This window comes from Arthrobacter sp. AB6 (genome assembly GCF_031844545.1).
In the GTDB taxonomy this organism is placed as follows: Bacteria; Actinomycetota; Actinomycetes; order Actinomycetales; family Micrococcaceae; genus Arthrobacter.
Genome location: NZ_JAUZVL010000004.1, coordinates 171211 through 227898, shown reverse-complemented (window position 1 = coordinate 227898; position 56688 = coordinate 171211). Strand labels below are relative to the sequence as shown.

General features: G+C 66.6%; 57 protein-coding genes (2 of these 57 cut by a window edge). 10 read left to right on the top strand and 47 right to left on the bottom strand.

What is annotated here, in order from left to right; translation table 11 throughout:
• The 8 genes from Q9R30_RS05060 to Q9R30_RS05025 all read right to left on the bottom strand — a co-directional run.
• On the bottom strand, positions 1-1011 hold the 5' portion of the coding sequence (locus Q9R30_RS05060) for an MFS transporter (protein WP_311216970.1). 276 nt of this gene lie to the left of the window's left edge; 1011 of the gene's 1287 nt are visible here — the first part of the coding sequence; its start codon is at positions 1009-1011; the stop codon falls past the left edge of the window.
• A 53-nt stretch (positions 1012-1064) separates the two neighbouring features.
• Positions 1065-1946, bottom strand: coding sequence for an SseB family protein (locus tag Q9R30_RS05055; protein WP_311216946.1), 882 nt, complete (start codon positions 1944-1946; stop codon positions 1065-1067).
• Positions 1947-1956: 10 nt separating this feature from the next.
• The gene (gene priA / locus Q9R30_RS05050) at positions 1957-2703 is read right to left on the bottom strand and encodes a bifunctional 1-(5-phosphoribosyl)-5-((5-phosphoribosylamino)methylideneamino)imidazole-4-carboxamide isomerase/phosphoribosylanthranilate isomerase PriA (RefSeq protein WP_104997426.1); all 747 of its coding nucleotides are present in this window, start codon (positions 2701-2703) and stop codon (positions 1957-1959) included.
• Positions 2704-2743: 40 nt separating this feature from the next.
• A complete protein-coding gene (locus Q9R30_RS05045; RefSeq protein WP_311216945.1) occupies positions 2744-2902 on the bottom strand; it encodes a hypothetical protein in 159 nt (52 codons plus the stop codon).
• A complete protein-coding gene (gene hisH, locus Q9R30_RS05040) occupies positions 2903-3691 on the bottom strand; it encodes an imidazole glycerol phosphate synthase subunit HisH (RefSeq protein WP_311216944.1) in 789 nt (262 codons plus the stop codon).
• Entirely contained in the window at positions 3688-4314 is a 627-nt protein-coding gene (gene hisB, locus Q9R30_RS05035; protein WP_066274905.1) for an imidazoleglycerol-phosphate dehydratase HisB, read from the bottom strand. The genes hisH and hisB overlap by 4 nt, the downstream gene beginning before the upstream one ends.
• Before the next feature lie 59 nt (positions 4315-4373).
• On the bottom strand, positions 4374-5492 hold the full coding sequence (locus tag Q9R30_RS05030; RefSeq protein ID WP_104997423.1) for a histidinol-phosphate transaminase: 1119 nt from the start codon (positions 5490-5492) through the stop codon (positions 4374-4376).
• Positions 5493-5596: 104 nt separating this feature from the next.
• Positions 5597-5953, bottom strand: coding sequence for a LysM peptidoglycan-binding domain-containing protein (locus Q9R30_RS05025; RefSeq protein WP_104999682.1), 357 nt, complete (start codon positions 5951-5953; stop codon positions 5597-5599).
• Positions 5954-6338: 385 nt separating this feature from the next.
• On the opposite strand from Q9R30_RS05025, the gene lexA reads away from it, so the two are divergent.
• Positions 6339-7073, top strand: coding sequence for a transcriptional repressor LexA (gene lexA / locus Q9R30_RS05020; RefSeq protein WP_104997422.1), 735 nt, complete (start codon positions 6339-6341; stop codon positions 7071-7073).
• Between the two features lie 33 nt (positions 7074-7106).
• On the opposite strand, the gene Q9R30_RS05015 is transcribed toward lexA, so the two are convergent.
• Positions 7107-9164, bottom strand: coding sequence for an ATP-dependent DNA helicase (locus Q9R30_RS05015; RefSeq protein ID WP_311216943.1), 2058 nt, complete (start codon positions 9162-9164; stop codon positions 7107-7109).
• Complete coding sequence (hflX, locus tag Q9R30_RS05010) at positions 9157-10740, bottom strand: GTPase HflX (protein ID WP_104997420.1); 1584 nt, start codon at positions 10738-10740, stop codon at positions 9157-9159. The genes Q9R30_RS05015 and hflX overlap by 8 nt, the downstream gene beginning before the upstream one ends.
• A gap of 447 nt (positions 10741-11187) precedes the next feature.
• Here hflX and Q9R30_RS05005 point away from each other — a divergent pair, with 447 nt between their 5' ends.
• Positions 11188-11811: a class I SAM-dependent methyltransferase gene (locus tag Q9R30_RS05005; RefSeq protein WP_104997419.1), complete on the top strand. Its 624-nt coding sequence runs from the start codon at positions 11188-11190 to the stop codon at positions 11809-11811.
• Here the strand turns inward: Q9R30_RS05005 and dapF are convergent.
• The 6 genes from dapF to Q9R30_RS04975 form a co-directional block, all read right to left on the bottom strand.
• On the bottom strand, positions 11783-12727 hold the full coding sequence (gene dapF / locus Q9R30_RS05000) for a diaminopimelate epimerase (protein WP_104997418.1): 945 nt from the start codon (positions 12725-12727) through the stop codon (positions 11783-11785). The genes Q9R30_RS05005 and dapF overlap by 29 nt on opposite strands.
• Before the next feature lie 32 nt (positions 12728-12759).
• Positions 12760-13668: a tRNA (adenosine(37)-N6)-dimethylallyltransferase MiaA gene (miaA, locus tag Q9R30_RS04995; protein WP_311216942.1), complete on the bottom strand. Its 909-nt coding sequence runs from the start codon at positions 13666-13668 to the stop codon at positions 12760-12762.
• Between the two features lie 3 nt (positions 13669-13671).
• Positions 13672-15231: a tRNA (N6-isopentenyl adenosine(37)-C2)-methylthiotransferase MiaB gene (gene miaB / locus Q9R30_RS04990; RefSeq protein WP_311216941.1), complete on the bottom strand. Its 1560-nt coding sequence runs from the start codon at positions 15229-15231 to the stop codon at positions 13672-13674.
• Positions 15232-15249: 18 nt separating this feature from the next.
• Positions 15250-15741, bottom strand: coding sequence for a regulatory protein RecX (locus Q9R30_RS04985; protein ID WP_311216940.1), 492 nt, complete (start codon positions 15739-15741; stop codon positions 15250-15252).
• 135 nt (positions 15742-15876) lie between these two features.
• On the bottom strand, positions 15877-16932 hold the full coding sequence (gene recA / locus Q9R30_RS04980) for a recombinase RecA (RefSeq protein WP_066274884.1): 1056 nt from the start codon (positions 16930-16932) through the stop codon (positions 15877-15879).
• Positions 16933-17122: 190 nt separating this feature from the next.
• Positions 17123-17347 (bottom strand): DUF3046 domain-containing protein, encoded by a 225-nt coding sequence (locus Q9R30_RS04975; RefSeq protein ID WP_104997415.1) that lies wholly within the window; start codon positions 17345-17347, stop codon positions 17123-17125.
• Positions 17348-17386: 39 nt separating this feature from the next.
• On the opposite strand from Q9R30_RS04975, the gene Q9R30_RS04970 reads away from it, so the two are divergent.
• Complete coding sequence (locus Q9R30_RS04970; protein ID WP_104997414.1) at positions 17387-17920, top strand: MarR family winged helix-turn-helix transcriptional regulator; 534 nt, start codon at positions 17387-17389, stop codon at positions 17918-17920.
• A gap of 77 nt (positions 17921-17997) precedes the next feature.
• Here Q9R30_RS04970 and Q9R30_RS04965 read toward each other — a convergent pair whose 3' ends face one another.
• From Q9R30_RS04965 to Q9R30_RS04935, 7 genes are all read right to left on the bottom strand, one after another.
• Positions 17998-18450 carry a helix-turn-helix domain-containing protein gene (locus Q9R30_RS04965; RefSeq protein ID WP_043793869.1) on the bottom strand — a complete coding sequence of 151 codons (453 nt, stop codon included), beginning with the start codon at positions 18448-18450 and terminating at the stop codon, positions 17998-18000.
• Between the two features lie 166 nt (positions 18451-18616).
• Positions 18617-19096 carry a CinA family protein gene (locus Q9R30_RS04960; RefSeq protein WP_104997413.1) on the bottom strand — a complete coding sequence of 160 codons (480 nt, stop codon included), beginning with the start codon at positions 19094-19096 and terminating at the stop codon, positions 18617-18619.
• Entirely contained in the window at positions 19093-19737 is a 645-nt protein-coding gene (pgsA, locus tag Q9R30_RS04955) for a CDP-diacylglycerol--glycerol-3-phosphate 3-phosphatidyltransferase (RefSeq protein ID WP_311216939.1), read from the bottom strand. Before pgsA ends, Q9R30_RS04960 begins: the two co-directional genes overlap by 4 nt.
• 23 nt (positions 19738-19760) lie before the next feature.
• A complete protein-coding gene (locus Q9R30_RS04950) occupies positions 19761-22673 on the bottom strand; it encodes a DNA translocase FtsK (protein ID WP_311216938.1) in 2913 nt (970 codons plus the stop codon).
• A gap of 133 nt (positions 22674-22806) precedes the next feature.
• Entirely contained in the window at positions 22807-24498 is a 1692-nt protein-coding gene (locus tag Q9R30_RS04945) for a ribonuclease J (protein ID WP_104997410.1), read from the bottom strand.
• Positions 24499-24539: 41 nt separating this feature from the next.
• Positions 24540-25448 (bottom strand): 4-hydroxy-tetrahydrodipicolinate synthase, encoded by a 909-nt coding sequence (gene dapA / locus Q9R30_RS04940; protein ID WP_104997409.1) that lies wholly within the window; start codon positions 25446-25448, stop codon positions 24540-24542.
• Positions 25449-25587: 139 nt separating this feature from the next.
• A complete protein-coding gene (locus Q9R30_RS04935; RefSeq protein ID WP_396136693.1) occupies positions 25588-25947 on the bottom strand; it encodes a hypothetical protein in 360 nt (119 codons plus the stop codon).
• Positions 25948-26031: 84 nt separating this feature from the next.
• Between Q9R30_RS04935 and Q9R30_RS04930 the strand changes: the two genes are divergently transcribed.
• Positions 26032-27270, top strand: a complete 1239-nt coding sequence (locus Q9R30_RS04930; RefSeq protein ID WP_311216937.1) for a heparan-alpha-glucosaminide N-acetyltransferase domain-containing protein — start codon at positions 26032-26034, stop codon at positions 27268-27270.
• A 37-nt stretch (positions 27271-27307) separates the two neighbouring features.
• Here the strand turns inward: Q9R30_RS04930 and Q9R30_RS04925 are convergent, their stop codons facing one another.
• The 7 genes from Q9R30_RS04925 to Q9R30_RS04895 form a co-directional block, all read right to left on the bottom strand.
• Complete coding sequence (locus Q9R30_RS04925; protein ID WP_311216936.1) at positions 27308-27787, bottom strand: hypothetical protein; 480 nt, start codon at positions 27785-27787, stop codon at positions 27308-27310.
• A gap of 3 nt (positions 27788-27790) precedes the next feature.
• Positions 27791-28561, bottom strand: coding sequence for a 4-hydroxy-tetrahydrodipicolinate reductase (gene dapB / locus Q9R30_RS04920; protein ID WP_311216935.1), 771 nt, complete (start codon positions 28559-28561; stop codon positions 27791-27793).
• 96 nt (positions 28562-28657) lie between these two features.
• Positions 28658-29128, bottom strand: a complete 471-nt coding sequence (locus Q9R30_RS04915; RefSeq protein ID WP_311216934.1) for a molybdenum cofactor biosynthesis protein MoaE — start codon at positions 29126-29128, stop codon at positions 28658-28660.
• Positions 29118-29648: a molybdenum cofactor biosynthesis protein B gene (locus tag Q9R30_RS04910; protein ID WP_104997404.1), complete on the bottom strand. Its 531-nt coding sequence runs from the start codon at positions 29646-29648 to the stop codon at positions 29118-29120. The genes Q9R30_RS04915 and Q9R30_RS04910 overlap by 11 nt, the downstream gene beginning before the upstream one ends.
• A complete protein-coding gene (gene moaC, locus Q9R30_RS04905) occupies positions 29645-30139 on the bottom strand; it encodes a cyclic pyranopterin monophosphate synthase MoaC (RefSeq protein WP_104997403.1) in 495 nt (164 codons plus the stop codon). The genes Q9R30_RS04910 and moaC overlap by 4 nt, the downstream gene beginning before the upstream one ends.
• The gene (glp, locus tag Q9R30_RS04900; RefSeq protein ID WP_396136692.1) at positions 30127-31404 is read right to left on the bottom strand and encodes a gephyrin-like molybdotransferase Glp; all 1278 of its coding nucleotides are present in this window, start codon (positions 31402-31404) and stop codon (positions 30127-30129) included. Before glp ends, moaC begins: the two co-directional genes overlap by 13 nt.
• Positions 31405-31427: 23 nt before the next feature.
• Positions 31428-32954, bottom strand: a complete 1527-nt coding sequence (locus Q9R30_RS04895; RefSeq protein ID WP_311216968.1) for a molybdopterin-dependent oxidoreductase — start codon at positions 32952-32954, stop codon at positions 31428-31430.
• A gap of 273 nt (positions 32955-33227) precedes the next feature.
• Here Q9R30_RS04895 and moaA point away from each other — a divergent pair, with 273 nt between their 5' ends.
• From moaA to Q9R30_RS04880, 3 genes are all read left to right on the top strand, one after another.
• Complete coding sequence (gene moaA / locus Q9R30_RS04890; RefSeq protein WP_311216933.1) at positions 33228-34361, top strand: GTP 3',8-cyclase MoaA; 1134 nt, start codon at positions 33228-33230, stop codon at positions 34359-34361.
• A gap of 5 nt (positions 34362-34366) precedes the next feature.
• Entirely contained in the window at positions 34367-34633 is a 267-nt protein-coding gene (locus Q9R30_RS04885; protein WP_104997400.1) for a MoaD/ThiS family protein, read from the top strand.
• Positions 34634-34694: 61 nt separating this feature from the next.
• A complete protein-coding gene (locus Q9R30_RS04880) occupies positions 34695-36440 on the top strand; it encodes an HNH endonuclease (RefSeq protein WP_311216932.1) in 1746 nt (581 codons plus the stop codon).
• 73 nt (positions 36441-36513) lie between these two features.
• Here Q9R30_RS04880 and Q9R30_RS04875 read toward each other — a convergent pair whose 3' ends face one another.
• From Q9R30_RS04875 to truB, 10 genes are all read right to left on the bottom strand, one after another.
• Positions 36514-37026 carry a DUF1579 family protein gene (locus Q9R30_RS04875; protein WP_311216931.1) on the bottom strand — a complete coding sequence of 171 codons (513 nt, stop codon included), beginning with the start codon at positions 37024-37026 and terminating at the stop codon, positions 36514-36516.
• A gap of 63 nt (positions 37027-37089) precedes the next feature.
• Positions 37090-38433, bottom strand: a complete 1344-nt coding sequence (locus Q9R30_RS04870) for a pitrilysin family protein (protein WP_104997398.1) — start codon at positions 38431-38433, stop codon at positions 37090-37092.
• Positions 38434-38550: 117 nt separating this feature from the next.
• The gene (locus Q9R30_RS04865) at positions 38551-40821 is read right to left on the bottom strand and encodes a polyribonucleotide nucleotidyltransferase (protein ID WP_311216967.1); all 2271 of its coding nucleotides are present in this window, start codon (positions 40819-40821) and stop codon (positions 38551-38553) included.
• 243 nt (positions 40822-41064) lie between these two features.
• Positions 41065-41334 (bottom strand): 30S ribosomal protein S15, encoded by a 270-nt coding sequence (gene rpsO, locus Q9R30_RS04860; RefSeq protein ID WP_013600532.1) that lies wholly within the window; start codon positions 41332-41334, stop codon positions 41065-41067.
• A gap of 181 nt (positions 41335-41515) precedes the next feature.
• On the bottom strand, positions 41516-42775 hold the full coding sequence (gene kynU, locus Q9R30_RS04855) for a kynureninase (RefSeq protein WP_311216930.1): 1260 nt from the start codon (positions 42773-42775) through the stop codon (positions 41516-41518).
• Positions 42772-43626, bottom strand: coding sequence for a tryptophan 2,3-dioxygenase (kynA, locus tag Q9R30_RS04850; protein ID WP_311216929.1), 855 nt, complete (start codon positions 43624-43626; stop codon positions 42772-42774). Before kynA ends, kynU begins: the two co-directional genes overlap by 4 nt.
• A gap of 26 nt (positions 43627-43652) precedes the next feature.
• On the bottom strand, positions 43653-44636 hold the full coding sequence (locus tag Q9R30_RS04845; RefSeq protein WP_104997395.1) for a bifunctional riboflavin kinase/FAD synthetase: 984 nt from the start codon (positions 44634-44636) through the stop codon (positions 43653-43655).
• A 133-nt stretch (positions 44637-44769) separates the two neighbouring features.
• Complete coding sequence (locus tag Q9R30_RS04840; RefSeq protein ID WP_396136691.1) at positions 44770-45231, bottom strand: hypothetical protein; 462 nt, start codon at positions 45229-45231, stop codon at positions 44770-44772.
• A gap of 19 nt (positions 45232-45250) precedes the next feature.
• Positions 45251-45604: a hypothetical protein gene (locus Q9R30_RS04835; RefSeq protein WP_104997394.1), complete on the bottom strand. Its 354-nt coding sequence runs from the start codon at positions 45602-45604 to the stop codon at positions 45251-45253.
• Between the two features lie 2 nt (positions 45605-45606).
• Complete coding sequence (gene truB, locus Q9R30_RS04830) at positions 45607-46545, bottom strand: tRNA pseudouridine(55) synthase TruB (protein ID WP_311216928.1); 939 nt, start codon at positions 46543-46545, stop codon at positions 45607-45609.
• A gap of 97 nt (positions 46546-46642) precedes the next feature.
• On the opposite strand from truB, the gene Q9R30_RS04825 reads away from it, so the two are divergent.
• A complete protein-coding gene (locus tag Q9R30_RS04825; RefSeq protein WP_311216927.1) occupies positions 46643-47800 on the top strand; it encodes a pyridoxal phosphate-dependent aminotransferase in 1158 nt (385 codons plus the stop codon).
• A 19-nt stretch (positions 47801-47819) separates the two neighbouring features.
• Here the strand turns inward: Q9R30_RS04825 and trxA are convergent, their stop codons facing one another.
• Entirely contained in the window at positions 47820-48257 is a 438-nt protein-coding gene (trxA, locus tag Q9R30_RS04820) for a thioredoxin (protein WP_311216926.1), read from the bottom strand.
• A 2-nt stretch (positions 48258-48259) separates the two neighbouring features.
• On the bottom strand, positions 48260-48745 hold the full coding sequence (locus tag Q9R30_RS04815; protein ID WP_104997391.1) for a nucleoside deaminase: 486 nt from the start codon (positions 48743-48745) through the stop codon (positions 48260-48262).
• Positions 48746-48924: 179 nt separating this feature from the next.
• Between Q9R30_RS04815 and Q9R30_RS04810 the strand changes: the two genes are divergently transcribed.
• On the top strand, positions 48925-50058 hold the full coding sequence (locus tag Q9R30_RS04810) for a ScyD/ScyE family protein (RefSeq protein ID WP_311216925.1): 1134 nt from the start codon (positions 48925-48927) through the stop codon (positions 50056-50058).
• A gap of 93 nt (positions 50059-50151) precedes the next feature.
• Here the strand turns inward: Q9R30_RS04810 and rbfA are convergent, their stop codons facing one another.
• The 5 genes from rbfA to rimP form a co-directional block, all read right to left on the bottom strand.
• Entirely contained in the window at positions 50152-50661 is a 510-nt protein-coding gene (gene rbfA, locus Q9R30_RS04805; RefSeq protein WP_311216924.1) for a 30S ribosome-binding factor RbfA, read from the bottom strand.
• Between the two features lie 249 nt (positions 50662-50910).
• Positions 50911-53826: a translation initiation factor IF-2 gene (gene infB, locus Q9R30_RS04800; protein WP_311216923.1), complete on the bottom strand. Its 2916-nt coding sequence runs from the start codon at positions 53824-53826 to the stop codon at positions 50911-50913.
• Positions 53827-53978: 152 nt separating this feature from the next.
• Positions 53979-54320 carry a YlxR family protein gene (locus Q9R30_RS04795; RefSeq protein WP_311216922.1) on the bottom strand — a complete coding sequence of 114 codons (342 nt, stop codon included), beginning with the start codon at positions 54318-54320 and terminating at the stop codon, positions 53979-53981.
• 180 nt (positions 54321-54500) lie between these two features.
• A complete protein-coding gene (gene nusA, locus Q9R30_RS04790; RefSeq protein WP_104997387.1) occupies positions 54501-55481 on the bottom strand; it encodes a transcription termination factor NusA in 981 nt (326 codons plus the stop codon).
• The gene (gene rimP / locus Q9R30_RS04785; RefSeq protein ID WP_311216921.1) at positions 55481-56095 is read right to left on the bottom strand and encodes a ribosome maturation factor RimP; all 615 of its coding nucleotides are present in this window, start codon (positions 56093-56095) and stop codon (positions 55481-55483) included. The genes nusA and rimP overlap by 1 nt, the downstream gene beginning before the upstream one ends.
• A gap of 104 nt (positions 56096-56199) precedes the next feature.
• Here rimP and Q9R30_RS04780 point away from each other — a divergent pair, with 104 nt between their 5' ends.
• Positions 56200-56688: the start of a DUF4439 domain-containing protein gene (locus Q9R30_RS04780; RefSeq protein ID WP_311216920.1), read on the top strand. The gene runs 735 nt beyond the window's last position; the window shows 489 of its 1224 coding nt (coding positions 1-489); its start codon is at positions 56200-56202; its stop codon lies off the right edge, out of view.

The following is a 56688-nucleotide window of genomic DNA, read 5'->3' as shown; positions in this document are numbered from 1 at the left end:
CAGCGTCCAGGTGTCGTGGGCGAAGCCCATGGGGATGGTCAGTGCCGCCATCCCCAGCAGCAGGACCAGCGGAGAGACGGGGCGGTGCATGGCGCCGTACACCAGGCCGCCCGCCACCGAAGCTGCGCACCAGAAGACGAACACGATGCCGATGTCGCGCTGGTGGCCGCCCGTCTCCAGGGCGGCAACAATGCCCACATCCGTCCCGCTCAGGACCATGCCGGCGCCCGCAGCCACCGCAAAGACCGCGCCGACGGCCGCCGTAAACCATACAAAATTGTGCGCAACCTTGCCGCGGAATCCGGCGCGGCCCCGGGTTTCCGCAGGCGCCAGTTCCGCCGCCGCCTCCTGCAAATGCGCCGGGGCGGCGGCCACGACGGCCGCTTCTGCCGCGCGGCACTCGTCGGCGCTGGACTCCTCGGTTTGGTCCGCACTTCGAGTGGGCGGGTTGAACCACATCAGGAACAGGCCGGCCAGCGACGTGGAAACGCCCACCACGGTCAGGCCCAGCACTGTGAACCCGCTGGTGGCAACGATGGCACCTGCGGCGGGGCCGATCATGAACACGATCTCGGTGGTGATCGCGTCGAGGGCAAAGGCCGTACGGCGCTGGTCGCCGTCGGCCAGCACGCCCAGGGACTGGCGGACCACGCTGAAGATGGGGAGCGTGAGCAGGCCGCCCACAAACACCAGCGGAAGCAGCCACTGGTACGACACATGAGGAACAACAGACCAAATGACGGTTTCCGAGATCACGGACGGGATCAGTGCGGTGCGCAGGCCCACGGTGTCCACGCGCCGCCCGCGCCACGGCGCGCCAACCGCAATGCCGATGGTCATGACGGCGGCGGCGGCGCCCGCCGCGGCATAGCCCTGGTCCAGGGTGAGGACGATATGCAGGGTCAGCAGCACGCCGGCCGCGGAATGGGGTATTCGGGCAACCATGCCCACCAAGAGCAGCCTGCGGACGGGCCCGACGGCGAGCAACTCCCGGTAGAGAGCGAAATTCACAGTGATCCTCATGTCTGCCGCCGTGGGCCGGGGATCACCCCGCCTCGCTGCGGCTAGCGTTCTGCGCGCCTCAACTTGACCTCGATCGAGTCGACGCGCTCCCCAAACAATACATTCCGCGACCACTCCGACTGGAGGCCTGCTACGAGGTTCTGCACCCCGGCCGCATCAAGTCCGTCTTCGAGGTAAAGCACCACCTGCAGTTCCGGCCCTGCGCCGCCGCCTGCGGCCATGGTCCCATCGGCGGCCAGGGCGGCCACTCCCCTGCCCGGCGCCAGCTCGAGGTTCCGGACGGCGGGAAAACCTGCAGCGGCCCGGCCCATCTCCTCCGCGAGCTCTTCGTCCCTGTACGACGGGACCCACCCGTGCTGCTGCGCCAGGGCCCAGACCGCGGGCCGCCGCACCACAAACGTGAACCCGGAGCCCGGATCGAGGACCAGCAGTTCGGCGCCTTCGGCGACGGCGGAGAGCGCCGCGCGGGCCGCATACACGGCAACCGGCCTGGCCTCGGGGTGCCAGGCGGCCAGGGCCGCCGTTGAAGTGAAGGCGGGCATGGCTGTCCTGCCGTCGGCAGCCTTGAGGGTGACCAGGGCCATGTCCGCCTGTTTGTCGGCGTTCAGGCCGTGCGCTCCTTCCGCTTCCTCGGCGAGCCGGGCCACGATGGGGATGAATACGCGGGCGGTGGCCAGCGAAGCCACCACGCCGGCTTCGTCCCCCGTTCCTTTCCGCAAGGCCGCAACTGCGGCGAGGTAGGCCTCGCTGGCCGTTCCGTCGTCGTTCTCGAAGTTGTGGATTTTGGCATCGTCACCGGCCAGGCTTCGGCCTGCCCAGGGCCGGCCTGCAGAATCGGCACCGCCGCCGGCGCCCGCCAGCGCCGCAGCGATGTGCCCCGGCAGCTGGCGCGGGGACGGGGCGCCTAATTCGTTGCTGGCCATGCCGGGACGTTTAGCGGCGGCCGGCGACGTCGAGCGCTTCGGGCAGCGTGAAGGCTCCGGCGTAGAGGGCCTTGCCCACGATGGCGCCTTCAACGCCCAAGGGAACCAACGAGCGCAGGACACGGAGGTCGTCGAGGCTGGAGATGCCGCCCGAAGCAACCACCGGCTTGCCGGTCTTTTCCACCATCTGGCGCAGGAGTTCCACGTTGGGTCCCTGCAGGGTGCCGTCTTTGGTCACGTCCGTGACCACGTAGCGGCTGCAGCCGGCGTCCTCAAGACGGCCCAGGACATCCCAGAGGTCCCCGCCTTCCTTGGTCCAGCCGCGGCCGGACAGCGTGGTGCCGCGGACATCCAGCCCGACGGCGATTTTGTCGCCAAAGCGCTCGATTGCCCGGCGCGTCCAATCGGGATTCTCCAGCGCGGCGGTTCCCAGGTTCACGCGGGCAACGCCAAGGTCCAGGGCCGCTTCCAGGGTTTCGTCATCACGGAGGCCGCCGGAGAGTTCCACCTTGATGTCCAGCCGGCCCACCACTTCGCGGAGCAGTTCCGCGTTGGAGCCGCGTCCGAATGCGGCATCGAGGTCCACGAGGTGCACCCATTCGGCACCCTGCTGCTGCCAGTTCAGCGCTGCTTCCAGCGGGGTTCCGTAGCTGGTCTCACTGCCCGCTTCCCCCTGGACCAGCCGGACGGCCTGGCCGTTGACGACGTCGACGGCGGGCAGCAGTTCAAGAACCGGCAGGTCGGTTGCGGAGGTCATGTCAATCCTTCGGGTCGGGGTCAGTATTGCCAGCCGGCGGTCAGTTGCCCGGCAGCGTCAGCAGGTAGGCAGCGAGCAGCGACATGCACGCCAAAACGTAAAACGAAATCTGGGTCCAGAGCGGCTTGTGCTGCTGCCTGAAGGACAGGGCACCGCCGACCAGCAGGCCGGCCAGCCCCATCAGGACGATCGACCACATCTAGGCGGCGCCGTCTTCCGTTGAAGGGGCGCCGTCTTCCGTTGAAGGGGCGCCCGCGGGGACCGGGCCGCCAGGAGCCGGCTTTTTGAGGTTCTGCACCCAGTTGCGCAGGAGCCGGGCGCCGGCGTCACCGGACTTCTCCGGGTGGAACTGGGTGGCGCACAGCGGACCGTTTTCGACCGCTGCTATGAACGGCCCGCCGTGCTCGGACCAGGTGACCAGGGGTGCGGCCATGCGCGGCTGCACAACATCGAAGTTCCACTCCTGCACCCCGTATGAGTGCACGAAGTAGAACCGCTCGTTTTCGACGCCGGCGAACAGCTTGGATCCCTCGGGCACCTTCACGGTGTTCCAGCCCATGTGCGGCACCACGTCGGCCGGCAGGAGCTCCACCTTGCCTGGCCATTCGCCGATGCCCTCCGCCTCCGTGCCGTGTTCGACGCCCGCCTCAAAAAGCACCTGGAGACCCACGCAGATCCCCAGCACCGGCCGGCCGCCGGCCACCCGCCTGCCGATAAGGCGGATGCCGTCCACGGCTTTGAGCTCCCGCATCACCGTTTCGAAGGCACCGACGCCGGGAACCACCAGGCCGTCGGCGTTCAGGACGTCCTCGGGCTTGGAGCTCAGGATGACTTCCGCGCCGGCGCGTTCAAGGGCTCGCACCGCGGACCGGACGTTGCCGGAACCGTAGTCCAGGACCGTGACGGTGGGCTTGCCTTCGGGCGAGGGGAGTTTCCGGGAGGCCGAGGGATCGACGATTGCGCCGTCCTGCAGGACCTGCCCGCTCACAGCGCACCCTTCGTGGAGGGGATTCCTTCAACGCGCGGATCGGGCTCAACTGCTGCGCGAAGTGCCCGGGCGAAGGCCTTGAACTGGGCTTCGACAATGTGGTGGGGATCCCGGCCCGCGATGACGTTCATGTGCAGGCAGATGCCGGCGTGCAGGGTGATCGCTTCGAAGACGTGGCGGGTGAGGGATCCGGTGAAGTGGCCGCCAATCAGGTGGTATTCCTGGCCGGCAGGCTCGCCGCCGTGCACCAGGTAGGGCCGCCCGGAGACGTCGACGACGGCGTGGGCCAGCGCTTCGTCCAGGGGAACGGTGGCTTCTCCAAACCGGCGGATCCCGGCTTTGTTCCCCAGGGCGGTGCGCAGCACTTCACCGAAGGTGATGGCAACGTCCTCCACCGTGTGGTGGACATCGATGTGGATGTCACCTGTGGCTTTGACGGTCATGTCGATCAGGGAGTGCTTGCAGAGCGCCGTGAGCATGTGGTCGTAGAACGGCACCGAGGTGTCGATGTCCGAGGTGCCGGTACCGTCGAGGTTGATTTCCACGAGCACAGAGGACTCACTGGTGGCACGTTCCATGCGCGCGGTGCGGGCCGCAGCAACATTCGATCCGGTGGTACTCATGCTTGGGTCCTTTTGGGCAGAAGGGGTGGTTCGGGGCGTCCAGCGCCGGTACTCCCAGTCTAGGCGGGAAGCTTGGCCTGGCTGGCAAGGATGCTTTCAAGGCAGGTGAGGAAAGCTGTGGTTTCGGTCTCAGTTCCGGCAGTGACGCGGAGATGGCCGGGGATTCCCACATCCCGGACCAGCACACCCGCATCCAGCAGTTCCTGCCACACCTGATGGGGGTTCTCCAGGCCGCCGAAAAACACATAGTTGGAGTCTGAGGCGGCAGGCTTGAGGCCCATCCTCAGCAGCTCGGAAACAATGCGGTCCCGCTGCTTCTTGATGTCCTCCACATCCGCCATCAGCGTCTCGCGGTGCTGGAGGGCGGCGAGGGCGGTGGCCTGGGTGATGGCCGAAAGGTGGTACGGGAGACGGACGAGCCGCAGCGCGTCGGTTACTTCGGGGGCCGCAGCCATGTAGCCGAGGCGGGCGCCGGCCAGCGCGAACGCCTTGCTCATGGTCCTCGAGACGATCAGCCGTTCCCGCCCCGGCAGCAGCGTCAACGCACTGGGCGTTCCGTCGTGTGCAAACTCGTGGTAAGCCTCATCGACGATGACGATGGACTGGCTTTCTTCGCCGGCCTCGTAGACGGCTTCCACCACGTCCAGCCCGAGGCCGGTTCCCGTGGGGTTATTGGGTGAACACAGGAAGACGATGTTGGGCTGCAGCTCCTTGACCTGCCGCGCCGCCGATTCGGCGCTGAGTCCGTAATCGCCGGCACGCTCACCCACAATGTATTCCGTGTCCGTTCCGCTGGCCAGCAGGGGATACATGGAGTACGTGGGAGGGAATCCGAGCGCTGTACGTCCCGGCCCGCCGAAGGCCTGGAGTATCTGCTGAAGTACTTCGTTGGAGCCATTGGCCGCCCAAAGGTTGGATTCATCCAGCCCGTGCCCCAGGTACTCCGCCAACGCCTTTCGCAGCTCCGTGAATTCCCGGTCCGGGTATCGATTGAGTCCCGCTGCCGCATCGGATACCGCGGCGGTAATGGCTGCCCTGACGTCAGCCGGGACCCCGTGGGTGTTTTCATTCACGTTCAGGAGGATTGGAACGTCCAGCTGGGGCGCGCCATAGGGAGTAAGCCCGCGAAGGTTGCTGCGGAGGGGAAGCCGGTTCAGGCGCTCTAGCTGGTCATTCACCTGAACAGTTTAGTGCCAGCGCCGGACACCGGAAAATGTGACGGTTTCCTGTTCGCTCCCGCATGCTGCGCCCTCACGCCCGTGGAGAGGCAAAATGCCGGGCCCTAACTTGCAGGCACGAACAATTGCTGGCCGGGAAAGACCGCGCCGGCAGGGAGGTTGTTCAGCTGCACGATGTCCGCGACGACGTCCCGCGGGTCGCGCTCCGGCGAGACGCTGGCGGCGATACCCCACAACGACTCGCCTGGCTGGACCGTCACGGCGACAGTGGGCGTCGTTGCAAGATCCGTCGCGGACTCCGACGCCTTGGCCGGGGCATTGAAAAAGCCTGCCAGGGAGAAGAGCAGCGCAGCCAGCAGGACCAGCGGAATGCCGATTAGCACGATGCGACCGCGACGGGTCAGCCGAAGCGGCGGAAGAGGCGCAGGCCGCCCGGCCAGACGATTGTCCGACTGGGACATGATTTGCTGCACCGAAAGCAGCTGTTGGCGTGAACCCCGCGTAACAGATGTACCTGACATGATCTGAGCCCTCCTGGACCGTACTGTGCTGCCCGGACGTCCTTCCCGCCGCCCCCGGCCGGACGTATTCCGGCGCGGTCTTCGAAGGACCAGGGCAGTCAGTAGAACATATATTCGAACTTTGCTTTCTCTGTTTTAGCACCTATCAACGAACATTGTCGAGACTCGCTAGAACAAATGTTTGAAAAAGCAATGCGGCTGGCCTAGCTTTGAACCAAAGAACAACCACCCGGACAGTCGATCAGCAGGGTCTGACATTCAAGGGCGGGACCTTCCAGGGCCTGGCCATGGAACGGACCGGCGGAACCGAAAGGCATTGGCGAACATGGCAGCAGCAGCCGCCGGGGGCAGGGCAACCGCGCAACCGAAGAGGACCGCCAAGGGCCTGACTCCACGGCAGAAGAAAATCCTCGAAACCATCCAGCGCTCGGTCAACGAGAACGGGTACCCGCCGTCCATGCGGGAGATCGGCGACACCGTGGGGCTGGCGAGCCTTTCGAGCGTCACGCACCAGCTCTCCCAGCTTGAGAAGCTTGGCTACCTCCGCCGCGACCCCAAGCGGCCCCGGGCCATGGAAGTCCTCATGCCCCTGACCCTGGACGGCGGAGCCGCAAAGCCGGCCAGCCAGGCGTCCGCCGTGCGTTCACCCGGTACAGCGACTGTCACCGAACTGCCCACCGCCCTGGACACGGCAATGGTCCCCCTGGTGGGCCGGATCGCCGCAGGCGGCCCCATCCTTGCCGACCAGCTGGTGGAGGATGTCATGCCGCTCCCCAGGCAACTGGTGGGCCAGGGGGAACTGTTCATGCTTCGGGTAGCCGGGGATTCCATGGTGGATGCGGCCATCTGCGACGGCGACTGGGTTGTGGTCCGCCGCCAGCAGGATGCCGCCAACGGGGACATTGTGGCCGCGCTCCTGGATGACGAAGCCACCGTCAAGACATTCCGCCAGCGCGACGGCCACACGTGGCTGCTGCCGCAGAACACCCAGTACGAACCCATCCTCGGGGACCACGCCACCATCATGGGCAAGGTTGTGTCCGTACTCCGCTCGCTGTAGCCGGGAAACTCCGCCCGCCGCAGCGAGGCGGGCTCAGGCGTTTTCCCGGGCCAGCCGTTCCAGGGCTGCGATCGCCGTCTTCCGGTCTGTTGTGGACCAGAAGGGCGGCAGCGCCCCGCGGAGGAACCCGGCATAGCGCTCGGTGGCCAACCGGGAGTCCAGCACGGCCACCACTCCCCTGTCGCCCGTGGAACGGATCAGCCGGCCGGCCCCCTGGGCGAGCCGGATCGCGGCGTGCGTGGCCGAAACCGACATGAAGCCGTTTCCACCGGCCTGTGCTACCGCCCGTGAGCGCGCCGTCATGAGGGGATCGTCCGGCCGCGGAAACGGAATGCGGTCTATCACCACCAGCCGGCACGAGCCGCCGGGGACGTCCACGCCCTGCCAGAGGGACATGGTCCCGAACAGGCAGGTATCGGGCTCGTCGGCGAACTGCTTTACCAGGGCGGTCATGGTGGAGTCACCCTGGCAGAGGACCGTCATTCCCAGCTTGGGGCGAAGCGCCTCGGCCGCTTCCTCTGCCGCACGCCGGGACGAGAACAGGCACAGTGCCCCGCCACCGGATGCACGGATCAGGGCTTCCAGTTCGTCCAGCGCTTCCGGGGAGGCGCCCCGGCCGGGCTTCGGCAGGTGCCCGGCAACGTAGAGGATGCCCTGCTTCGGGTAGTCGAAGGGCGATCCCACGTCAACGCCGGTCCAGCTGGGGGCGCCGTCGCCCACCAGGCCCAGTCCGCCCGCTGCAGGCTCGAATGCGGAACCGATGGCCAGCGTCGCGGAGGTCAGCACCACCGTGTGGCCGGCGAAGAGCCCCTCACGCAGCCTTCCGGCAACGGACAGCGGCGCAATGTTGATCAACGCCGGAGCGGTCTCGTCCGGCTGGGAGAATCCCTGCGCAGGATCAAAGGAGCTGGCACGGGAAAACCACACCACTTCGCGGTTCTCCCGGGCTGCCAGGAGCCGTTCACAAAGTTCCAGGATGAGCAGCAGCCGGGACCGCGCAAGCTGCCTGCCGCCGTCGGCCGTGGCGCTGCTGTCCCCCTTTGAATCCGAGAGGGCAGCGCGGCAGGCGTCCCGCAGCTGGTCCACGCAGTCCAGCTGTTCATCGTTGAGCCCGTTCGGGAGCAGCCCGTTGGGTACGCCTGCCAGGGCAAGCTCCAAGTTGGCGGCTGCGGCGTTCAACGCATCAACCGTGATGGCCGTGTGCTTCCGCGCACCGGCGGCAGCAGCGTGGACCATGGCCACCGAGAGCTGGCCGGAGACCGCCCCGGTGACCCTGTCCTGCAGTTCATGGGCCTCATCCACCACCACCACGTCATACTCGGGCAGGACGGCCAGGCCTTCGAACGCGCTGACAGCGAGCATCGCGTGGTTGGTGACCACAACATCCGCTTCAGCAGCATCCTGGCGCGCCAGTTCGCTGAAGCATTCCGCAGCCATGGGGCACTTCTGGGCGCCCAGGCACTCCATGGAGGTCACCGAAACCTGCCGCCAGGCACGGTCCGTGACGCCCGGCAGGAGTTCATCCCGGTCGCCCGTGTGGGTCTTTTCAGCCCATTCCCGGAGCCGCACCACCTCCTTGCCAAGCTGGGACGAGGGGCCGCCCACGGCTGCTGCGAAATGCGGGACGCTGGTGTCCTCGCCCAGGCTGAACAGCTGGCCCTCGGACGGCTCCTCACTGGGGAAGCCGCCTTCCAGCTTGTGCCGGCAGACGTAGTTGGAGCGGCCCTTGACCAGGGCCACTTTGACGGGCCTGTCCAGGGCGGGCGTGATCGCCTTGAGCAGCCGGGGCAGGTCCCTGCCCACAATCTGCGTCTGGAGGGCCAGGGTGGCCGTTGACACCAGGGCGGGCTTGTTGCTCTGCAGGGCGTGCGCGATCAGGGGGATGAGGTAGGCCAGGGACTTGCCGGTGCCGGTCCCCGCCTGGACCAGCAGGTGGTCCCCCGATTCAATGGCGCGGGCCACCTGCCTGGCCATCTCGTGCTGGCCGGCACGGCTTTGCCCGCCCATGCCGGCCACGGCCCGGTCGAGCAGTTCGATCACGAACTGCTCGCCGGCCGTTTCCGTGGCTTCTCCCGCCACGGCCTCAGTCATTGCTGACGAAAGGTTCCAGTTCAGCCGCGAAGCCTTCCCGGACCATCACGACGGCCCTGGTTCCGGCTTCAACGTGGTCGACGCTGATGATCTCGGCGTCGGAGTCGTGAAGCTTGCTGAGCAGGTCTCCGCGGTCGTACGGGATAAGCAGTTCCAGCTTGACGCTGGGCCGGGGAATGGCGTCGCTGATTGCCTTCAGCAGCTCGCCGATGCCTTCCCCCGTACGGGCCGAGACCACCACGTGCCGGGGCTCGCGCTGCTTGAGCCGTTCCACCACGAACGGATCAGCGGCATCGGCTTTGTTGAGCACGATGATTTCGGGCACCTTGCGGGCATCCACCTCGCTGAAGACCTTGCGGACTGCGGCGATCTGCCCCTCGGGATCCGGGTGCGAAACGTCCACCACGTGCAGGATCAGGTCCGCGTCGGCGACTTCCTCGAGCGTGGAGCGGAACGCTTCCACCAGCTGGGTTGGCAGCGAACGGACGAACCCCACGGTGTCGGCAAGGGTATAGCCCAGGCCATCCGCGGTTTCCGCTTTGCGGACGGTGGGATCCAGGGTGGCGAACAGGGCGTTCTCCACCAGGACTCCGGCGTCGGTCAGGCGGTTCAGCAGGGAGGACTTGCCCGCGTTGGTGTACCCGGCAATCGCTACGGACGGCACGGCATTACGACGGCGGTTGGCCCGTTTGGTCTCGCGGGCCGGCTTCATCGCGGCGATCTCCCGCCGCAGCTTGGCCATCCGTGTACGGATCCGGCGGCGGTCCAGCTCGATCTTTGTCTCACCGGGACCACGTGAACCCATGCCGGCAGCCGCGCTGCCCACCTGGCCACCGGCCTGGCGGGACATCGACTCACCCCAGCCCCGCAGGCGCGGCAGGAGGTACTCCAGCTGGGCCAGCTCCACCTGGGCTTTGCCTTCGCGGCTCTTGGCGTGCTGGGCAAAGATGTCCAGGATCAGGGCCGTCCGGTCGATGACCTTGACCTTGACGATGTCCTCCAGGCCCCGGCGCTGGGAGGGCGCGAGCTCGGCATCCACCACCACGGTGTCAGCGCCGGTGGACATCACGATGTCCCGGAGCTCCAGGGCCTTGCCCGAGCCGAGGAACGTTCCAGGATCCGGCTTGTCGCGCCGCTGGACGAGCCCGTCCAAAACCTCGGAGCCGGCAGTCTCCGCGAGGGCTGCGAGCTCCCGCAGCGAGTTCTCGGCGTCGGCCAGGGTCCCCTCGGACCAGAGCCCGGCCAGGACCACGCGTTCAAGGCGCAGCTGCCGGTACTCGACCTCGGTAACGTCTTCCAGTTCGGTGGAAAGCCCTGCCGTGCGGCGCAGGGCGCGGCGTTCCTCAAGGTCCTGCTGGTCGCCGTCGTACGTTGTGTGTTCTTCGTCCAGGCGGGAAATCGCCTGGGCTTTGCCGAGCATTGCCTTCCCGTCCCGGCCCTCCTCGCCGCCGCTTGGCACGCTGAGTTTCCTGGCCGGTACGTCCTTGGAGAGAATCCGGTCGATGACAGCTTGGATTTCCGCAGGACTCATGTCCTGGGCGGCTGGATCTGATCCGGTGTTGGGCTGGCTGGTCATGGTCTCCTTTGAAGATTCGGCAGTTCCAGAATAGTGCCGAATGCCGGTGATTGGTGAAGTATTCGCGCTGGGCTGACGGCCTGCGGTCATCCAAGCCTCCTGGCTTGTTGGGCCGGGCGCTGCAGGAGGCGGCGCCGGCGGAGAGGCCACGACTCAGATTCGTGGCGGAAACGGGAACAGCCGGAAACGGCGGGAAGACCAGCGGGAGGCGGAGCTTCGAGTGTTGTCCGGCGACCGGCAAACGGATATACGTTTGGTCCGGTGCACGCAGCGGAAGGGAGAAAACCTGCATCGCTGGGTGGGACAGGCTGCCACATGGGGACAGGCTTCGGGACGGGCTGTGCCCGTCCCGGCTACTCGAAGATCAGGAACATGCCCTCCAGCCTAGCAGAGGGCCGTCCCCGGCAGTTTCCCTTTACGCTGCAAGGCGAACTACTCTGGCCAGTTATGGAGTCCGCACATTATTTCAGCGCAACACCCGCCGGCCCTTTTACCCGCAAGCCGCTGGCTGTCGAACTCGCGGGGCAGACGCGCAGGCTGCAGACTTCCACCGGCATCTTCAGCCCGGACGGTATCGACAAGGGAACCGCCATCCTCCTCGCCGAAGTCCCGGCACCCGCGCCGCAGGGAAACCTGCTGGACATCGGCTGCGGATGGGGCCCGATTGCCCTGACCATGGGCCTGAAGTCGCCCTCTGCCCGGGTCTACGCAGTGGACGTCAACGAACGCTGCATCACGCTGACGAACGAGAACGCTGCGGCGCTGGGACTCGCCAACGTCACGGCCAGTACCCCTGACGCGGTGGACCCGGAGGTGCGCTTTGACACCATCTGGTCCAACCCGCCTATCCGGATCGGCAAGGACGAGCTCCATTCGCTCCTCAAGCTGTGGCTGCCCCGGCTGGCGCCTGGCGGTACGGCGTGGCTGGTGGTGCAGAAGAATCTTGGGGCCGACTCGCTGCAGCGCTGGCTTGCTGCGGAGCTGGACGAATCATTCAGCGTCAGCCGGGAATCAACGTCCAAGTCCTTCCGGATCCTGAAGGTCAGGAAAGCGTCCCGGTTGCCACAATAACTGCCGGGCCGCTCAGCTCAACATGTTCATGGCCCGCCGGGCCGGCAAAGAACTTGACGCCAACCACGCCGCCAGGCACCTGGACGCGCCAGGTGTCGGGGGCCTCCGCACCAGCCCAGTGCCGAATGGCCACTGCCGCTGCGCAGGCCCCGGTCCCGCACGACTGGGTCTCCCCCACCCCGCGTTCGTGCACGCGCATGGTGACTGTGCCGACGCCGTCGTGCACCAGGGGTTCTGATGGAACCACGAACTCTACGTTGGTCCCGTGGGACGGGACGGGGTCGACCACGGGCGCTGTGAACAGGCGGGTCGCCGTGAGTTCCGACAGCTCCGCCAGGGCAACGACGGTGTGGGGGTTGCCCATGCTGACGGAGAGGGCAGGCCGGGGAACTTCCAGGCCTTCTGCAGTGACCAGTGAATCCATCGCCTTGGCTGTGGCTTCCCCGGGGAAAATGAACTCCCAGGGCCCCATGTCCACGGCGTAGTCTTCGCCCGTCCGCACCACGGTCTTGACGCCGGCGCGCGTGCCGATGGTGAGGGCCCCGCCGTCGGGCAGGTCGATGAGCCCCTCCAAGCGGAGGAAGTGGACGAAGACGCGGACGCCGTTGCCGCACATCTCGGACAATGAGCCGTCACCGTTGCGGTAGTCCATGAACCATTCGGCGTCCGGGGTGGCGGCGAGCAGCTCACGGCCCTCCGGCAGGAAACGCGACGGGACGGCACGGATCAGCCCGTCGCCGCCGATCCCGCGGTGCCGGTCGCACAGCGCTGCAGCGTCCTGGGCGGATATGGTCAGGACGCCCTCGGGATCGGCCACCAGGACAAAGTCGTTGCCGGTGCCGTGTCCCTTGGAAAAGCGGAGCCCGCTCAGGGTGCGGAAGGCCGGCTCGGTGGTTTCTGCGAGGGTTGCGTCCATGTTTCCAAGGGTACCGGCCGGGCGGGGCAGCCCTAAATACGCGGTCCTTCGCACAGCGCTGCCGCCTTGGCCACCAACGTTGGGTCCTGCCACTCCAGCCAGGAGATGCGGGGATCGGCACGGAACCAGGTGAGCTGGCGCCGTGCGAACTGCCGGGTGGCCACGATGGTTTCTTCCGCCGCCTCCGCTACGGTCGACGCGCCGTCGATGACCCGGAGGAACTGGGCGTAGCCAAGCGCGCGGGACGCGGTTTTCCCCTGGCGCAGCCCTTGGTTGTCCAGCCGTTGGACTTCGGCCAGCAGGCCGTCGTCCACCATCCGGTGCACGCGGCGGGCTAGCCGGTCGCGGAGCACGTCCCGGTCCACTGCCAGGCCCACCTGGACGGCCGGCTGGACGTACTCGCGCTGCGGCATGAAGGAACTGAACGGCCGGCCGGTGAGCCGGTAGACCTCCAGCGCACGGATGATGCGCCGGGCGTCGGACAACCTTCCGGCCGAGACCGGGTCCACTTCGCGCAGGCGCTCCAGCAGCACCGCCTGCCCGTCCTCCGCGAGCTCAGCCTCCAGTTGTTGGCGCACCAGCGGATCTGTTCCGGGAAATTCAAGGACATCCAGTGCGGCCCGCACATACAGGCCCGAGCCGCCGGCCAGGATGGCGCGCTTACCGCGGGCGTGGATGTCCGCGATCAGGGTGCGCGCCTGCTGCTGGAACCGGGACACGCTGGCTTCCTCGGTCACGTCCATGATGTCCAGCAGGTGGTGGGGCACTCCCCTGCGTTCGGCCTGGGTGATTTTTGCCGTGCCGATGTCCATGCCGCGGTAGAACTGCATGGCATCGGCGTTGATGACTTCGCCGTCAAGTTCCAGTGCAAGATTGACGGCGAGGTCGGACTTGCCGGAACCGGTGGGACCGACGACGGCGATGACAGGCGGGGAGCCCACCGGTCAGCGGGTGCGGACGGGCAGCGAGGGCATGCCCAGCGAGACGCCCTTGCCGCCTGTACCGGCACCCGGCGCGGGGGCCCCGCAGGAATCAGCCTGGGACCTGTCCCAGGCATCGCCGGCCCGGGAGCGGCGCAGGCTGTAATCCTCCCGGGTGGGATCGGCCACGAGGTGGAAGGCGGCGGCCTCGGTGATGGTGACAGTGACAAGATCTCCCGGACGCGGAGCCTGGGCGCCCTCGGGGACGGAGAAGTGCACCAGCCGCTGGTCCTGGGAGCGGCCGGACAGCCGGTGGGTTTCCCCGGCTTTCCGCCCGGACTGCGCAGTGACCATGACCTCAACCCTGCGGCCCAGCTGGCGCCGGTTTTCCTCTGCCGCGATCCTGTCCTGGAGGGCGGTAAGGCGTTCAAAGCGTTCCTGAACCACGGCCTTGGGCAACTGGTCCGGCAGGTCTGCAGCCGGGGTGCCGGGACGCTTGGAGTACTGGAAGGTAAAGGCGGTGGCGAAGCGGGACTTCTCCACCACGTCCAGGGTGGCCTGGAAATCCTCTTCCGTCTCACCCGGGAAACCGACGATGATGTCGGTGGAGATGGCGGCGTGGGGAATTTTTTCCCGCACCTTGTCCAGGATGCCAAGGAACTTTGTGGACCTGTAGGAGCGCCGCATGTCCCGCAGGACCTTGTCCGAGCCGGACTGCAGCGGCATGTGCAGCTGCGGCATGACGTTGGGGGTCTCGGCCATGGCGTCGATGACGTCGTCGGTGAACGCGGCGGGGTGCGGGCTGGTGAAGCGGACGCGTTCCAGGCCTTCGATATCGCCGCAGGCCCGGAGGAGTTTGGAGAAGGCCTGCCGGTCGCCGAACTCGACGCCGTAGGAGTTGACGTTCTGGCCGAGGAGGGTGACTTCAATGGCGCCGTCGTCCACGAGGGCCTGGATTTCGGCCAGGATGTCGCCGGGCCGGCGGTCTTTCTCTTTTCCGCGGAGGGCGGGCACGATGCAGAAGGTGCAGGTGTTGTTGCAGCCTACGGAGATCGATACCCAGCCTGAGTAGACGGAATCCCGTTTGGTGGGAAGCGTCGAAGGGAAGACGTCCAGCGACTCAAGGATTTCAAGCTGGGCCTCGTTGTTGTGCCGCGCGCGGTCCAGCAGGGCGGGCAGGGCGCCAACATTGTGCGTGCCGAAGACGGCGTCCACCCAGGGCGCCTTTTTCAGGATGGTTTCCCGGTCCTTCTGGGCGAGGCAGCCGCCCACCGCAATCTGCATGCCGGGGTTGGCCGCCTTCACCGGAGCGAGGATCCCCAGGTTCCCGTAGAGCTTGTTGTCCGCGTTTTCGCGCACTGCGCAGGTGTTGAACACCACGACGTCGGCCTGCTCACCCTCCGCCGGTACGTACCCGGCGTCCTCGAGCATGCCTGCCATGCGCTCTGAGTCATGGACGTTCATCTGGCAGCCGAAGGTGCGCACCTGGTAGGTGCGTGGCTTCTGGGCAGCCGCTTGCGGAGCGCCGGCGGCCGCTGTGGAGGTGCCGGCACCGGAAAAGGGGGAAGGGATGGTCAAACTCACCTGTTAAGGGTACCGGTTTTACCGTTCGCCACTGTCTGCCGCGGCCCGGGACTCCAGGACGTCATTGACGATCCGGAATGCCTGGGACGGCTGGTACCCCTTGCGGGCGAGCATGGAGGCCAGCCGGCGTGCAACCTTGTCCCGTTCCGCCCTGTCCTGGAGATCCATCCCGGGGCGGAGCTTCCGCTCAACGAGCTGCCTTGCTGCGGCTTCTTCATCCGCGTCCGACAACTGTTCCAGGGCGGCGGCGGCAGTATCCTGGTCGATGCCTTTCTCTGCCAGCTCGCGCCGGAGGGCGCCCTTTGCCAGTTTCCGCGACTGGGCGCGGCTCCGGACCCACATGTCGGCGAATTCGGCATCGTTGATCAGGCGGGCTTCCTGGAACTTATCCAGCACGGCCTCGGCGACGTCTTCCGGGACGTTCCGCTCCGCAAGCTTCCGTGCGAGCTGAAGCCTGCTCTTGGCTGACGCGGTCAGCTGCCGGTAGACGATGGACTGCGCAACCGACACGGGATCAGGCTCGGCGTCCCCTGCAACGGGAGAGTCCGGCGCCGGGCCGTCCTGGAGGTCATCGGCAGACGAAGCGGCGCGCCGCCCGCCGGCTCTGGACCGGCGGGGGCGCGCACTTTCAGGGCTGGTCAACGGTTAGAACCCGTCAACGGCCTTCAGCTTCGGGGAATCCTTGGACTCGGGCTCTGCAGGCTTGACGCCAACACCAAGCTTTTCCTTGATCAGGCGCTCGAGTTCGGCGGCCAGCTCAGGGTTGTCGCGCAGGAACCGGCGCGAGTTCTCCATGCCCTGGCCCAGCTGGTCGCCATCATAGGTGAACCAGGAGCCGGACTTCTTGATGATGCCGTGCTCCACGCCCATGTCAATGATGCCGCCCTCGCGGGAGATGCCCTGGCCGTAAATGATGTCGAACTCGGCCACCTTGAAGGGCGGGGCCATCTTGTTCTTGACGATCTTCGCCTTGGTCCGGTTACCGACCGAATCCGCGCCTTCCTTGAGGGTCTGGATGCGGCGCACGTCGATACGGATGGAGGCGTAGAACTTCAGTGCCTTACCGCCGGTGGTGGTTTCCGGGGATCCGAAGAAGACACCGATCTTTTCACGGAGCTGGTTGATGAAGATTGCGGTGGTCTTGGTCTGGCTCAGGCGGCCGGTGATCTTGCGCAGGGCCTGGCTCATGAGGCGTGCCTGCAGGCCCACGTGGCTGTCGCCCATGTCGCCTTCGATTTCGGCACGGGGCACCAGCGCCGCGACGGAGTCGATCACGATGACGTCCAGGGAGCCTGAACCCACCAGCATGTCCATGATTTCGAGGGCCTGCTCGCCGGTATCCGGCTGGGACACCAGGAGGGCGTCCGTGTCCACGCCGAGCTTGGCGGCGTACTCAGGATCGAGGGCGTGCTCGGCGTCGATGAAGGCAGCGATGCCGCCCAGGCGCTGGGCATTGGCCACTGCGTGCAGGGCAACGGTGGTTTTACCGGAAGATTCCGGGCCGTAGATTTCAACGACGCGGCCCCGGGGCAGGCCGCCAATTCCCAGTGCAACGTCCAGGGCGATGGAGCCGGTGGGGATGACCTCGATGGGGGCCCGGACTTCATCGCCGAGCCGCATGACTGAGCCTTTACCGAACTGCTTGTCGATCTGGGCCAGCGCTGCTTCGAGCGCTTTTGCACGATCCGGGGCTGCCGCCATGGTTCACACCTCTAATGCTTTCTCGCTTTGGAGTGGCCTCAGCGGCCGTTTATTGGTCATCTCTGACGCTAATGGGACCCACTGACATTCCGGCCGGCTAACGGCGGCTATGTGGATAACCCGCTAGGAAAAGCATAGCTTTACCCGAACAGGTATTCGAACAGGAGCACGGCGTGTCAGGAGAATCAGGCTAGTTGGTGCGGGGCTTGAGATCCCGCCCCAGCCGGCGCTCGGCAGGGACGTCCTGCACGTCGCAGACAGCCAGCCACACCTTGCGGGGTTCCACGCCGGCAGCCAGCGCCTGGTCCGCAGTGCGCCCGCCCACCCCGGCGAGCACAAGCGTGCTGCTGAGGACCCGCGAGTACCCGGCGCCGAATTCGTCGTCCATGAGCCGCCAATAATCGCTGATTCGCACCAGAAAAGTCTCTCACGGCCGCACCCTAGAATTGTTGCCATGAGCAGCTCCCCCGACGTTCCCTCCCTGCAAGGCCGCCACGACGAAGCCACCGTGGACGCCGCGTTGCAGAACGTGGAGCACCAGATCAGCCTCTTCTGGCGGCGCGCCCGGGCCATCTCCAACCAGCTCTCCCGCCAGGTCCATCCGGACATGGAGCCGGCCGCCTATGGCCTGCTGACGGTAATCCGCCGGGAGGGCCCGATCAGGCTCACCGACCTTGCCATGAACATTGGCGTGGGCAAGCCGTCCGTCAGCCGGCAGATCGCATTCCTGGAGAGCCTGGGACTCGTGTCCAAGGAGGCCGATCCGCTGGACGGACGCGCCCAGGCCATCCGGCTGACCCCCAAGGGGGAGGAAAAGATGCACCAGGTCCAGGATGCCCGGCGGCAGGTGTTCCGTGAACGCCTGGGGGAATGGCCGGTGGAGGACCTGGAAGAACTGGCCCGGTACATGGCCAAGCTGAACTCCACGTACGAACGTGACGGCTTCCCGAAGGACGGGCCGGCGGCCGCCTCTGCGGAAGACTCCTAGCAGGGACAACTGAAGCCCCCGGCAAGGCCGGGGGCTTCAGTGCGTCTTGTTTCCAGGGCCGCCTTAAGGCGCCGCCTTTACCGGGCGCCTGAAAGAAGGCCGGTGGAAAGTTCGTCGTTGAGTTCAGTGTTCAGGTCGCGCTCAAGGTCACGGCCATAACGCTGGGAGAACTCCTGCGGAACGGTGTCCGGAACGGCAACGCCTTCGGCAACTGCCACACGGTCGCTCACTTCGCGGAGCATGCTGGACAGCGGGACATCCAGCGCCGAGCAGATCGAAGAGAGGAGCTCGGATGACGCTTCCTTCTGGCCGCGCTCCACTTCACTGAGGTAACCCAGGGAGACACGGGCGCTGTGCGAAACTTCACGGAGCGTACGCCCCTGACGCTGGCGGACATCGCGCAGGACATCACCAATTTCGTGACGAAGTACAACCATCTTGCGCTCCTTCTGTTCGCTCTTAGCCTGATCGGCGAGGCCCACATCCTTCCAGCGGACAACGCCGTTTACGGATACGGGCTGCTTTACCATCTGTATCGCCTTGCTCCCTCATAGGTCAGGTCCGCGGTGGCGCGAACCGTCGTGGTCATTTCATCCTAGGCGCCTCCACTCTCCGGAAGCGACACAATGTAATAACTAATCGGTACCGGCTTTTGTTCCCGCCAACTTTACGTCCGGGTAACTTCAGCCGGCGGGGTCACTGGGACAGGGCCTCAAGAAGCCGTTCGAGGGCAGCTGCGCAGGCCTGTCCGCGGATTTCCGCTCGGTTGCCGGCGAAGGAATACTCGAAGGCTGCCGTCCCTGCAGCGGTGGCGATGCCGACATATACGGTTCCCACCGGCTTTCCGTCGTGTGCGTCCGGTCCCGCAACGCCGGTGGTGGAGACGCCGATGTCAGCGCCCAGGACTGTCCGGGCTCCGGCCGCCATGGCTGCGGCGACGCCGGGATCGACTGATCCGGCGCGGGCCAGCAACTCTGCCGGGACGTCCAGGACCGATTCCTTGACCGAGTTCTGGTAGGCAACCACCCCACCTTGCAGGATCCCGGAGGCGCCGGGCGTGTCGGCAAGGACCGCGGACACCATGCCGGCGGTCAGCGATTCTGCGGCGGCCACGGTGCGTCCCGTGTCGAGGGCTTTCCTGACTGCTTCCGCAGACAGATGGTGGAGGTTGGTCATGCCGGCTCCTGTCCTTTGCCGCTGCGCGCTTGCAGCTTTCCCTTCGCCCGAAGACGCAGTGCCTCAATCACGTACTGGACGCCGGTCCAGACAGTGATGGCCACGGCCGCCATCATGACGGCGAACGCCGCCCAAGCCAGCCATGGAGCGACAGCACCCAGCGGCAGGAGGTAGAGGAAGATGGCCGCAGTCTGCACGACAGTCTTGAGCTTTCCGCCCCGCGAAGCAGGGATGACGCCGTAGCGGATCACGAAGAAGCGCAGCGCGGTGATGCCCCACTCGCGGACCAGGATCACCAGCGTGGCCCACCAGGGAAGTTCGCCCAGCACCGAGAGCATCACCAGGGCGGAGCCGGTAAGGAGCTTATCTGCGATGGGATCGGCAATCTTGCCGAAGTCCGTCACCAGGTTCCGGCTCCTGGCGATATCTCCGTCGAGCTTGTCCGTATAGATGGCGACGGCGAACGCCGCTACCGCGGCCCACCGCCACGGCCCGGACACGCTCTGCAGCCCCGGCGCGTCCGCGATAAGGAACCACACGAAGAACGGGACCAGCGCGATGCGGATCATGGTCAGGATATTGGGAAGGTTCCAGACCCCGGCACGGCCTGGGCCGGCCGCGGTGGCATCGGTGCTAGTCACGTTCCTAGGCTACATTCTTTGGGCTAGCGCCCGGTGAGGGACCAGGCATCTTCGGAACCGTCCTCGTCGTCATAGCCGCCGGGCGGGGAATCCGAGCCGTCGTAATATTCCGCACTCTGCTTCCGCTGGTCGAGGTCCGCCGCCACGAGGTCTTCCGCGTATCCGCCCCGGGCGATGTTGGCGTTGGCGTTGTCGCTCAGGGCTGCGGTCTGCGAGTCCGGCGCAGCGGGTGCGTCCTGGCCCTTCATGGCCGCCAGGACGGGGGCAAGATCGTCCGGTTTCACCAGGACGTCACGTGCCTTGGACCCTTCGGACGGGCCCACCACGCCCCGGGATTCCAGCAGGTCCATGAGGCGCCCCGCCTTGGCGAAGCCGACGCGGAGCTTGCGCTGGAGCATCGAGGTGGAGCCGAACTGCGTGGTGACCACGAGCTCCGTCGCCTGCAGCAGGACCTCGAGGTCGTCCCCGATGTCGTCGTCGATCTGCTTCTTCGGCGCCTCGGCGGCGACGTCGTCGCGGTAGCTCGCCTGGAGCTGCCCCTTGACGTGCTCAACCACCTTGTGGATTTCGGACTCCGTGACCCAGGCGCCCTGGACGCGCATGGCTTTGGAGGCGCCCATCGGCAGGAACAGCGCGTCACCCTGGCCAATCAGCTTTTCGGCGCCCGGCTGGTCAAGGACAACGCGTGAATCCGTGACGGAGGAAGTGGCGAACGCCATGCGGGATGGAACGTTGGCCTTGATCAGGCCGGTGACGACGTCCACGGAAGGCCGTTGGGTGGCCAGGACCAGGTGGATGCCTGCCGCGCGGGCAAGCTGCGTGATGCGGACGATCGAGTCTTCGACGTCACGCGGGGCAACCATCATGAGGTCCGCGAGTTCGTCCACGATCACCAGCAGGTAGGGATACGGCCGGATGACGCGCTTGGAGTCCACCGGCGGCTGGACCTTACCGGCGCGGACTGCCTTGTTGAAGTCATCGATGTGCTTGAAGCCGTAGTTGGCGAGGTCGTCATACCGCGCGTCCATCTCCCGGACCACCCACTGCAGCGCCTCGGCTGCCTTCTTCGGGTTGGTGATGATGGGTGTGATCAGGTGCGGGACGCCCTCGTAGGCCGTGAGCTCCACCCGTTTGGGGTCCACCATGACCATACGCACTTCATCCGGGGTGGCGCGCATCAGGATGGATGTGATCATCGAGTTCACGAACGATGACTTGCCGGCACCGGTGGCGCCTGCCACGAGGAGGTGGGGCATCTTGGCGAGGTTGGCCACTACGTAGCCGCCTTCCACGTCCTTGCCCACGCCCATCACCATGGGGTGGTCCGTCCGGCGGGCGTTCTGGCTTCGCAGGACGTCGCCCAGCGAGACGGTCTCGCGGTCCGTATTCGGGATCTCGATGCCGATGGCCGACTTGCCCGGGATCGGGCTCAGGATTCGCACGTCACTTGAGGCTACGGCGTAGGAGATGTTCTTGGACAGCGCGGTGACGCGTTCCACCTTGGTTCCGGGGGCGAGTTCGATCTCGTACCTGGTAACCGTGGGGCCGCGGCTGAAGCCGGTAACGGTGGCGTCGACGTTGAACTGCTGGAGGGTGTCAGTCAGGGCAGCGACGACGGCGTCGTTGGCTTCCGTGCGCTCCTTGGGGATGGAGCCGGGCGTCAGGTAGTCCGATGCCGGGAGCGTGTACGTCACGTCGCCGGCGAGGGACAGCTGCTCGGTGCGCTGCGGGATGGGAACCGGCGGCGGGGCGGGCGCCACGGGGTTGGACGGCACCGTTGGCGCGGCCGCCGGCTTGGCAGCGGCTGCGGACATGCCGGGGGTGATCATGGGGATGGCTTCGGTTGCGTTCTCACCCGCGGCGGAGGGAGCACCCGCGCCCAGGCCCTGCGCGGCCTTAATCTTCTCGACGGCGATCTCCGCCTGCGTGGGCCGCCGGACTCCCGGCGCCGGGCGCGCCTCTGCGCTCCCCTTTGGGTCGTCGTCGTCGATCACCGCGTGCTCGAAGGCTTCGTCCCCTACGTAGCCCTCCAGTCCGGCGCCGGTGTCCTCCTGGTCCTTGCCGAAGAAGCGGCGCTTCTTCTTGGGGCCCCTGGACGCCGTGGCGGGCGAGGTCCGTTCCAGGTAGCTGCGGTCGTGGGCGTCCCGGTCCTGGTCATCCAGCAGGTCAATGCCCATGAGGTGCTCGTAGCCGGTGCGCAGGCGGCGCGGAATCGCGGTGAACGGAGTAGCCGTAATGATCAGCAGGGAAATGAAGGCCAGCAGCGAGTAGAGCACCAGTGGAACGGCAGCATGGATCGCGGCCAGCGGCGATGCGGCGAGGAAACCGAGCATGCCGCCGGCCTGGCGGAGGCCGTCGAACCCCTGGGCCACCGTGGGCTGGCCGCCCAGCACGTGGGCAAGCCCGCAGCCGGCGAACGTCATGATGAGGAAGCCGATGCCCACCCGGTTGTTGCCCCGGCCGTCGGACGGCTGGCGGAAGAGCCGGAACGCGCAGACAAAAAGCATCAGCGGAAGAAGCAGCGAAATCCACCCGAAGGTGCCGTTGACCACGGCGTACACCGCGTCCGGGAACCAGCCGGTGAGGCCCCACCAGGCGAAGGTGGCAATAAAGATGCCCAGGGCCAGGTTGAACAGGGCTGCGCCGTCACGGCGTTCTTCCGCGGGGAGGTCGCTGACGTCGTGGCCGATCCGCCGCACGCCTCCGCCCACCAGGTGGCCCACTCCCAGCCAGGCTCCGCCCACCACGCGCAGCAACCACGGCTGGTGGTGCTCGACGGCGGGAAGCTGGCGGGTGCGCGCGGTGCTGGAGGAGCCGCCGGCACGCCCGGATTTGGCGGCCGTGGAGCCTGAACCGCGGCCGGAGGAGCTGCCGGTTTTGCTTCCGGCGCTGCCCCTGCTGGAGCCATTGGGCGCGGACGTAGTACGAGTGGCCATACCAGCCACGGTACCCGAGTTCGGCTGGTTTTCCGGGGATTTGGACCCCCTGGCTCCCGGTTCGCGGCCCTTAAACGCGTCCGGCCCGCGGCCCCGTTGGACGGGAGCGCGGGCCGGAGCAGGCAGGCAACTGTCAGGCCTCGAGCACCACGGGGATGATCATCGGTTTCCGGCGGAGCTTGCGGTTGACCCAGGTGCCCACCACGCGGCGGACCACCTGCTGGAGCTGGTGGCTGGTGTGGTCCGCGTGGTTGAGGACCGCTTCCTCCAGCGCAGCGTTGATCTTGGGGATGATTTCGTCGAACACGGAGTCGTCCTCCGCCACCCCGCGGGCGTGGATCTCGGGGCCGGACACCACCTTGCCGGTGGCGCGGTGGATGACGGTGATGATGGAGATGAAGCCTTCGTCGCCGAGGATCCGGCGGTCCTTGAGGTCGGCGTCCGTGATCTCGCCGACGCTGGAGCCGTCCACGTAAACGAAGCCGACTTCCACCTGGCCCACGACGTCGGCCCGGTGGTCCTTCAGGTCGATGACGGTGCCGTTGTCCGCGAGGATGACGCTGGCTTCGGGGACGCCGGAATCGATGGCGATCTTGCCGTTGGCGATCAGGTGGCGGGTCTCACCGTGCACCGGCATGGCGTTGAGCGGCTCGAGGATGTTGTAGCAGTAAAGGAGTTCGCCGGCGGCGGCGTGGCCCGAGACGTGGACCTTGGCGTTGCCCTTGTGGATCACGTCGGCGCCCAGCTTGAGCAGCCCGTTGATGATCCGGAAGACGGCGTTCTCGTTGCCGGGAATGAGGCTGGAGGCGAGGATGACGGTGTCGCCGTCCCCCACCACCACGCGGTGGTCGCCGTTGGCCATCCGGGACAGGGCCGCCATGGGCTCACCCTGCGAACCGGTGGACATCAGCACCACGCGGTTGTCCGGGAGGTTGTCCACGTTCTTGATGTCCACGATCAGGCCCGGCGGGACGTCCAGGTACCCGAGCTTCTCGGCAATGGCCATGTTGCGGACCATGGAGCGGCCCACGAAGGCCACCTTGCGGTTGTGCTTGGCAGCTGCGTCCAGCACCTGCTGAACCCGATGGACGTGCGACGAGAAGGACGCCACGATGATGCGTTTGGTGGCCTGGCCGAAGAGCCGTTCGAGTGTGGGCCCGATTTCCTTCTCGGCAGTGGTGAAACCCGGGACGTCGGCGTTGGTGGAGTCGGACATGAAGAGGTCCACGCCCTCTTCGCCGAGCTTGGCGAAGTGCCGGAGGTCGGTGATGCGCCCGTCCAGGGGCAGCTGGTCCATCTTGAAGTCGCCGGTGTGCAGCACAGTGCCGCCGGCGGTCCGGATGAACACAGCCAAAGCGTCGGGGATGGAGTGGTTGACGGCCACGAACTCACACTCGAACGGGCCGAACTTTTCGATCTGGCCCTCCTCTACCGTGAGGGTGTACGGCCGGATGCGGTGCTCCTGCAGCTTTGCCTCGATCAGGGCGAGGGTGAGCTGCGAGCCCACCAGCGGAATGTCGTTGCGTTGGCGCAGCAGGTACGGAACGGCTCCGATGTGGTCTTCGTGGCCATGGGTGAGGACCACTGCGACGATGTCGTCCAGCCGGTCCTCGATGTAGGAGAAATCAGGCAGGATCAGGTCGACGCCCGGCTGGGTTTCCTCGGGAAAGAGGACGCCGCAGTCCACGATCAGCAGCTTGCCGTCGATTTCGAACACGGCCATGTTCCGGCCGATCTCCCCCAGCCCGCCCAGCGGAACAATCCGGAGGGTGCCTTGTGGCAGGCGGGGAGGGGTGACAAGGCCGGTGAGGGCAGTTTGGGTCATATTGCACTACTTTCCAGGCGGAAGGGTGCTGGTCTTACTCCTCAGGAAAAGACCAGCCCCGCTTCCGCCAAATCCCCGCGGATGGTTTCGATCTCGGCTTCGTCCGGCTCCACGAGGGGCAAACGGACAATCGAGTTGGGCAGGACTCCCTGCCATTTAAGAATCTGCTTGGCCGCGACGGCCCCCTGGACCCGCGTCATAGTGGCCCGGACAACAGGCTGGAGTTCAAAGTTGATCTTCCGGGCAGTGCCGAGGTCGTTCGCGTTGACGGCGTCGATGAGCTCGCGGAAGCGGCGCGTGGCCACGTGGGTGGTGACGCCCACCAGGCCGACGGCTCCAAGGGCCATCCACGGAAGGGTCAGTCCGTCGTCGCCCGAGTAGAAGAGGAGGTCCGTCTCGGCCATGACGCGCGTGGCGGCGACGAAGTCGGCCTTGGCGTCCTTGACTGCCACGATGTTCGGGTGCTGCGCCAGCCGGATCATGGTGTCGGGCTCAATGGCGATGGAGGAGCGGCCGGGGATGTCGTAGAGCATGACGGGCACGTCGACAGCGGAGGCGACCGTTTCGAAGTGCGCGCGGACCCCTGCCTGGCTGGGCTTGTTGTAGTACGGCGTCACCAGGAGGAGGCCGTCGACGCCGAGGGCTGCCGCCTGCTTGGAAAGGTGCACCGAGTGGGCGGTGTCGTTGGTGCCGGTGCCGGCAATGATGGCAGCCCGGCCGCCGACAGCGTCCTTGACGGCGCGGAACATGCCGAGGTTTTCCTCGTCCGTGAGGGTGGATGTTTCGCCCGTGGTTCCGGTGACTACCAGGCCATCGCAGCCGTCGTCCACCAGCTTGCCGGCCAGTTCAGCGGCCTGCTCGTAATCCACTGCGCCGTCCTTGGTGAACGGTGTGACCATGGCGGTCAGAAGAGTACCAAGGGCAGGGAGATGCGCGGAATTGTCAGCCATGGAAAAAACGTTACCCTGTCAGCGGCTGGTTAGGACAATGCCGGGAACGTGATGCACGTCAAACAGGCGGGCCTGCACCTCGGCGCCGACCCCTTTCGCCTTGCCCGGAACCCCTTCCCCCTCGCGGCATTCGAGCCGGTCAGGGAGCGTGCCGGCCAGAGGAGCGGGGCGCCCCGGCCGGCGGGCCGCAATACCGTCCGACGGCGGCCTGCCGCAGTTCCTCCGCCCATGAGGCCAGCCTCTGGGCAGCCCGGACATAGTGGAACAGCTCCAGCGGGGTCAAGGCGTCTATATCCGATTCCGCGAGACGGCGGGCGAGCTCGGGTCCCTCAGGCTGGGCTGCAAGGCTGATGCCTTCCTGCTCCCACTCGACGTCCTCGGGCGGCCGGCCCGCCACCAACTGGCGGAAGAGGAAGTCGACGACCCCGGGACTCATAGCCTTCATGAGCCCTGCATTGCCGGACTCATGGGCGGGAATTCCGGATGATGGAGTGTGCATGCAGCCCATATTATTCGAACATATATTCGAATACAAGAAGTTTCCCGACAGCTCCGGCACAGGCAGGTGTGAGACGATCTGGTCATGACGTCCCGTACCCCGGCAAGAACGTCCCGCAAGACCGCCGGGCGGCCGGTTACGGCCAGGCTCCACGGCATCGACGCTGCCCGCGGCCTCGCCTTGCTGGGCATGATGGCCACCCACCTGCTTCCCACGTTCGAATCGAACGCGGACCTGACCCCCACCTGGATCGGCCTTACCTTCTCGGGCCGGGCTGCAGCACTGTTTGCGGTACTTGCGGGAGTGGGCCTGGCCTTGTCCACCGGAAAGCACAAGCCCCTGCAAGCCCCGGACCTGTCCGCCGCCCGCCGCGGCGTTGCCCTGCGCGCCCTGGTGATCGCCGCCGTCGGACTTTCCCTGGGCGGGCTGGAAGTCAACCTGGCCATCATCCTGGTCCACTACGCGGTGCTGTTCCTGTGTGTCCTGCCGTTCCTGGGGATGGGGCTGAAGCAGCTGTGCGCCTGGGCCGGCGGCTGGATCATGGGGTCACCGGTGCTGGCCTATCTCCTGCGCCCCTGGCTCCTCGCTGCCGAACCGCCGATGCAGCTGGGCCACAACCCCTCGTGGGAAGACCTGTCAACACCCGCGAGCCTGCTGGCGGACCTGTTCTTCACCGGGTACTACCCCGTGTTCCAGTGGCTTTCATACCTGCTCGTCGGGCTCATCGTGGGCCGGCTGGTGCTGGGCAGGGCGATGGTGCCGGTGGTGCTGCTGGTTGGCGGCTCTATCGTCGCAGTCCTGGCCAGGACCCTGGGTGTTACGGCGATGGAGAGCTGGGGCGGCCGGGCCGCACTGGAGGAACTGCTGAATTCCCCGGGTTATCCGCTGGAGAGCGTCCTGCAGGTGAACTTGACGGGCATCGCCCAGGAGGGGTCCTGGTGGTGGCTGGCTTCCGCGGCACCGCACTCGGCCACCACCCTGGACCTGTTGCACACCTCGGGCGTGGCTGTGGCGGTCATCGGCGCGTGCCTGCTGCTGGGCCGGCTTGCCGAGTGGGTGGACGTGGACCTGCTGCTGCCGCTGCGAGGTGCCGGAGCGATGACCCTGAGCCTCTACACAGTCCACGTCTGGGTGGTCTCCGGCTTCTACCTCAAGCCGCTGCCCGCCGGCTGGACGGAGGACGGGATGTATTTTGCCCACGCCGCCAGTGCAGTAATCGTTGGCATGGTGTTCGTGCTGCGGAAGTGGCGCGGGCCCTTGGAGTGGCTGGGACACGCCGCGAACCGGGCGGGCCGGGGCGAGCTTAGGCCGTCCGTTCGCTAGCTGTACTCAGCAGCTGGCGCCGGGCCGGAGAGGGCTCCTAGGCGGGAACGTTTCCGCGGAAGAGCTTGATTGCGTCCCGCATGGAAGCGCGGGCGCGTTTCCGGTCGCCGGCGGCGTCATACGCGCAGCTCAGGCGGAACCAGGAGCGCCAGTCATCCGGAGCCGCCTCGGCCTCGGAACGGTACTTCTCGAACTCGGCATCCGCGGCTGTCCGGACGATCCGGCCGGCCGGCGTGCGGGGCAGCTCATCCACCGGGAGTCCGCCCTCCGCCTCCAGGACCTTGGCCATCTGCTCCGTGCGGGCGCCGAACATCAGCTCCCGGATGAGTGCCCATGCACCGATGGCGGGCAGCACCAGGTACGCCGCACCGATAGCCTGCGCCGCGAGGTTGCTGTCCGTCAGCAGGAGGATGGAGCGCTGGAAGGACACCACCAGGTAGAAGACCAGCAGCAGGGTCACCGCTCCCACCCAGATCTTGGTGCGGTTCTTCCGGAAGCCGGCCAGCAGTCCTTCCATGGCCTAGAGCCCCAGGTCCAGGTAGCCGTCCAGGCCTACGGTCAGTCCGGGGTGTGTCGCCACGTTGCGGACGCCCAGCAGGACACCGGGCATGAATGAGGCGCGGTCGAAGGAATCGTGGCGCAGCGTCAGCTGCTCGCCGGGACCGCCCAGCAGGACTTCCTGGTGCGCCACGAGTCCCCGGAGGCGCACGCTGTGGACCCTTACGCCGTCAACGTCGCAGCCCCGCGCTCCGGCCAGCTCGCTGGTGGTGGCGTCCGGGCTGGGCGGCACCTGCGCCACAGCGCGTTCGGCAGCGATGAGCTGGGCGGTGCGGACCGCCGTGCCCGAGGGCGCGTCCACCTTGTCCGGGTGGTGGAGCTCGATGATCTCGACCGATTCGAAGTACTTGGCGGCCTTGGCGGCGAAGGCGGAGGCCAGCACCGATCCGAGGGCGAAGTTCGGGGCGATCAGGACACCTGTTTCCGGATGTCCTGCCAGCAGGCTTTCCAGCGCGGACAGCCTGCCCGCGTCCCAGCCGGTGGTTCCCACAACAGCGTGGATCCCGTGTTCGACGGCGAAGCGGACGTTCGCTTCCGTGCTTTCCGGAACCGTCAGGTCCACCACGTACCGGGCGCCGGCAGCCGTGACCTGGTCCAGCGAATCGCCGCGTCCCAGGGCCGCCACCAGTTTCATGTCGGGCGCGGCTTCGATGGCTTTTACGGCTTCGGCGCCCATGCGCCCGTTCGCGCCCAGCACGGCAACGGGCATGGGAGCAGGGAGTTGTTCGGTCATGCCGTTAAGCCTACCGGCGGGCCCGCGCCGAACAGGAACCGGGGAGTGTGCGTTACCTCGCAGGAAGCATGGTGCCGGCCGGCACCAGCGGAGACCTCAGCTGCCGGCGCCGACCCACTCCACCGTGCCGTCAGTAAAGAACTGTTCCTTCCAGATGGGCACCTGTTCCTTGATCCGGTCCACCAGCTCCGAGCACACAGCGAAGGCCTGGCCCCGGTGGGACGCAGACACCGCGCACACCAGCGCGGGATCGCCGATCTCCAGCATGCCGATCCGGTGCGCCGCCCAGATGCGGACCGGCTGCCTGGTTCCGCCACTTTCCAGGCCCGCCGCCTGTTCGGCGACCAGCTGCGCGACGACGTCGGCCATCACCTGGTATGCCATGGGATGCGCGCTGTAGCTGAGCCGCTCAACCGGCTTGCCGCCGTCGTGGTTCCGCACCACGCCGCTGAAGCTGACCACCGCCCCCGCGGTGTCGCTCTCCACTGCCGCGATGGCCTGGTCGACGGAGATTGGCTCCGCGCTCAGGACGGCGTTGACTACCTCGAAAACTGCTTCAGTGCCCATGTCCGCCTTCCAGCTGGTCGCACAGGTGCCCGATCACGGGGTCCAGGACGGTCAGTCCGTCCATGACCCCCTTGGGTGATCCGGGCAGGTTGATGATGAAGGTGCTGCCGGCCGCGCCGGCATAGCCGCGGCTCAGGGCCGCCAGCGGGGTCTTCGCGGCTCCGGCGCGGCGCACTGCTTCCATGATGCCGGGGATCTCTCGGTCCAGCAGCGGCAGGGTGACGTCCGGGGTGCGGTCGTCCGGGCTGAGGCCCGTCCCGCCGCTGGTGATGACGACGGCGGGGTGCTGGGTGAGGAGGGCGCGGATGGCTGCGCCCACGGGCTCGCCGTCGGGGACCACCATGGCCGGGAACACGTCGAAGCCGTGTTCTGTCAGCCAGTCCGTGATCACGGGGCCGGTTTCGTCATCGTAGATGCCGGCCGCAGCGCGGGTGGAGGCGATCACGACGCCGGCCTTCCGGCCCTGCACGTCGCCGTGCCGGTGCGGCTCGGAGGCATTGATGGTGCTTGGATTGGTCACAATGTCCAGTCCCCGCTTTTGCCGCCGCTCTTGGCCAGCACCTTGATGTCGGTCAGGACAGCGTGCTTGTCCACGGCCTTGATCATGTCGTAGACGCTCAGCGCCGCAACGGACACCGCTGTGAGGGCCTCCATTTCCACGCCGGTGACGCCGCGGGTCTTCACGGTGGCGAGGATCGAAACCGTCGCGGCGCCAAGCTCGAAGTCCACGGTGACCTTGGACAGCGGAAGCGGATGGCACAGCGGTATCAGTTCGGGGGTCTTCTTGGCCGCCATGATTCCGGCAACCCGTGCCACGGCCAGGGCGTCGCCCTTGGGCAGTCCGCCCGAGCCGAGCAGGTCCATCACCTCGGAGGTGGTGTGGACCGTGGCGGTGGCGGTGGCCTCGCGGGTGGTTTCGGCTTTGGCGGATACGTCCACCATCTGGGCGCTGCCGTCCTGGCGCAGGTGCGTCAGCGCGGCCGGGGTTTGTTCTGCATTCACAGCATCCATACTTCCACCTCCGCACCGGCCGCGAGCGCGGCCACTCCTGCGGGGACGTGAACCAGCACGTTGGAACCCGCGAGCGCGTGCATCAGGTGTGAGCTTTCCCCGCCCTGCAGCTCCACCGTCCCGTCGGACCGCAACGTTCCCCGGCGGACCTGGTGCTTGTGTTCGGGAGACGTGAGCGGGTGGGCGAGGCGGGCGCGGAGGGGCAGGCGCGGTGCGGGCGTTCCCAGCAAACCGGCAAGCACCGGGCGGAGGAACATCTCGAACGACACCAGGCAGCTGACAGGGTTGCCGGGGAAACCCAGGAAGGGACGCCCGTCGAAGCTGCCGATCCCCTGCGGGCCCCCCGGCTGCATGGCCACGTGCAGGAATTCCACCGGCTGGTCCTCCATGGCCTGCCGGACCACCTCGTAGGCGCCCTTGCTGACCCCTCCGGTGGTGACGATCAGGTCCGCCGCGCTGCCTTCGGCCCGCAGCAGCGCCCGCAGCGCGTCCGGGTTGTCCGTGGCAATGCCTGCCCGCCGGACCACCAGTCCCGCCTGCGTCATGGCCGCTTCCAGCAGGGTGCCGTTGGAGTCGTAGATCTTGCCGGCAGGGAGCTCCTGGCCGGGCTCCACCACCTCGTCGCCGGTGGTCACCAGCAGGACGGTCACAGCTTTGTAGACCGCCACGTCCGGGATGCCCAGCGCCGCCAGCAGTCCCAGTTGGGCCGGGCCCAGGAAAGTGCCGGCTGCCAGGGCCGTCTCCCCGGCAAAGACGTCGCTGCCTGCTGCGCGCACAAACGTTCCGGGCGCTGCCGGGGGCAGCCGCACGGTTGCCTGTTCCGTTGCCTGTGCGGCCGGGGGCAGGAATCGGTCCGGAACGGCCCGCTCGATGGGGACGACGGCGTCGGCTCCGTCCGGGAGCATGGCTCCCGTCATGATCGGTGCGGCCATGCCGGGCCTGAGTCCGTCCGGACTGGCACCGGCGGGGACGGGAGGCATGACGCGCAGCTCTCCCCCGCCGTCGGGCAGGTCAGCGGAGCGGACGGCGTAGCCGTCCATCTGCGAGTTGGGGAAGGGCGGCAGGCTGATGGGAGCCGGGATGTCGCCGACCAGGCCCCGGCCCAGGGCCCCGCGCAGCGGCAGGCGTTCCGTCCGCTCCGGTGACCGCAAGGGCCGCAACAGATCCTCGACAGCGGCCGCATGGTCAGCCACGGACCGTGCGTGGTGCCGGGCACGGTGCGTTGCCTGGTCCATAGGCGTTCCATGCGGTTGCGGGCTAGTCATGGTTCCGCCTTCAGTGTCAGCCTTCAGGGTTTCACGTCCACTCTAATGGTGTGGAGCCCGGTGGCGCCGTCGGGGGCGGCAGGGCGGCTCTGCTCGTCCTGGATCCGGCCGGAAAGGTCCGTGGCCCTGACCTGGATTTCGTATTGCCCTTCCGTCAGGTCGAGTCCCAGCTTCCATTGGTACCAGGTGTCCAGGGAGATGCCCTCCGCCAGTTCGGCCTGCTGCCACGCGCCCCGGTTCACCCTCAGCTCCACCTTCCCGATGCCGGTATGCTGCGCCCAGGCCACGCCTCCGAACAGCACCTTTCCCGCCTTCACGGGGCGGCCACCACGCGGCACATCGATCCTCGAGGAGGTCTTGATGGGACCCCGTTCGGACCAGCCTCGGGGTGTCCAGTAGGCGACGTCATCCGCGAACCTCGTGACCTTGAGCTGGGTGACCCATTTGGTGGCGGAGACGTAGCCGTAGAGTCCGGGCACCACCAGCCGCACGGGAAAGCCGTGCTCAAGGGGCAGCGGCTCGCCGTTCATTCCAATGGCGAGCAGCGCATCCCTGCCGTCGCTGAGCACCTCGAGGGGCGTTCCCGCCGTCCAGCCGTCGGCGCTCCTTGAGAGGACCATGTCCGCGCCGGGCCGGGGGCCTGCCAGTGCCAGGAGCTCGCGGACCGGCCAGCCGAGCCAGCGCGCGTTTCCGATAAGGTCGCCGCCCACGTTGTTGGACACGCAGGCGAGGGTGACATGGCGCTCAACCAGGGGTTTGGCCAGGAGATCGGCGAAGGACAGTTCAACCTCCCTGTCCACCATTCCCGTGACTTTCAGGACCCAGGTGTCGGGATCGATTGCGGGAACGGTGAGTGCGGTGTCGATGCGGTAGAAGTCGGCGTTCGGGGTGACCAGCGGGGTGATGCCCTCGACTCCGGCGTCGGCGGTTGCCGGTATGGCTGGAGCCGCTGACGCGGGAGCCGGCAGGGCCACGCGGCCCCTGGCCTCGCTGACGACGGCAGCGGCCCCGCGCCAGGCTGCCGCGAGCACGCCGCCGACTGCCGTAAATGCGGCTCCACTCGCCAAGGCCTGGAGGAAGCGGCGGCGGGCCGGGGCAGGGGTTGCTGTGGGGTCGGGGGTCGCTGCCTGGCTCCCCCACTCCTGAAGCATGCGGACCAGGAGCCTAAGCAGGATGACCGCCACGAGGGCGGTGAACACCGCCAGGCTCATTGCGTTGGCATTCGCCTGGGCACGGGTCAGGACGGCCGCGAGGCCAGCCAGGCCAAAGACGCCAACCACGGCGGCACCGGCGTAGCGCCGCCGGTCCTCCACGACTCCTGCCAGCCCGGCGAATCCGGCAATGACCAGCGCCATGCCCACCAGGAGGGCAACTTTGTCCGCCGTCCCGAACAGCGCAACAGCCCAGTCCTTGACAGCGGGAGGAACGGCATCGATGACGGCACCGCCCACAGCGGTCACCGGTGACAGCGCCGGACTGAACACGCCCGCCAAAAGCTCCCCAAGGACTAGCGCGCTGCCCGCCGCAACCGCACCTGCTGCGGCGGCCAGCCACGCGCGGCGCCGTAGCGCTTGCCCATGCCCTTGAACTTGCCTCTGCCCGTGCCCTTGCCCGTGCCTGTGCCTGTGCGGCAGGAAAGGCGCCGGTCGCTCCGGAAGCCGCGTCCCGCCGTCGTGCGTTGCCTGTCCTGGCTGGGAACTGTCCACATCTCCAGCTTAGATTCGCCGGATACCCGCTGCGCCGTTGCTGGCTGCACATTCTGTTTGCCCTGTCCGCACCGTCCCGTGTGTGATGCAGAGCCCATCGTGGCGTAGCCTGAATTCATGAGTGTCCAGCTAGGCATGCCGCAGCCACGGGAGGAAGCGGGCTCAGCACTGCCGTCCGTCCCGGCGGCCCGCCCCGCCGGCGCCGCTGCCGGGCTCGTAGACCGGTACGGCCGCCGGGCCACGGACATGAGGCTGTCCCTGACGGACAAATGCAATCTCCGCTGCACGTACTGCATGCCCGCCGAAGGTTTGGAATGGCTCGCAAAGCAGGCAGTGATGTCCGCGGAGGAGATCGTGCGGATCGTGCGGATCGGCGTGGACCAGCTGGGTGTGCGCGAACTGCGCCTTACCGGTGGCGAACCGCTGGTGCGGCACGACCTTGTTGAGATCATTGCCTCACTCCGCCGGAACCATCCCGGGCTGCCCATTTCGATGACCACCAACGGTGTGGGGCTGGCGAAGAAAGCCGCGGCATTGAAGGCGGCCGGCCTGACCCGGATCAACGTTTCCCTGGATTCGCTGCACGAGGAAACCTTCACCCAGCTGACCCGGCGGCCGTTCCTGGACCAGGTGCTGGCCGGCGTGGATGCCGCATGGGCGGCAGGTCTTGGCCCGGTTAAGCTCAACGCCGTCCTGATGCGCGGCATCAACGATGCCGAGGCGCCGTCATTGCTGGCATGGGCGCTGGAGCGCGGCTACGAGCTGCGGTTCATCGAGCAGATGCCGCTCGACGCCGACCATGGCTGGACGCGGCGGAACATGATCACGGCCGCCGAGATCCGTGGGCTGCTCTCGTCCGACTTTGTCCTCAGCCCCGATCCCCGCGCCCGTGACGGCGCCCCGGCGGAACGCTTTGAAGTACGACGCCGGGAGGCCGGGTCTGTTTCCGACGATTTGTCCGGCCCGGTCCTGGGCACGGTGGGGATCATCGCCTCCGTGACCGAACCTTTCTGTTCGGACTGCCGCCGGACCCGGATCACGGCCGAGGGCAAGATCATGAGCTGCCTGTTCTCCCGGGAAGAGATTGACTTGCTGGGGCTCCTGCGTTCGGGAGCCAGCGACGGCGAACTCGCCGAGCGCTGGCAGGACGCCATGTGGCTCAAGCCCAAAGCCCACGGAATGGACCACGTGGGACTCGACGCTCCGGACTTCGTCCAGCCGGACCGCAGCATGAGCGCCATCGGGGGCTGAAACTTGTGAACGTACGTTACTTCGCTGCCGCACGCGCTGCCTCGGGCGTCGAAGAAGAGCGCTTCGATTTGGCGGCAGGCTCCACTGTTACGGATCTTTTGGAAGCTGTCCTGGCTGTCGAGCGCCCTGAACCGCCCACCGGCACTCCCCCGCTGCCCCGCATCCTGTCCCGGAGCAGCTTCCTCCTGAACGAAATCGCCGTGCGCGATCATTCGGTTGTGTTGAAGGCCGACGACGTAGTGGATGTGCTGCCGCCGTTCGCCGGAGGCTAGCAGGGCTCTCCTCTTCGTGGTTTCCGCCCAAAATGTCAGACCCCCATTAGAAGATGTATTCATGGGAAACGGCGCGGGCACGGCATTAGCGATGGAGGGCATTCAGGCCTCCACCTCCCGCCTGAACGCGCTGTTTCTCGAAGATTCCGCCCTGGAAGCCGGCGGTGGTGCGGGTGCCGGGGTTGACGTGCTGCAGCGCCGCTATGAACTCTGCCTGGAGCGGATGGCCGTGGCGAAGCAACTCGAAGCGCAGATCGCCGCTGTGAAGGCGGGGGACGCGGCCGAGGCCGTCGGAATCCAGCACGCCATGACCCCGCCGGACGCGCCCCTACACGAACGGACTTACGCCGAGATGTCCGCCGTTGAGGAAATCGCCGGGGTCCTGACCCTCAGCTCCCCCGCCGCCGGGGCCCTCGTTGCCCAGGCCCGACAGCTCGCCACCCTCCCCTTGGCTATGGACGCCCTGGCGGCAGGGACCATCTCCTGGCAGCACGCCAAAATACTCGTCGACGAAACCGATGCACTCGGCACTACTGGCACCGCCGCCCTCGTTGCACACTTCCTCGACCCAGACGCACCTAAGCCCGCCCGCGGAGCCGCCGCAGGTGAACTCGTGCCTAACCGGTTCCGTGCCAAGGTCCGCGGCTGGCGTGAACGCCACCACCCCGAGACTTTGGCGAAACGCCACAGCAAATGTGCCGCGGACCGGCGGATGGAATGCACCCCGGACCGCGACGGCATGGCGTGGCTCTCGCTCTACCTGCCGGCCGACACCGCAAACGCCATCTGGAACCGCACCACCGCCCTCGCCCGCGGCTTCCAGGGCCCCGAAGAAGCCCGCACCATGTCGCAACTGCGGCCCGACGTCGCCGCCCACCTGCTCCTCAGCGCAGGACCAGCCCCTAGCCACGCACAGGAAAGCACCCCAGATAGAACCGGGACGGCAGAACGCAGCACTGTAGAGGGCACCGACGCCCCTGTCGGGCTGGCTTCCCTGTCCGTCAATGACCAAACAGATGCCGCACCCATCGGCACGGATGCCGCGGGACCAACTGTCGGGGATGCCTCTGCCGCCGCTGCCACTGACGTCAACAGCGCGTGCGCCGATCTTGCCAGCGTCCCGGTGCCCAAGGCGGACGTCCTCGTCACAGTCCCGGTGTTCTCACTCCTCGGCCTCACGGACGAGCCCGCAAACCTGGACGGCTACGGGCCCATCCCGGCCTCCATGGCCCGCAAACTCGTCGCCGACGGCGCAAACTCGTTCCACCGCGTCCTGGTGGACCCGCGGGACGGCGCACCCCTTGAAATCGGCCGCACCAGCTACCGCCTCACCAAAGCCATGAAACAAGCACTCCGCCTCCGCGACGGAAAATGCACCTTCCCCGGCTGCAACAACCATTCACTCGACAACGAGGCAGACCATCTCCAAGCCTGGCAGCACGGCGGAACCACCGGCATCAGCAACCTGGCCCAACTCTGCCCCAAACACCACCGCCTCAAACACAACAGCCGCTGGACACCCACCCCTGCCACCGAAACCGAACCACCCGGCTGGACCTCACCATCGGACAGGCACTACAGAGCCGAACACCAGGACTGGGAACCACCCCACTGGCCGCCTGGACTCCTTGCCGCTGAACCCCCGGAATTCCAGGCGGCGGAACCTCCCCTTGAAGAGCCGGCGGGTGACAACTTCGTGGATCCGGCCGATGTTCCGGCTGACGACAGTTTATGGGCCGACTTCTACGCCATGCCCCCGAAACTGCCCGGGGACCCGCTCAAAGGGTGGGGCTTGGTGCACTGCTGACGTCGCTTGGAATCTGACTGAATCTGCTGCCATCTGGATCAGCCGTCATTGTGATCTGCTTCATCTGACCGCGTCAGCTCCGCTGGAACGACGACGTCATGAAGGGAACGTAGGCCGGGCCGGTCCCGTCGTCCGCGCCGGACCCGTCCCTTGTCGTACTTGTAGTCCTGCCGCCTCGGGTTCGTAGCTCCGTGATGTGGGTGAGTACATCGCCGTCGACGCGCAACGTATGGCGGGTCCACCCGGCACCGCCCCGGCGTTCCACCCTAAGGGCGCCGTCATGCCATGTGCAGCGGGCGGCAGCGGCGGTCGCGGGGCCCGCGTTATCCACGTAGTACCAAAAAACGTCCTGGTGATCCGGGTCGACGGTGAAGATCCCGTGCCCTTCGAAATGCGTCCCGTCCGCCTCCAGGTGGCGGTAGCTCTGGACGACGGCAGATCCGCCGGCCACCGGGGTGTAGGTCACCTCGGCGTCGACGGTCCGTTCGGGCCCCCAAGGACCGGCGGCGAACCGGGTACTCCCCCGCCAGTGGCCCAGGAAGCCGGCCAGAGCTTGCGGCGCGCGGCCGGGAGGGTTCCGTTCCACTGTCCCCTCACCTCCAGAGCCAAGTCCTGCCGTTTGCGAGCTATGTCCTGCCGTTCCGCGGCGTCAGAGTCCGAACGTTTCCGACTCCTCGAATGGTCCGACGACGGTCACAGTCCTGGGAGCGGCAGCGAGTTCGGCCGCCAATTCCTGGACCTGTTCGGTGGTGACAGCCTTGATCTGGCGCAGGGTTTCGTCAATGTCCTGGTACTCGCCGGACACAAGCTCGGCCCGGCCCAGCCGGGACATCCGCGACCCGGTATCCTCCAGCGCCAGCACGATCCCGCCGCCCAGCTGGCCTACAGCCTTGCGGAGTTCGTCCTCGGAGATGCCGTGCTCAGCCAGCTTGTCCAGCTCAACAGCGAGCAGGTCAAGCACCTGCCGTACCTTGGACGGCGTGCACCCGGCGTACATGCCGAAGTAGCCGGCATCCGCGTAGGAGGACGCGAAGGAGTACGTGGAATACACTAGGCCGCGCTTCTCGCGGATCTCCTGGAACAGGCGTGAGGACATGCCCCCGCCCAGCACGGCGTTGAGGACGCTCATGACGTAGCGCCTTTCGTCCGTGGCCACGATCGTGGGGCAACCCATGATGATGTTCGCTTGCTCCACGGCGCGCTTGACGACGTGGAGCCCTGCGGTCCCGGTGATGAGGGCACGTTCGGTGGACCGGCGTTCCACCGGCGCCGCATCGGACTCAAGCGACCAGCCGGCAGACTCAAGTGCGTCCACCACAAGGCCGCAGACGACGTCGTGCTCCAGGCCGCCGGCGGCGGTAATCACCAGTTCGTCCGGCCGGTAATAGCGCTGGTAGTGCTCCCACACGGAATCACGGGCTACCGCCTTGATGGCGTCCGGCGTGCCGCCGATGGGGCGGCCCAGGGGATGGCTGCCCAGGACGGCTGAGACAAAGTGTTCGTGGGCGACGTCCGTTGGGTCGTCGCTGTCCATGGCGATTTCCTCAAGGATGACGTCGCGTTCCTGCTCCATCTCGGCAGGATCGATGACGGCGCCTGTGATCATGTCGGCAATGACATCGATGGCCATCGGCAGGTCGGTGTCCAGGACCCGCGCGAAGTAACACGTGCTTTCCTTCGCCGTAGCGGCATTCGACTCGCCGCCCACCTCGTCAAAGGCAGAGGCGATCTCCAGCGCAGTCCGGCGCTTGGTTCCCTTGAACAGGAGGTGCTCGAGGAAGTGCGTTGAGCCGTGCTGGCCCGGGGCCTCATCGCGGGAACCGACCCCCACCCAAAATCCGATGGTGGCCGACCTCTGCCCGGGCATCGCCTCCGTAAGTACCCGCACTCCGCCGGGCAGCACCGAACGCCGCACTTCGGAGCCGCCGTCGGCCCCGTGGACCAGGGTATCGCCGCGGTGGTTCTGCTCAAGCGGCAGGGGTACAACAGTCATTGAGGCCTTTCAAGAGGGGCAGCCGGGATCTGGCTGCCATCGTAACAGCGGCGGGGCCGGTGGATCATCCACCGGCCCCGCCTCTTCATGCTGCGGGCGAGCCCGCTGTGCGGTGTGCTAGACCTCTGCGCCTTCAGCGGGCTCCGTGGCGTCTACGCGCTCGTTCTCCCCCGCGCCTTCCTCATCAGCCACTACAGGAGACAGGGACAGCTTTCCGCGGTCATCGATCTTGGTGATTTCCACCTGGACCTTCTGGCCCACCGAGACAACGTCTTCGACGTTGTCCACGCGCTTGCCGCCTGCGATCTTGCGCAGCTCGGAGATGTGCAGGAGGCCGTCCTTGCCCGGTGTCAGCGAAACGAAGGCACCGAAGGTGGTGGTCTTGACGACCGTACCCAGGTAGCGCTCGCCGATTTCCGGGACCTGCGGGTTGGCGATGGCGTTGATGGCGGAACGCGCTGCTTCCGCAGACGGGCCGTTGGTGGCGCCAATGTAGACCGTGCCGTCGTCCTCGATGGAGATGTCGGCGCCGGTGTCTTCCTGGATCTGGTTGATCATCTTGCCCTTGGGGCCGATGACCTCGCCGATCTTGTCCACGGGGATCTTCACGGCGATGACGCGCGGCGCGAACTCGGAGAGCTCGTCCGGGGTGTCGATGGCCGAGTTGATGACCTCGAGGATGTGCAGGCGTGCCTCGCGGGCCTGCTTCAGGGCTGCTGCCAGCACGGAAGCGGGGATGCCGTCGAGCTTGGTGTCAAGCTGGATGGCCGTGACGAACTCGGAGGTACCGGCAACCTTGAAGTCCATGTCGCCGAAGGCATCTTCGGCACCAAGGATGTCGGTCAGCGCAGCGTAGCGGGTCTGGCCGTCCACCTGGTCGGAGACCAGGCCCATGGCGATGCCGGCGACGGCGGCCTTCAGGGGCACACCTGCGTTCAGCATCGAGAGGGTGGAGGCGCAAACGGAACCCATCGACGTCGAGCCGTTGGAGCTGAGGGCCTCGGATACCTGGCGGATGGCGTACGGGAACTCCTCGCGGGACGGCAAGACCGGCATGAGCGCGCGCTCGGCCAGGGCACCGTGGCCGATTTCGCGGCGCTTCGGGGAACCGACGCGGCCGGTCTCGCCGGTGGAGTACGGCGGGAAGTTGTAGTTGTGCATGTAGCGCTTGGTCTTTACCGGAGACAGCGAGTCGATCTGCTGTTCCATCTTCAGCATGTTCAGCGTGGTGACGCCCATGATCTGGGTTTCACCGCGTTCGAAGATGGCCGAACCGTGAACGCGCGGCAGGACCTCGACCTCGGCGGTGAGCTGGCGGATGTCCGTGAGGCCACGTCCGTCAATGCGGATCTGGTCCTTCAGGATGCGCTGGCGCACAACGTGCTTGGTGACCGAGCGGAATGCTGCGGACAGCTCCTTCTCGCGGCCTTCGAACTGGCCGGCCAGGGAGGCGGTGACCTCGTCCTTCAGGGCGTCCGAGGCGTTGTCGCGCTCCTGCTTGTCCGCGATCTGGAAGACGGCGGCGAGCTTCTCAGCGGCAGCGGCCTCGACGGCGGCGTAAACATCGTCCTCGTAGTCGAGGAAGACCGGGAATTCAACGGTCGGCTTGGCAGCGCGGGCAGCGAGGTCGGCCTGGGCTTCGCAGAGTGCCTTGATGAACGGCTTCGCGGCCTCGAGGCCCTCGGAGACAACCTCTTCGGTGGGGGCGGTGGCGCCCTGTTCCTTGATGAGGTTCCAGGAGTTGTCGGTGGCTTCGGCTTCCACCATCATGATGGCGACGTCGTCCCCGTCCGGACCGGACACAGTACGGCCGGCAACCACCATGTTGAAGACGGAGTGCTCCAGCTGGGAGTGCTTGGGGAAAGCAACCCACTGTGAACCGTTTTCGTCAGCAACCAGGGCAACGCGGACGCCGCCGATGGGGCCGGAGAACGGCAGGCCGGACAGCTGGGTGGACATGGAGGAGGCGTTGATGGCCACCACGTCGTAGAGCTCGTCCGGGTTGATCGCCAGGACGGTGACCACGATCTGGACCTCGTTGCGCAGGCCCTTGATGAAGGCGGGACGCAGCGGGCGGTCCATCAGGCGGCAGGCCAGGATGGCTTCGGTGGACGGGCGTCCTTCACGGCGGAAGAACGAGCCCGGAATGCGGCCGGCAGCGTACATGCGCTCTTCGACGTCGACCGTCAGCGGGAAGAAGTCAAAGCCTTCACGCGGGTGCTTGCCTGCAGTGGTGGCGGACAGCAGTGCGGTGTCATCGTCGATGTACACCATGGCTGCGCCGGCTGCCTGCTTGGCAAGGCGGCCGGTTTCGAAGCGGATTACGCGCTTGCCGAAACGGCCATTGTCAATGACTGCTTCCGAGAACTGGATTTCGGGACCCTCCAAGAGAGTCACCTCCGTTTCTGTTTTACGGAAGTCCAGCCGCATCAACCCAGCCAGCATCTGTCTACTGGCCCTGCACCCGGTCATCGATCGAGACCCACGGGCCGCCGGCTTCAGTCAACGAAGCCGTTCCCGGGGATCACTACCGAGGACCGCGAATGCGTGATGCGGTTGATCCTCCTGTTTAGTTTTTCTTTTGAAGAAGGCGGCCCGTTCCATGCTGGAATGGGCCGCCCCTAAGTCCGACTAGCGGCGCAGGCCGAGGCGCTCGATGAGCGAACGGTAGCGGGCGATGTCAGTCTTCTTGAGGTAGCTCAGCATGCGCTTGCGACGACCAACCATGGCCAGCAGACCGCGCTGGGTGTGGTAGTCGTGCTTGTGCTCCTTCATGTGCTCAGTCAGATCCTTGATCCGCTGGGTCAGGACTGCAACCTGGACCTCCGGCGAACCGGTGTCGCCTTCGCCGGTTGCGTATTCCTTGATGATGGACTGCTTTACAGCGGCGTCAAGTGCCACAATAACTCCTAGGGATGTGCCGTGAGGGCCCAGGTCAGTAACTCACTGCCGGGTCTGCCGCTGCGGCCGTTGCCGGAAAACCGGAGCGGGCCGTACACAACAGGAACCAGCCGCCACGGACTGCAGCCGGATCCATCGTCCAGTTTACCGGCCACTGCCTAATGTTGTCGAAACAGCCCCATTATCCCTCCAGGCAGTCCCGCATCGCCTCCATGCCCTGCAGGATCTCCTGGAAGCTGGTGCTCAGCGGCGACAGGCCCACGCGGATACCGCGCGGGGCGCGGAAGTCCGGGATCACGTCCCTGTCCCACAGCGCCTGCACTGTGGCCTTGGCGAAATCCGGATGGTCTATGGTGATGTGGCTGCCGCGCTCTGCCGGATTCCGCGGTGAGGCAAGTTCAGCGCCCAGCGGCGCGAGCCAGGCATCAAAAACCTCGACGGCGAAGGCCGTGAGCTTCTCCGACTTGGCCCGGATGGCGGCCATGGACGCTTCTTCAATGACATCCAGGGTGCCCTGCATGGCCAGCATCCCGAAAATCGCCGGCGTTCCGCTCAGGAACCCGCGGATTCCGGCTGCCGGCTCATAGCCGGCAGCCATTTCGAACGCGTCCTTGCGCCCCATCCAGCCCCAGATCGGCTGGTTGAGCGACGCCAGGTGGCGCTGGTTCACGTAGGCGAAAGCGGGCGAGCCCGGTCCGCCGTTGAGGTACTTGTAGGTGCAGCCGGCGGCGAAGTCGGCGCCGGCACTGTCCAGTGCGATCTCCACTGACCCCGCGGAGTGGCACAGGTCCCACACGACCAGCGCTCCGGCGTCGTGCACGGCGGAGGTGATGGCGGGAAGGTCCGCCAGGTGGCCCGAGCGGTAGGCGACCTGGCTCAGGAGTACGACGGCGGTGCGCGGCCCCGTTGCCTCGCGCACCTGTTCGACGGTCACCCCGGCGGCCGGATCCGCCTGGATCCAGCGCAGGGTAAGTCCCTCCTCCAGCGCGATGCCTTCGACGAGGTACCGGTCCGTGGGAAAGTTTTCGGTGTCGAGGACCAGCTCGTTGCGGTCCGGATCGGTAACCGCCGCGAGGGCGGCACGGATCAGCTTGTACAGCACTACGGTGGTGGAATCCGCGATGATGGTCTGGCCCGGCGCGGCGCCAAGGACGGCGCGGCCCAGCTGGTCGCCGATGGACTGCGGCAGGCCCAGCCATCGTTCGTCCCAGCCCCGGATCAGCCGCCCTCCCCAGTCGTCGCGGATGAAGTCTGCGATGTCCTCGGCAGTCCGCTTCAGCGGCCGGCCCAGCGAGTTTCCATCCAGGTAGGACACGGCCGTATCGGTGCCGATGAAGTGCTCGCGGTAGTGTCCCAGCGGATCCTCGCGGTCGAGTTCGGCGGCCCGCTGCTGCAGCTGCTCGGCAGCCGGCGCAGCTGCATTCCCCTGGTGGATGCTCATTGTCCGATCTCCGTCCTGACTGCGAAAAGTTCCGGGAAGAAGGTCAGTTCGAGGGCCTTCTGGAGGAACGCGGCACCGCTGGATCCGCCGGTCCCGGTTTTCATGCCGATGGTCCTTTGGACGGTCCGCAGGTGCCGGAAGCGCCACAGCTGGAAGTTGTCCTCCAGGTCCACCAGCTCCTCGCAGGCCTCGTAAGCCCCCCAGTTGCCAGCCGCGTTCTCGTAGATGTGTTTGAACAGCGGCACCAGTTCCGGGGTGAACTCATGCGCTTTGGTGACGTCCCGTTGCAGGACCGACGCCGGCACGTCAAAACCCTGCCGGGCGAGGTAGGCAAGGAATTCGTCGTAGATGCTGGGAGCGGCCAGCAGTTCCTCCAGCATGGCGTGCGCCTCCGGGTCCGACTCGAACACCGGGAGCATCTTGCGGTTCTTGTTGCCCAGCACGAACTCCACTGCACGGTACTGGCTCGACTGGAAGCCGGAGGAATTGCCAAGGAAGCCACGGAACTGGGAGTACTCGGTGGGGGTCAGGGTGGCCAGGACGGACCACTGCTCGGTGAGGGTCTTCTGGATGTGCTTCACCCGGGCAATGCCTTTGAGCGCCGATCCCAGGTCGTCTGCCCGGAGCCAGGCCGCGGCGCTGCGCAGTTCATGGAGCACCAGCTTCAGCCAAAGTTCCGTGGTCTGGTGCTGGATGATGAAGAGAAGTTCATCGTGGTGTTCGGGCTCGCTGACCGGCTTCTGCGCGCTCAGGAGGGTTGGCAGCTGCAGGTAGGACGCGTAGCTCATCCGTGAGCTGAAGTCGCGGACGATCCCCTTGTCCAGCTTCCGGGTGTTCTTCTCGACGGACACGGGTACTGCCTTTCGTTGGTGACGGCCTAGCGCCTGGCAAGCAGCCCGTGTGCCTGGATCACGTCCAGGCGCATCTGCTCCACGAGTGCCTCCGGCCCACGGTAAGCCACCATGCCCCGGAGCCGGGCAACAAATTCCACGACTACTGTCTGGCCGTAGAGATCGAAGTCCTCCACGTCCTCCTTCGGACGGTCGATCACGTGGGCCTCCACCTGGCGGCTGACGCCGTCGAACGTGGGGTTCGACCCCACGGAAATGGCTGCCGGCCACCGGGTTCCGGCCTGGTCCACCAGCCAGCCGGCGTAGATGCCGTCGGCAGGGATCAGGCCGCTGGCGTTGCTGGCAAGGTTGGCGGTGGGAAAGCCAAGGGCGCGGCCGCGTGCGGCGCCGTGGACAACCTCGCCGCGCATCCGGTGCGGACGTCCCAGGACAGCGGACGCCGTGGCAACGTCGCCTTCCTGCAGGGCTTCCCGCACCCAGGTGGAGGAGCAGCGGCGGTCCGTGCCGTCGTCGTCATGCAGGGGGTAGCCCTCAGAGCCGAACTCGCTGATCACATGCACCTCAAACCCGAACTTCCGGCCGAGGGCCTTCATGGTGTCCAGGTCCCCTGAGTTGCCGCGTCCGAAGCGGACATCGTGGCCGATCACCACATGGCCGGCGTGCAGGCAGTCCACCAGGTACTGCTCCACGAATTCCTCAGGGGTGAGGCTGGCCAGGTCCAGCGAATACTTCATGACCAGGATGGCGTCCAGGCCCAGCTCCCCCAGCGCCTCGAGCTTGTCCTGCAGGCCCATGATCAACTCGGGCGCGGACTCGGGACGGTGGACCAGTGCCGGGTGTGGATCGAAGGTGACCACAACAGCTTTGGACCTTGTGATCCGAGCCGTGCGGACCAGTTCAGACAGCACCTGCTGGTGTCCCCGGTGCACTCCGTCAAAGTTTCCGATGGTGACAACAGATGGGCCGAAGTCCGCCGGGACCTCGGACGGATCGTTCCAGATGTAGACCATCACCCTCGCCTTAACCGCTTGCAAGTATCAATGTTCGGGCCGGTACCGGCCGCGGAACTCTCTAAGATTACCTGCATTCACCGGACCACCTTTGCCAAGCCGGACGGGTGCCGCCTGCCGGCCGGCGCCGTCGTCAGGAGCTCCGTGACGGCCGCCGCCGGTAGAGCCATACCAGGCCCAGGATTGGCAGCAGCAACGGAATAAAGGCGTAGCCCCTGCCGAACAGCGACCAGACCGTCTCGTGCGGGAACTGCACGGGGTCGAAGAGGCTCAGCGCGCCCACTACCAGAACACCCACCAGTTCAACCAGCACCGCGGCAACCGACACCTTGAACCATGTGGTGCCGGCTTTGGCCAGCGAGACGGTGGCCACCACGTACACGAGGGCCGCGAACGCGGACAGCAGGTAAGCGAGCGGAGCCTCGGAGAACTTGGTGAGGATCTGGTAGCCGGCACGGGCCGACGCCGAGATGGCAAAGACGGCGTACACGGCGATGAGCAGCCGCCCCGGGCCGGTATTGCGGCTGTTGATGACGGCTTGGCTGTTGCCCGGGGTGTGCTCTCCGGCGGCGCTGGTTGCCTGCTGGTCTTTCACGTTGTGTGCTTCTTCCACTTCAGTACCAGATCTGGTTCATGCGTGCCGCCATCACCAGCGCGGTGACGCCGACGGCGGCCAGGACAAAGTTGCTCCATCTGGTCCGCTCCAGGATGGCCCAGTAGACGGCAGCCGGCGGCAGGAGCATGGCCGTGACCAGGTACCCCCAGAATTCCCACGCCTCGCCGGCGATGGGTTCGCCGGCGACGACCCTGATGATGGAGCCCACCAGGTAGACCAGGAGGGAAACCTCCACCGCCGCCACGGACAGGATAGTGACGTCGTTCGGAGCCTTTTTGAGGATTCCTGCCGTCAGGCACACACCCGTGGACACGAGCCCGACCACCAGGATGATGTAGAAATACGCGTCCACGTTCAGCCTTGGCCAAGGGTAGGGGCGGTGGGGCTGCCGTTGCCGGGGGCAAACACCAGCACGGGCTTGGCGAAGCTGCCGGCATCGGCAAGCAGTGCCACCAGGCTTCCGTCGGGTGCGAAGGCCGCGGCCGGGTGGTCTGCGGTGGCAGCGGCGGGACTGCCGGGGGCGGCACCGGCAGCGATCCTCCGGCCGAAGGAGATCTCAGTGGCTTCCGCCGCGGTCAGCTCACGGTTGGGCATCAGCGCCCGGGCAGCCTGCGACATGTCCAGGACGTTGAGCTCCTCGGCGAGCTGCTCAAGGGTGCGCGCCTGCTCCAGGGAATACGGGCCCACGTGGGTCCGGCGGAGCGCGGTCAGGTGCCCGCCCACCCCCAGCGCCTTGCCCAGGTCGCGGGCCAGGGCGCGGATGTAGGTTCCGGAGGAGCATTCCACGGTGACGTCCAGGTCCACGGCGTCCGCTTCCGGATCCCGGCGGATGGCGTGCACCTCGAAGCGGTGGATGGTGACGGGGCGGGCGGCAAGCTTCACGTCTTCACCGGAGCGCACCCGGGCGTAGGCGCGTTCACCGTTGACCTTGATGGCGCTGACACTGCTGGGCACCTGCTGGATGTCACCGGTAAGCGCGGCGACGCCGTCTCGGATTGCCTGCTCGCTGACCTCCGACGTGCCTGCCGTGGCAGTAACTTCGCCTTCGGCGTCGTCCGTGACGGTGGACTGGCCGAGGCGGATGGTGGCGGTGTAGGTCTTGGAAGTGCCCACGATGTAGGTGAGCAGGCGGGTGGCCTTGTTGATGCCGACCACCAGGACGCCCGTGGCCATGGGATCGAGGGTTCCGGCATGCCCTACTTTCCGGGTACCTGCGAGGCGCCGCATCCGGCCAACCACATCATGGCTGGTCCATCCCTGCGGCTTGTCCACTATCACCAGTCCAGAAAGCACGCCTCCCAGTATATCGGCGCTGGTTGACGCCCCGGCGCACTCCCTGCAGCTGCCCGCGGCTCCTGCGGCTGCCTGCGTCGGCGCTAGGATGGCAGGCATGCCTGAGCTTGCCGCCCATGTCCGCGACGTGCCCGTCAACCAGATCCGCGAGATTACCGAAGCCGCATGGCGGACTCCCGGCGCCCTGGTGCTCAGCATTGGCGAACCCGGCTTTGCGCTCCCCCGGCACGTCCTGGACGCAGGCATGGCATGCCTGGACAGGGACGAGACCAACTACACGCCCAACGCGGGCATCCCGGGGTTGCGCGAGGCCTTCGCGGCCCGGTTCCGGGAGCAGCAGGGCTGCGATATTGCCGCGGACCGGGTGTATGTGGTGGACGGGGCGCAGCAGGGCCTGCACTTTGCCATGAGCCTGCTGCTCTCCCCTGGCGACGAAATCCTGGTTCCCAACCCTGGCTATCCCACCTTTGCCATGACCAGCCGCCTGCTGAACGCTGTACCGGTGGGCTATCCGTTGTACCCGGAGCACGGCTTCCTGCCTAGGCCCGGCGATATTGAGTCGCTGGTCACCGACCGGACCCGGGTGCTGGTCCTGAACTCCCCCTCCAATCCGCTCGGCGCCGTGCTGGCCGAGGACCTGACCCGGGAACTCATGGACCTGGCCCGGCGGCATGATCTGTGGGTCATCTCGGATGAATGCTACGAGGCGTTCACCTACGATGTGCCGCACATCAGCCCCGCCAGGTTCGACGGCGATACGCCGGAAAATTCCCGCGTCTTTACTTCGCTGACCCTGTCCAAGACGTACGGGCTCACCGGGCTGCGGATCGGCGCGCTGATTTGCCCGCCCGGCATCAAGCAGGAGATGGACAACGTAATGGAGTCGATCGTCTCCTGTGTCGCGTCACCGTCGCAGTACGCCGCGCTCGCCGCCCTGACCGGACCGCAGGACTACGTCCTGCACGCGCACGGGCACTACCGGGCAAACCGGGACGCGGCATCCGCCGTTCTCGATGCCAAGGGAATCCCTTACCTGAAGGCACAGGGAGCCTTCTATTTGTGGGCCGATGTTTCCCACGCCAGCGGCGGGGACGTCCGCAGTTGGGTGCGCCGCTTCCTCTCGGACTCCGGGGTTGCCCTGGCGCCCGGGACTGCGTTCGGTTCCATCGGCGAGGGCTGGGTCCGGGTTGCGCTGTGCGGGAAGCAGGATGACCTCGTGGCGGGCCTGAACCGGCTGCCCGGCCGTCATGGCTGAAGGGGCCGGGCCGGCCCGGCTAGCTTCGGGTTCCGGACAGTGCTCCGTCCAGCCACGTCCGCAGAGCCTCGGCGTGAGCTGCTCCGGCCTGGCGCGCTGCCACCTTGCCGTCCACCAGGACCATCAAGGTGGGAATGGCCTGCACGTCGAACCTCCGGGACAGGCCCGGCGACTTGTCAACGTCCACCTTGACGAGCTTGATCCGCCCCGGCCGTTCCCTGGCCAGCTTGTCCAGCACGGGACTGACCATGCGGCAGGGGCCGCACCAGGCTGCCCAGAAGTCCACCAGCACCGGAACGGGTGACTGCTCGGCGACGGCGGCAAAGTCCGCGTCCCCCGCGTCCACAATCCACGGCAGGTCAGCTTTGCAGTTGCCGCACCGCGGCCGGCCGGCCGCCTGCGCCGGGACCCGGTTGGTCTTGCCGCAGGCCGGGCAGGCAGCGAGTGCAGCTTCCATTCCTAGTACTCCTTTTTGTCTTCGAACGCCCCCCACGCCTGGAACGGCGCGTCCGACGACGGGATGTCGCCTTGGATGACCGGCAAGAGTTCCGGCCGGGTTCCGTCGAAATAGTCGTAGAAGACGGCGTCGTCGAACCCGGCCGCGGCGGCACCATGGCGGTCTGCAGCGAAATAGACGCGGTCGATCCGGGCCCAAAGCGCGGAAGCCAGGCAGAGCGGGCAGGGTTCGCAGCTGGCATAGAGCACCGCGCCATGGAGGTCATAGTTGGCAGTGGCCGCGGCTGCAGCCCGAATGGCCACCACTTCGGCGTGGGCGGTGGGATCGTTGTCGCGGGTGACGCGATTGACGCCTTCGTGCACCCGGCCGTCCGCCGTCACAACAATCGCTCCGAAGGGTCCTCCTCCTTCGCCGACGTTCCTGGTGGCCAGTTCCACGGCCTGCTCCAGGTACTTCGCGGTCTGGTCAGTCTCGTTCGGCTCGGTCATAGCTTGATCCTAGCCAAGGGGTTGGCGTTAGGGGACGAAATAGGGGGCCGAATAGGGGGAAATCGCGGCGACAAACCGGCAGCCGGGGGCATACTCTGGCGGCCAAGGGTCCTGAATCATTTCCTCCCGCGAGGCTTCGTATCCCGGACTGCTATTGGGCGCCAACCCCGGAGTACCCAATGAAGAGAAAGCTGACCGTCATCGCCTGCGTGGCGGCTGCAGCCGTCATCGCACCGGCAGTTCCGTCCTGGGCACGCGAAGAAGCCCAGGACCGGGACGTCCTGGCCGACGGCCTCGTTTCGCCCCTGCACCTGGCCATAGGAACAAGCAAGTCCGTCTACGTCACCCAGGACTTCGCGGGGACGCTCAGCCGCGTGGACCGCGATAAGAGCGTCGACACCGTTCACCAGGCTCCGGAGGGCTGGGGCGTGGCCGGTGTGGAAACCCGTGGTGCCACGGCCTTCTTCCTTGAAGCCAAGGGGGCCGGCCAGGGTGACCCGGCAGCGTTGGGAGGCTATCTGAAATCGATCCGCCCACGCGGAGAAGCCAAGACCATAGCGGACCTCGCTGAATTCGAGCGGACCACCAACCCTGACGCGGACCAGCAGTATGGCTTCGCTCCCGGCACAAGCGGCCAGTGCCTTAAGGAAGCTGCAGGCATCCCGGACGCCCCACCGCCGCAGTACACAGGCACCTTGGATTCAAATCCTTACGCCACCCACGTCCAGGCCAACACGGCGTACGTGGCTGACGCCGGAGCGAACGCGATCCTCAAGGTCAACATCAGCTCAGGGGACATCACCACGCTGGCAGTCCTGCCGCCGCGGCCCGCAGTGCTGACCGCGGAAGCTGCGGCCACACTGGGCGCACCAGGCTGCGCAGGGTTCGAGTATGCATTCGAACCGGTTCCCACGGATGTGGAGATGGGTCCTGACGGCTGGCTGTACGTGTCGTCCCTGCCCGGCGGCCCGGAGGTCCCCTCGCTCGGTGACCGCGGCGCGATCTTCAAGGTCAACCCGTGGACGGGCCAGGCGAAGCTCTGGGTCGATTACATCCTCAGCCCCACGGGCCTGGCGGTGGCGAATAACGGCGACGTGTATGTTGCATCGCTTTTCGGCAACCAGATCCTGAGGTTCATCGCATCGAAGGCACACCGTAGCGAGTTCCTCGCAGTCGAATCTCCGGCAGACGTAGAGATCCGCGGCGGCACGCTGTACGCCACGGTGAACGTATTGGGCGGTCCCCCGCCCGGTCCCGGCGGGGCGCCCGCAGGGCCACCGGCCGGGAAAGTCATCGAGTCCGACCTCCACTAGCCGGCGGAGGAGACCAGCCGCGGAACAGATTTTCTGGGAAGCAGAAGGCCCGGACCCACACATGGGGGTCCGGGCCTTCTGCTGCGCCGAGGGTTACTTGTGGCCGTATTCGTCGAGTTCCTCGTCGTCACTGAGGTCAAGGTCCTCTTCGTCGAAGTCGTCCTCGTCGATGTCCACATCGGCGGACGCGTCACTCTTGTAGGGGTCGGCGTCGCCCGCGTGCTTTGCCTGGGCGGCAAGCGCGGCCACCTCGGCGTCACGCTTCTTGGCCTCCCGCAGCAGTTCCTCCAGGTTGGAGGCAACCACGGGAATCTGGTCGGCCACGAATTCGAGGCTGGGAGTCAGCCGGACGGTAATGTTCCGGCCAACCTCCTGCCGAAGCACACCCTTGGCCTTTTCCAGTCCCTTGGCGGCGTCAGCCTGGACAGCCTGGTCGCCAAGGACGGTGTAATACACAGTGGCATGCTGCAGATCATTGGTCACCCGGGCATCAGTAACAGTGATGCCCTCGAGCCGGGGATCCTTAACCTTCCGGCCCAGGGCCTCAGCAACAACAACCTTAATCCGCTGCGCCAACTTGGCAGCACGTGCCGGATCAGCCATGAACAACTCCTAAAAATTTTGGAACGTACGACGGCTTGTTGCAGCTGACGTACCCACGTTCGATTGATGCCACGCACTCTAGGCGGGCCAAAGACGGACCCACGTTGGGATTTTTTCCGGCGGCCTGGGAGTGGCATCGGGCCTGCCGAAGCTGGGTGGCCGACGTCGTAAGACGCTGGCCACCCAGCGAAGGGGCGGGGCCGCCGGAAAAATCCCAACGACCCCGCACCCTTTTAAGGCTGGAACAGCCTAGACGCGCGGCTTCTCACGCATCTCGAAGGTTTCGATGATGTCACCTTCGTTGATGTCGTTGTACGAGCCAAGGCCGATACCACACTCGAAGTCCGTACGGACCTCTGTGGCGTCGTCCTTGAAGCGCTTGAGCGTCTCAACGGTGAGGTTGTCACCGATGATCTTGCCGTCGCGGCTGATGCGTGCCTTGCTGTTACGGCGGATGATGCCGGAGCGGACGATCGAGCCTGCGATGTTTCCGAACTTGGAGGAGCGGAAGACTTCGCGGACCTCGGCGGTACCCAGCTGGAATTCTTCGTATTCCGGCTTGAGCATGCCCTTGAGCGCCATCTCGATGTCATCAATAGCGGAGTAGATGACGGAGTAGAAGCGCATGTCCACGCCTTCGCGGTCTGCCAGTTCGGCAACACGCTCGGCAGGCTTGACGTTGAAGCCGATGATGACGGCGCTGTCCACTGTTGCCAGGTTGACGTCGTTCTGCGTGATGGCACCAACACCGCGGTGGATGACGCGCAGCTGCACGCCTTCGCCGACGTCGATCTTGAGCAGGGCGTCTTCGAGGGCTTCCACGGCACCGGACACGTCACCCTTGAGGATGAGGTTGAGGGTGTCGATCTTGCCTTCGGCAACGGCCTGGTCGAAGTCTTCCAGGCTGATGCGCTTGCGGCGCTTGGCCAGGGCGGCGTTGCGGTCCGCAGCTTCGCGCTTCTCGGCGATCTGGCGGGCGGTACGCTCGTCAGCGGTCACGAAGAAAGTGTCGCCTGCACGCGGGACGTTGGACAGACCCAGCACCTGGACGGGGCGGGACGGGCCGGCCTCGGTCAGGGCGCTGCCGTCGTCGTCGAACATCGCACGGACGCGGCCGTGGGCCGTGCCTGCCACGATGGTATCGCCGACGCGCAGGGTGCCGGACTGCACCAGGACGGTGGCCACGGAACCGCGGCCCTTGTCCAGGTTGGCTTCGATCGCGATGCCGCGGGCGTCCTTGTTCGGGTTGGCCCGCATGTCCAGGGCAGCGTCCGCGGTGAGCAGGACTGCCTCGAGCAGCTCGTCGATGTTGAGGTTCTGGCGGGCAGAGACCTCCACGAACATGGTGTCGCCACCGTACTCCTCGGGAACCAGGCCGTACTCGGTCAGCTGGCCGCGGACCTTGTCCGGGTTGGCGCCTTCCTTGTCGATCTTGTTCACGGCCACGACGATCGGCACGTTGGCCGCCTGGGCGTGGTTGAGGGCCTCAACGGTCTGGGGCATCACGCCGTCGTCCGCTGCGACCACCAGGATGGCGATATCGGTGACCTTCGCACCACGGGCACGCATGGCGGTGAACGCCTCGTGGCCCGGGGTATCGATGAAGGTGATCTTGCGGTCGTTGCCTTCGTGGTTGTGCGTGACCTGGTAGGCACCGATGTGCTGGGTGATGCCGCCGTGCTCGCCCGCCATGACGTCGGACTTGCGGATGGCATCGAGCAGGCGGGTCTTACCGTGGTCAACGTGGCCCATGACGGTGACAACCGGAGGACGTGCCTCGAGGTCTTCGTCGCCTTCGGCTTCGAGCTCTGCATCAAAGTCGATGTCGAAGGTGGAGAGCAGTTCGCGCTCCTCGTCCTCCGGCGAGACGACCTGGAGCTTGTAGCCAAGCTCCTCGCCGAGCAGGGCAAAGGTTTCCTCGTCCAGCGACTGCGTGGCCGTTGCCATTTCACCAAGGTGGAAGAGCACGGTGACCAGTGCGGCGGGGTTTGCCTCGATCTTGTCGGCGAAGTCCGTGATGGACGAGCCGCGGCGCAGCCGGATGACGGTGTTGCCGTCGCCGCGGGGTACGCTCACGCCACCCAGCGATGGGGCACTCATCTGCTCAAGTTCCTGGCGCTTTGCACGCTTCGACTTGCGCTGCTTGCCACGTCCGGCGCCGCCCTTGCCGAAGGCACCCTGGGTGCCGCCGCGGCCGCGGCCGCCCTTGCCAAAGCCACCGCCGGCGGGAGCACCGCCGCCGCCGCCGGGACCACCGGTTCCGGGAGCGCCGCCCGGGCGTCCGGGACCACGGCCGCCGGCACCGGGACGTCCTGCACCAGCGGGTGCGGGACGTTCAGTGCGGTTTGGCATCATGCCGGGAGTAGGACGGTTCCCGCCGGCGCCACCGGGGCGCGGTGCACCCGGGCGGGGACCGCCGGCACCTGCTGCGGGACGGGGACCGCCCGCACCTGCTGCCGGACGGGGGCCGCCGGGACGGGGACCGCCCGCACCTGCTGCGGGACGCGGACCACCGGGACGGTCGCCGTCGGTACGGCTTCCACCCGGACGGGGCATGCCCTGGGAGGTGGCAAACGGGTTGTTGCCGGGACGGGGAGCACGCTCGCCGTCGCCGCCGCGGCCGCGGGGCATGCCCTGGGACGTGGCGAAGGGGTTGTTGCCCGGGCGGGGACCGCCGGGACGGGGAGCGGAGCCGCCCTGCCCTGAGCCGCCGGAGCGGGCAGGAGCAGCGGGGGTTTCAGCCTTGGGTGCCGGGCGTGCGCCGGGCTTCGCTCCGGTGGACGGAGCGGCCGGGGCAGGTGCAGCCGGAGCTGCGGGGGCGCTGGCAGCGGGGGCTGCCGGAGCAGCCGCCTGTGCCGGTGCTGCCGGAGCGGCGGGCGCGGGCGCTTCAGCCTTGGGGGCCGGAGCCTTCGGAGCTGCCGGACCGGGTGCCGGTGTTGAGGGACGCGCCTCTGCCGCCGGAGCGGCTGCCTTGGGGGCGGCTGCCGGTGCGGCAGCCTTGGGGGCGGCGTCGGGGAAGGCGTTGCGCAGTTTGCGCACAACGGGGGCCTCAATGGTTGAAGAGGCAGAGCGAACGAATTCGCCCAGTTCCTGCAGTTTTGTCACTGCATCTTTGGAAGTAATACCGAGCTCTTTGGCGAGCTCATGTACGCGGACCTTGGCCACATTTCTCCTGTCTCGGTCCGCACCGAGCCAGGCACGAACCGTCTACTTCTTACTGCGGGCCCAAGCCGCAAATACTGCAGAAGGGCCCATTGCAGAGCGCAACAAAGTTGTCATCGTTGCGCACTCATCGCTGGGAACTCATCGGGTTTCCATCAGTTTTCTGACCCGCTTTCAGGTTGGACGGTTGGTGTTGCAGTTGCCGGAACGCATGCAACGCTCGGGCCTGACGTGATCCGGCGTTCGACGGCGGCGGTACCGGTCGCTCCCCGCAGGGCACGTCCGAACGCTCGCCGCTTCAACGCCAGAGCCAGGCACGATTCGCTGGGATGCAGCCATGCACCCCGGCCAGCCATCCGGCGTCGTTCATCCACCAGGACAGCGTTTGATCCACTGCCTTCGGCGACGAGCCGGAGTAACTCATTCCGCGTGCCCTTCTTCCGGCATCCGATGCAGGTACGCTCCGGCTGATTCCCGCTTGCTACTGGCACGGTCATCTTCCTGACGTTCATATCTGCTGGCCGAGAACGGCCTTCCTCCGGTTTGAACGGATTGGGCACGCCCAGGGCGCACGGCTGCCGGCCGTTAGGCGCGGTCTTTACTATTCTAGCCCCTCCCGGCCGTTCTGCCCGAAACTGCGGGGGCGTTTCCGGCGCGGGAGGACGGCGAAAGACTGCTTAGTTGTCCCGCGCCTGGGCGGCGTCGGACACGATGTCGATCCGCCAGCCGGTGAGCTTGGCCGCCAGCCGCGCGTTCTGGCCCTCTTTGCCGATTGCCAGGGAGAGCTGGTAGTCCGGAACCACCACGCGGGCGGACCGGGTGGCTTCATCGGTGATGGTGACGGAATTCACTCGCGACGGCGACAGCGCGCTGGCAATGAAGGTGGCCGGGTTCTCGCTGAAATCGACGATGTCGATCTTTTCGTCGTTGAGTTCATTCATGACGGCGCGGACCCGCGACCCCATCTCGCCGATGCAGGCTCCCTTGGCGTTGATGCCGGGGACGTTGGCCTTGACCGCAATCTTGGTGCGGTGGCCGGCTTCCCTGGCCAGTGCCACGATCTCGACCGAGCGGTCGGCGATCTCCGGCACTTCCAGTTCAAAGAGCTTGCGGACCAGGCCGGGGTGGGACCTGGAGAGAGTGACGGACGGGCCCTTTGAACCACGGTGGACGTCAATGACCAAAGCGCGCAGCCGGTTGCCGTGGATGTACTTCTCCCCGGGAACCTGCTCGGGCGGCGGCAGCAGCGCCTCGACGGAGCCCAGGTTGACCTGGATCATGTGGGGGTTGTTGCCCTGCTGGATGGTGCCGGACACCAGCTCGCCTTCGCGGCCCTTGAACTCGCCCAGCACGTTGTCGTCCTCGACGTCACGCAGGCGTTGCAGGATGATCTGGCGCGCGGTGCTGGCAGCGATCCGGCCGAACCCCTCAGGGGTGTGCTCGAACTCGCCAATGGGGGCGCCGTCGTCGTCAATCTCCACAGCCCAAATGGTCACGTGGCCGCTCTTGCGGTCCAGTTCGGCGCGGGCCTTTTCGAAGGCGCCGGGCGACTTGTGGTAGGCCACCAGGAGCGCCTGCTCAATGGTGGGGATGAGGAGGTCCAGCGGAATTTCACGCTCACGCTCCAGAAGTCTCAGTGCGCTCATGTCAATATCCATCAGGCCTCCTCAGAAGGTCCATTGTGTTCAGGTTCCAGACCGTCCTCGGAGAGGTGGCTGAATTCGATCTCGACTTTTCCGTTGCGGATCCTGTCGAAAGGAAGCTTGACGGGATCGCCCTGCTTGGGCTTCATTCCCTTTTTCACGGCGATCTCCGGGATGATCGTCACTCCCCCGTCATCCACTGACTGGATGCGGCCGGTGACGTTGTCCCCCTGGGCAACATTGACCTTGACCATGCGGCCCTTGGCGCGGTGCCAGTGGCGCGGCTCGGTCAGGGGGCGCCCCACGCCGGGCGAGGAAACCTCGAGATCATAGGGCCGGCCGTCGTCGGCGGGATCGTTGTCCAGGACGTCGGACAGGACTTTCGAGATGTCCGCAATGACATCAAGGCTGACGCCGCCGGTTTCCTCCTGGGGCAGGTCCACCACAACGTGGACCACCCGGTGGGAACCCGCCACGATGGCCACGTCCTCCAGGTACAGGCGGTTCGCCTGCACCGCCGGTTCGAGGAGCGCGCGGAGCCGGGCAGCTTCCGGGTTGTTGGCGGGTGCGGCATCAGCCTTACCCGTTCCGGTCAGGTCCGATGAAGCCGTGGCTTCTGAATTGCTCACGATGCCCGCCGCCTCCCTATAGATGATGTTGTGTGTACTAGCGTAGCTATTTTACCGGTCCGGCGGGACGGAGATTCCCAGCCGGCGTGACACCATGGTCTGTTGTGAAAGACGACAATCGGGAAAACCGCCCAATGCTGCGCTATTTCCGGTACGCCGTTATGTCGTTCACAGCCCTCCTTGTCCTCAGCCTCGGATTCGCCCTGATCCCCGCGGAACCGCCGCCGCCCGCGGATCCGCCGTTCTCCGAGCAGGCGAGGATGGCCGCCCTGGATGACGCGCTGGAGCTGCGAACGGCCGCTGGGGTGCTGTCAGCTGTGCCGGCAGCCGGCGGCGCCCCGGACGTTGGCGGAAAAACGGCCGCCGTGGACACGGCTGTGACATTGCTGACGCTGCAGGCGCGCACCCTCCTTTCGCCGTCGGAAGCCGCCCCTGCGCTGGACGCACCCTCCCCTGCCTCCGCGCAGCCCGCCCCGCAGCCAACGACGACGGAATCCCCCAAGGCGGAACTTTCCAGCCTTGCAGGGCTGGCGTCCGCGCTCTCGGCCAGCGGAGTGCAGCGCCTCGCCGACGCAGCAAAGGCCGACGGCGGG

Excerpts from the sequence above, each read along its gene's own strand:
- Q9R30_RS05055 (WP_311216946.1), bottom strand. The coding sequence starts at position 1,946 with ATGGCCAGCAACGAATTAGGCGCCCCGTCCCCGCGCCAGCTGCCGGGG.
- priA (WP_104997426.1), bottom strand. The coding sequence starts at position 2,703 with ATGACCTCCGCAACCGACCTGCCGGTTCTTGAACTGCTGCCCGCCGTC.
- Q9R30_RS05045 (WP_311216945.1), bottom strand. The coding sequence starts at position 2,902 with ATGTGGTCGATCGTCCTGATGGGGCTGGCCGGCCTGCTGGTCGGCGGT.
- hisB (WP_066274905.1), bottom strand. The coding sequence starts at position 4,314 with ATGAGTACCACCGGATCGAATGTTGCTGCGGCCCGCACCGCGCGCATG.
- Q9R30_RS05025 (WP_104999682.1), bottom strand. The coding sequence starts at position 5,953 with ATGTCCCAGTCGGACAATCGTCTGGCCGGGCGGCCTGCGCCTCTTCCG.
- lexA (WP_104997422.1), top strand. The coding sequence starts at position 6,339 with ATGGCAGCAGCAGCCGCCGGGGGCAGGGCAACCGCGCAACCGAAGAGG.
- Q9R30_RS05015 (WP_311216943.1), bottom strand. The coding sequence starts at position 9,164 with ATGACTGAGGCCGTGGCGGGAGAAGCCACGGAAACGGCCGGCGAGCAG.
- hflX (WP_104997420.1), bottom strand. The coding sequence starts at position 10,740 with ATGACCAGCCAGCCCAACACCGGATCAGATCCAGCCGCCCAGGACATG.
- Q9R30_RS05005 (WP_104997419.1), top strand. The coding sequence starts at position 11,188 with ATGGAGTCCGCACATTATTTCAGCGCAACACCCGCCGGCCCTTTTACC.
- dapF (WP_104997418.1), bottom strand. The coding sequence starts at position 12,727 with ATGGACGCAACCCTCGCAGAAACCACCGAGCCGGCCTTCCGCACCCTG.
- recA (WP_066274884.1), bottom strand. The coding sequence starts at position 16,932 with ATGGCGGCAGCCCCGGATCGTGCAAAAGCGCTCGAAGCAGCGCTGGCC.
- Q9R30_RS04970 (WP_104997414.1), top strand. The coding sequence starts at position 17,387 with ATGAGCAGCTCCCCCGACGTTCCCTCCCTGCAAGGCCGCCACGACGAA.
- Q9R30_RS04965 (WP_043793869.1), bottom strand. The coding sequence starts at position 18,450 with ATGGTAAAGCAGCCCGTATCCGTAAACGGCGTTGTCCGCTGGAAGGAT.
- Q9R30_RS04960 (WP_104997413.1), bottom strand. The coding sequence starts at position 19,096 with ATGACCAACCTCCACCATCTGTCTGCGGAAGCAGTCAGGAAAGCCCTC.
- Q9R30_RS04950 (WP_311216938.1), bottom strand. The coding sequence starts at position 22,673 with ATGGCCACTCGTACTACGTCCGCGCCCAATGGCTCCAGCAGGGGCAGC.
- Q9R30_RS04945 (WP_104997410.1), bottom strand. The coding sequence starts at position 24,498 with ATGACCCAAACTGCCCTCACCGGCCTTGTCACCCCTCCCCGCCTGCCA.
- dapA (WP_104997409.1), bottom strand. The coding sequence starts at position 25,448 with ATGGCTGACAATTCCGCGCATCTCCCTGCCCTTGGTACTCTTCTGACC.
- Q9R30_RS04935 (WP_396136693.1), bottom strand. The coding sequence starts at position 25,947 with ATGCACACTCCATCATCCGGAATTCCCGCCCATGAGTCCGGCAATGCA.
- Q9R30_RS04930 (WP_311216937.1), top strand. The coding sequence starts at position 26,032 with ATGACGTCCCGTACCCCGGCAAGAACGTCCCGCAAGACCGCCGGGCGG.
- Q9R30_RS04925 (WP_311216936.1), bottom strand. The coding sequence starts at position 27,787 with ATGGAAGGACTGCTGGCCGGCTTCCGGAAGAACCGCACCAAGATCTGG.
- dapB (WP_311216935.1), bottom strand. The coding sequence starts at position 28,561 with ATGACCGAACAACTCCCTGCTCCCATGCCCGTTGCCGTGCTGGGCGCG.
- Q9R30_RS04915 (WP_311216934.1), bottom strand. The coding sequence starts at position 29,128 with ATGGGCACTGAAGCAGTTTTCGAGGTAGTCAACGCCGTCCTGAGCGCG.
- moaC (WP_104997403.1), bottom strand. The coding sequence starts at position 30,139 with ATGGATGCTGTGAATGCAGAACAAACCCCGGCCGCGCTGACGCACCTG.
- glp (WP_396136692.1), bottom strand. The coding sequence starts at position 31,404 with ATGACTAGCCCGCAACCGCATGGAACGCCTATGGACCAGGCAACGCAC.
- moaA (WP_311216933.1), top strand. The coding sequence starts at position 33,228 with ATGAGTGTCCAGCTAGGCATGCCGCAGCCACGGGAGGAAGCGGGCTCA.
- Q9R30_RS04880 (WP_311216932.1), top strand. The coding sequence starts at position 34,695 with ATGGGAAACGGCGCGGGCACGGCATTAGCGATGGAGGGCATTCAGGCC.
- Q9R30_RS04870 (WP_104997398.1), bottom strand. The coding sequence starts at position 38,433 with ATGACTGTTGTACCCCTGCCGCTTGAGCAGAACCACCGCGGCGATACC.
- kynU (WP_311216930.1), bottom strand. The coding sequence starts at position 42,775 with ATGAGCATCCACCAGGGGAATGCAGCTGCGCCGGCTGCCGAGCAGCTG.
- Q9R30_RS04845 (WP_104997395.1), bottom strand. The coding sequence starts at position 44,636 with ATGGTCTACATCTGGAACGATCCGTCCGAGGTCCCGGCGGACTTCGGC.
- Q9R30_RS04825 (WP_311216927.1), top strand. The coding sequence starts at position 46,643 with ATGCCTGAGCTTGCCGCCCATGTCCGCGACGTGCCCGTCAACCAGATC.
- trxA (WP_311216926.1), bottom strand. The coding sequence starts at position 48,257 with ATGGAAGCTGCACTCGCTGCCTGCCCGGCCTGCGGCAAGACCAACCGG.
- Q9R30_RS04815 (WP_104997391.1), bottom strand. The coding sequence starts at position 48,745 with ATGACCGAGCCGAACGAGACTGACCAGACCGCGAAGTACCTGGAGCAG.
- Q9R30_RS04810 (WP_311216925.1), top strand. The coding sequence starts at position 48,925 with ATGAAGAGAAAGCTGACCGTCATCGCCTGCGTGGCGGCTGCAGCCGTC.
- rbfA (WP_311216924.1), bottom strand. The coding sequence starts at position 50,661 with ATGGCTGATCCGGCACGTGCTGCCAAGTTGGCGCAGCGGATTAAGGTT.
- Q9R30_RS04795 (WP_311216922.1), bottom strand. The coding sequence starts at position 54,320 with ATGACCGTGCCAGTAGCAAGCGGGAATCAGCCGGAGCGTACCTGCATC.
- nusA (WP_104997387.1), bottom strand. The coding sequence starts at position 55,481 with ATGGATATTGACATGAGCGCACTGAGACTTCTGGAGCGTGAGCGTGAA.